Source organism: Kitasatospora sp. NPDC059646 (genome assembly GCF_042734615.1).
In the GTDB taxonomy this organism is placed as follows: domain Bacteria; phylum Actinomycetota; class Actinomycetes; order Streptomycetales; family Streptomycetaceae; genus Kitasatospora.
On the sequence record NZ_JBHWDS010000055.1, the window covers coordinates 1 to 54,716 of the forward strand.

Consider the following 54,716-nt stretch of genomic DNA (forward strand, 5'->3'; position numbering starts at 1 on the left):
CCGGCGCCGGGGGGGCGCCCCCCGTCCACCCCCGGCGGCGCCGCCCCTCAACCGCGGGGGGGGCGCGCCCCACGGCAGCGGCCGGCCCCCACGACAGGGTGGATCAGAGCAGGGTCGACCAGTAGTACCAGAAGCGGGTCAGGATGAGCAGGGCGATCAGCAGGAAGCCGGCGGCCGGGACCAGCCACTGGTGGCGGAGGGCGGCGAGGCGGCGGATCGAGGCCGGGGCGGGGAGGACGCCGGTGCGCAGGTTGTGGACGGTGGTGGACCAGAAGAGGGTGATGACCACGGCCCACACGACCATGCAGTAGGGGCAGAGCGCGCCGATCTCGTACAGCGCCTGGTCGATCAGCCAGGCGACGAAGCCGAGGCCGAGGAGGGCGCCGCCCTGGAGGGAGAGCCAGAGCCAGCGGCGGTAGGAGGCGCCGGCGAGGAGGCCGGCGCCGATCGCCGCGAGGGCCCCGAACGCGGCCAGTCCGATGATCGGGTTGGGGAACCCGAAGGCCTCGGCCTGGTCGGTGCGCATGACGGAGCCGCAGCTGATGATCGGGTTGATGTTGCAGTTCGGCTGGTAGGCCGGGTTCTCGATCAGCCGGATCTTGTCCAGGGTGAGCTGCGCGGACGCGGCCAGGCCGATCAGCCCGCTGAGCAGGATCAGCCAGGAGAAGCCGCGACTCGCCCCGACCGGGGCGCTCGGTGTGGTGCGGGCCGTGGTCATCGCGTCACCCGCCGATCGTCTGCTTGACCAGGGCCGTGAACTGCTCGCCGTTGAGGGCCTTGCCGTTCTGGCCGATCACGTCGAGGGTCTTGCCGTCCAGCTTCACCGTCGGGGTGCCGGAGACGCCGCTCTTGTTGAACGCGGTGGCGACCTTGTTGGCCCAGCCCTTGTAGGTGCCCTCGGTGACGGCCTTGGTGAACGCCTCGGTCTTGAGGCCGGGGACCTGGTCGGCCAGCGCGAGGATGTGGTTGACGTCGCCGAAGGCGTCCTCGCTCTCGGCGGGCTGGTTCGCGTACAGCACGTCGTGGAACTGCTTGAACTTGTCGACGCCCTCGTTGAGCGCGGCGCCCGCCGCGGCCAGCGCGGTCTTCGAGCCCTTGCCGCCGAGGTTGTTGTCGAGGAACGCGGCCAGGTGGTACTCGATCTTGTACTGGCCCTGGTCGGCGAGCTCCTTCACGGTCGGGCCGGCCGCGGTCTCGAAGGACTCGCAGACCGGGCAGCGGAAGTCCTCGTACACGGCCAGGGTGTGCGGCGCGTCCGCCTTGCCGTAGACGATCACGGTGTTGTCCGGGCCGCTGGTGTTGGCCGGGACCGCCGCCGGGGTGCTGCCGGAATCGGAGTCCTTCGACGCGTTGACGGCGAGCGTGGCGCCGCCCGCGATCACGGCGACGGCCGCGACCACCGACACGCCGATGGTGATCGCGCGGCGGCGCTTGGCGCGCAGCGCCTCGGCCTGCTGGGCCTGCTTCAGGCGCTCGCGGGCGGTGACGGTCTTGGCGGACTTGTGGGTGCTGGGCATGGTGATCCGTCTCCTCTGCACCCGGCGGCCGGCCCGGCGCGGCGTCCGTCAGGTGGTCTCACCTGGACGGGGACGGCAGCGGGCGGCCCGGCGGGGTGCGGGTCGATGAAGAAAAGAGTGGGCAGCGCGGGATGCCCGGAGACGGCCGCGGTACGCGTCGTGCGGAGTGACGGGCCGTCAGCAGGCGAAGGCCGGCTGCGGCGGTCCGCGACGCGGGGCGGGGGAGTGGACGGCGTCCTGCGGACGGCGCGGGGCGGGCTCGGCGCCCGCCGACGGCAGCAGCGCCGCCGGGCAGCCCGGACGGGCCGCCAGCAGCAGCGCGCGCCAGCGGCCGGGCAGCGCCCGGGCCATCGTGCGCAGCGCCTCGCCGACGCCTTCGAGCGCGGCGTCGGCCAGCCGCAGCCAGGCCGCGGCGATCAGCGCGACCGCCAGGTGCACGCCCAGCACCAGCAGGCGCAGCATGCCCGCCGAGTTGTGCGTCCACTGCGCGAAGAGTTCGGAGCCGCTGACCCGGTCGCCGCCGCAGACCAGCAGGTCGACGCCGTGGACGGGCCGGGAACAGGCGTCCTGGCCGAGGTTGAAGGCGGTGTTCAGCAGCAGCTCCACCGGCACCAGGACGGCGGACAGCAGCAGGAAGCGGCGGCGGGCGCCGTCCAGCAGGACCGCGAGCAGGAACACCGCGACGCAGGCCGCGGCGACCAGGGTGAGCGGCAGGGCACGGCCGGTGATGACCACCTGGCCGAACGCGGCCAGCGGCACGGCGAGCGCGGTGAACACCGCGCCCCGCAGGGCCCTGGTCGCGTGAATGCCGGTCATGGCTCCGGAGTATGTCACGCCGAACGTCCCGGGCACGAGGGCCGTTCGGCCCCGGGCCGACCCGTCCGACCTGCGGATAAGCCCCGGATAAAGGGCACTTCGGCGCTCACCGGTGCACCGGGGGCGGGTCGGCCGCCCGCCGGGCGGCCCGCCGGGCCGGGGCGCGGCGTGGGACTTGTCACGTCCCCGCTGTGGCCCGCGCCACGTCCCCGGCCCGGCGGACGGGAGTTCACCGGGCGGGCGGCCGGAGCCCGCCGGAGGCCGGACCGCCGGGCTCCGGCCGCGAGGTCACCACAGCTCCACCGCGTGCGCCCGCACCTGCGCGCCGATCCGCTCCAGTACCTCCCCGGCCGGCCGCGGGTCGAGCCGGCGGCCGTCGCGCAGCCGCACCGCGAGGGCGCCGTCGGCGACCTCGCGCGGACCGAGCACCACCTGGTACGGGACGAGCCGGGCCTCCCGGACCCGCGCCCCCAGCGAGCCGCGCTCCGCGCCCAGCACCTCGGCCCGCAGGTCCAGCTCCAGGCACCGGGCCGCCAGCTCCCGCGCCGCGCCGTCCTGCTCCTCGCCGAGCGGCAGCACCGCCAACTGCACCGGCGCCAGCCAGGCCGGGAACGCCCCGCCGTGCCGCTCGATCAGGTGCGCCACCGCCCGCTCCACGCTGCCGACGATCGACCGGTGCACCATCACCGGCCGGTGCCGCGCGCCGTCCGGCCCGACGTAGTGCAGGTCGAACTGCTCCGGCTGGTGGAAGTCGACCTGCACGGTCGACAGGGTCGACTCGCGCCCCGCGCCGTCCACCACCTGCACGTCGATCTTCGGCCCGTAGAACGCGGCCTCGCCGACGCCCTCCTCGTACGGCACGCCCAGCTCGTCCAGCGCCCGCACCAGCAGTGCGGTCGCCCGCTCCCACAGCTCCGGCCGGGCCACGTACTTGCCGCCCGGGCCCGGCAGCGACAGCCGGTGGCGGGACGGGACGATGCCCATCGCCCGGTGGGCCGCCGCGATCGACTCCAGCGCCCCGCGCACCTCCGCGGCGACCTGGTCGAGGGTGCAGAAGATGTGCGCGTCGTTCAGCTGGATCGCCCGCACCCTGGTCAGCCCGCCCAGCACGCCCGACCGCTCCGAGCGGTACATGCCGCCCAACTCGGCCATCCGCAGCGGAAGTTCGCGGTAGCTGCGGGAGCGGGAGCGGAACATCACCGCATGGTGCGGGCACAGGCTGGGGCGCAGGACCAGCTGCTCCCCGCCCATGGACAGCGGCGGGAACATGTCCTCCCGGTAGTGCGCCCAGTGCCCCGAGCGCTCGTACAGCTCGCGTTTGCCCAGCACCGGCGAGTACACGTGCCGGTAGCCCGCGCGCCGCTCCAGGGTGCGGACGAAGTCCTCCAGGCTCTGCCGCACCACGGCGCCGTCCGGCAGCCAGTACGGCAGGCCCGCGCCGATCAGCGGGTCGGTGTCGAACAGGCCCAGCTCGCGGCCCAGTCTGCGATGGTCGTGCACGGCGGTCTCCTCACCGGAAGGGGGACGAGCCGCCGCCGGCCGCACACACGCGAAAGCCCCGGGCGCTCGGCCCCGGGGCTTGATTCGAAACAGCAGTCAGCGCGCCGGGACACTCTCCGGCGTCGTCGTGGGCATCGCAGCGCGCTTCATGCCGCCACGCTAACAGCAGCGCCCGTGCGCCGCACCGGAATTACCGCCCGCCCCGGGCGCGGCGGAGCCGTCGCGGGCCGCCGTCGGGCGGGTACGCTCCGTCAGGCCGGGCGGCGTCCGGACGGCAGTCGAGCGCAGCAGGGGAGATCGCAGTGGTGACGGCAGCGGACAGCACCCTTCCGGAACTCGACGCCGAGGAACTGGTCCGCTGGCGGGCCGGCGGCGGCCGACTGGTCGACCTGCTGACGGCCGCTCAGCGGCTCGGCCCGGTCGCCGGGTTCCGGATCGGCGGGCGGCAGGTGGTGCTGGTCACCGGGCCGGAGGAGGTCCAGCACGTGCTGGCCCGCCGCCCCGACACCCACGTCAAGCACGGCCACCGCGCGAAGGTGCTGCTCGGCGACGGCCTGCTGTGCGCCGCCGGAGAGCCGTGGCGGCGTCAACGCAAGGTGCTGCAGCCGCAGTTCACCGTCCGCGGGATCCGCGCCCACGAGCCGCAGCTGCGGGCCGCGGTCGCCGCGTTCGCCGAACGCTGGCGGACGGCCGCCGACCGCGGCGAGGTCCGCGAGATCGACGCCGACCTGCGGTTCTTCTCACTGGACGTGATCTGGCGCTCGCTCACCGCCCAGGCCCTGGACGAGCCCACCTACCGCCGGCTGGTCGCCGCCGGTGACAGCCTGGCCGCGATCCCCGCGTTCGCCCCCGCCACCGGGGAGACCACCGCCGACTTCGGCCGGGCCGTCGCCGACGCCGACACGGCCGCCCGGCACGCCATCGCCCTCGCCCGACAGGCCGAGCAGCCCACCCTGATCGCGGTGCTGCTCCGGGCCGCCCGCGAACTGCCCGACTACGACGAGTCCCTGGTCCGCGACGAGCTGCTCACCCTGATGGTGGCCGGCTACGAGACCACCGCCACCACCCTCGGCTGGCTGTTCCTGCTGCTCGACGCCCACCCCGAGCAGCGGGCCCGGGCCCTCGCCGCCGGCCCGGCCGGCTCCGCCGAACGGGCCGCCGCGATCCGCGCGCTGATCGACGAGACGCTCCGGCTGTACCCCGTCGCCTGGCTGATGCCCCGGCACGCGGCCGAGGACGACACCGTCGGCGGCGTGCCCGTCCCCGCCGGGGCGACGGTGCTGCTCTGCCCCTACCTGACGCACCGTGACCCGGCGCTGTGGCCCGACCCGGAGACCTTCCGCCCGCAGCGCTTCCTGGCCGGCGAGCGGCGCCCCGCGCCCGGCACCTACTTCCCGTTCGGCCTCGGCCCGCGGGCCTGCATCGGCGCGCAGTTCGCGGTCCGCGAGATGACGCTGCTGCTGGAGGAGGTGCTCCCCGCGTTCCGGCCGGAGATCCGGGAGCGGCCCGAGGAGACCGGCTACCGGCTGACCGTCCACCCCGACGGCCCGGTCCGGGCCGTGCTGCACCGGTAGCTCCGCAAACCGCTTGCCGGGCGGGCGACGGCCGGTCAGGATCGGTGCCGATGAAGCCCGATCCGCACACCCCCGCCCGCCCCGTCGCCCTGGTCACCGGAGTCGGCCGCACGGTCGGCATCGGCGCCGCCGTCGCCGAGCGACTCGCCGCCTCCGGCTGGGACGTCGCGCACACCCACTGGACGCCCTACGACACCCGGATGCCCTGGGGCGTGGAGGCGGGCGGCGTGGAGGCCGTCGGCGCGGCGATCCGCGCCCGCGGCGCCCGACAGCTCGCGGTGCCCGCCGACCTGGCCGACCCCGCGACGCCCGCCCGGCTGTTCGACCGGGTGACCGCCCAACTCGGCCCGGTCACCGCGCTGGTGATGAGCCACGCCGAATCCGTCGACTCCGGCCTGCTCGACACCACCGTGGACAGCTTCGACCGGCACTTCGCCGTCAACACCCGGGCGAGCTGGCTGCTGATCCGCGAGTTCGCCCTGCGCTTCCCCGGCCCGTTCGGCACCGGCCGGATCGTCGCCCTGACCAGCGGCCACACCGTCGGCAACCTCCCCTACGGCGCCAGCAAGGGCGCGCTGGACCGGATCGCCCTCGCCGCCGCCCGCGAACTCGCCCACCTCGGCATCACCGCCAACGCCGTCGACCCCGGCCCGACCGACACCGGCTGGATGGACGACGCCGTCCGCGCCGACGTCCTCGCCCACACCCCCCTCGCCCGCCTCGGCACCCCGCAGGACGCCGCCCGCCTGATCGACTTCCTCTGCTCGCCGGACGGCCAGTGGATCAACGGCCAACTCCTGCAGAGCAGCGGCGGGTTCCAGTAGCCGGCCTATCGCGGCGCCTCGGACCGGGCGCGCAACTCCCGAGTGCGGGAGGCGAGTTCGTCCAGGGTGAGGGTCGCGGTGCCGTCCGTGAGGCTGCCCAGGGTGGAGCCGTCCGCCCAGGCGCAGACGGGGAGTTCGCGGTCGCCGGCGGCCATCGTGGCGCAGGCGAGCGCCCCGCCGAGCGGGCCCGGCTCGAAGGTGCGCAGGCCCGTGACGGCGGTGCCGTCGGCGAGCGTGCCGGCCCCGTCCGGGGACCGGCCGCCGAGCATCCGGGTGGCGGCCTGCGCGGCGTCCGGGACGGAGCCGTTCATCGCCACCGCCAGCAGCTCCGCCTCGCCGAGACCGGTCGCCCCCGGCTGCCCGTACGCCGCCACCTCGATGCTGCGCGGAACGTACCGCCTGCCGTTCTGCGTCTCGTACCCGGCCCGGAGCCGGGCCAGCTCCTGGTCCTCCGTCACCCGGGACAGGCCCGCGAACTCGGCGGGCAGGGCGACCTTGCGCTGCTCGACCTCGCCGTCGATCGCCACCAGGCCCAGGACGAGCAGCGCGACGGCCGACAGCGCGCCGACGCCGGCGCCGACCTGCCGCCCCGTCAGCCGCCGGTGCCACGGCACCGGCGGCTGCGGCTGCCCGCCCGCCGCCCAGATCGCCCGCAGGCTGTCCACGCCCGACGTCGGCGGCTGTTCGGCGGCGGTCACGGGCTCCCCCTGGCTGAAACGGAATCAGGACGTCCGATCGGACGGTGGCGAGCACTCTACAAGCCCGCTGAGCAGCGGCGACGCTCAGCCCCGCGCTGACGCCCCGTCACGCAGCAGCAGCCCGAGCAGCAGCGCGGCCACCGTGAGCGCGGCCGCCGCCCGCAGCGGGCCGGTGGGGGAGGGCAGGGTGGTGGCGGCCAGCAGCGGGCCCGCGGCGGCGCCCAGGTTGAGGGCCGCGGTGGCGTACGCGCCGGCCATCGTGGGCGCGCCCGTCGCCACGGCCAGCACGCGGGTGATCAGGGTGCCGCCGACCGCGAAGGACAGCGCACCCAGCAGCGGCACCAGCACGAGCAGCACGGCCGGACGGCCGGCGAACACGGCCAGCGCCGCCCACCCGAGCGGCAGCAACGGGCCCGCCACGGCCAGCAGCCGCCCCGGATGCCGGTCCGCGAGACGCCCGGCGACGGCGACCCCCAGCACGGTGCCCACGCCGAACAGCACCAGCACCGGCGGCACCCAGCCCCGGCCGAGCCCCGCCGGGCCGGTCACCACCGGGGCGAGGAAGGTGAACGCGGCGAACGTCCCCGCGTTCACCAGCGCACCCAGCAGCAGCACCCCCAGCAGCCGGGGCCGGGCCAGTTCGGCGAGCTCCGAGCGCAGCGCCGGACGGCCCTCCGCCGGCCCGCGCCCGCCCGGCACCCCCAGCAGCACCCCGACCGCCGCCGGCGCGCAGAGCACCGCCACCGCCCAGAACGAGGCCCGCCAGCCGAGCAGTTGACCGAGCAGCGCACCTGCCGGGACGCCCGCGACGGTGGCCGCCGTCGTCCCGGACAGCAGCACGCCGACCGCCCGGCCGCGCCGGTCCGGTGCGACCAGCTCGGCCGCGGCCGTCACCGCGAGCGCCAGGAACCCGGCGTTGGCGAACGCCGCCACCACCCGGGAGGCGCACAGCACCGGAAAGGCCGTGGTCGTGGCACCCGCGACGTGGGCCGCCGCGAACAGGACGAGGAAGGCCAGCAGCCCGGACCGGCGCGGCCAGCGGCGGGCCAGCGCCGCCATCGGCGGCGCGCCGGCGACCATGCCGACCGCGAACGCCGAGGTCAGCAGGCCGGCCGTGCCGACCGGCACGTCCAGCTCGGCGGCGAGCTCCGGCAGCAGGCCGGACAGCATGAACTCCGAGGTGCCCATGGCGAACACGGCCAGGGCGAGCAGATACAGGGCAAGGGGCATCGGAAGGAACTCCGGGGTGAGGAGCGGAAACGGACAGCCGTCCCGTCACCCGGAGCCCGCGCGACTCGCGCAGGGCGCACGCCGACACCCCGCACGGCCCCCCAGCGGGGCGGTGCGGCGGACGGCAGGCGGACTCGGGTGTCTCAGGGGCCGACGGCAGGGCCGAAGACCCCCACCTCGTCCGACTCGGGGCTCACCACGCTCCGCACCGTACCCCACGGCGGCCCGCCGGTCAGCCGGATTCCGCCGAGCCACCGGCCCGGCCCTCGGCATGCCGCACCGCGCTCTTGACGGCGCGTCAGAGCTCCTTGCGCAGCGACATGGCCGCCACCCGGTAGCCGTTCGCGCGGTACAGCGCGATGGCGGCCTCGTTGCCGCCGAACACGTTCAGGCCGAGGGCCGTCCGGCCCCCGCGGGCGGTGAGGGCCTCGGCGGCGCGGAGCATCGCCGAGCCGAAGCCCCGGCGGCGTACCGCCGGAGACACGTAGAGGTCGTACAGCCAGGCCGAGTCGCCGCCGCCGAGGGCCTGGCGAGGGTCCGGTCCGATCCACGCCTCGCCGACCACCCGGCCGTCGGCGTCCTCGGCGACCAGCAGGTGGTGGCCTGCCGTGTCGGCCCCGTTCGGCAGGAACTGTGCGGAACCCTGCCGGGCCCGCTCCAGCGCCAGCTCTTCCGGCAGGAACGCGGCCAGTTCGCGCGCCGTCTCCGCCTCCCGGCGTTCGGCCGAGGCCCGGTACTCGGCCGGTGTCATCGGTCGCAGCCGCACCGTCTTCCGGTCGTCCATCCGGTCATCATCGACCGACGACGCCGCTGCGGGCAGCACGCGTCGGCGGGTCGATCAGGAGCGCTCGCGGCGCCATTCGGCGACGGCGGCCTCGACGTCGACCGGCGCGACCCCGAGCGGCGGACCCTCGATCGGGCGGCGCAGCGCGGCGTCGATGCGGGAGTTGACCCCGGCGAGCCGCTTGCGCAGCAGTTCCTCGGTGGGTGCCGAGCGGGCGGCGTCGAGCGCCTCGTGCAGTTCGTTGCGCAGCACGAGCGAGGGCGGCAGGAAGCTCAGTCCCTCGCGTTCGAGCTTCTCCCGGATCCACCACATCTCGTGGTACGGCCGGTTCTCGTGCGCGAGCGGCTTGCCCGCACCCGGCAGGTCGTCGAACGCGCCGCGCTCGGCGGCCTCCCGGATCTGCCGGTCGACCCAGCTCTCGAAGCCGACACCAGGGGGTTTGCGGTCGGTCACGGCGCGCCTCCCGTCTTCCTTCCGTGTCCGGACGGCTGTACCCACGAGCCTACGTCACCGGCCAACTCATGGGCGGCGGCCCCGAAACGGTCCGCTCGGTCTCTTGCCACAACCAGTTTGGAATGCAAACCTGACGGCATGACAGACGCTTCCGTGCCCGCGAACGGCACCCCGCACGAAGTCCTCGCCGGACTGGGCGAGTTGACCCGCAAGGTGCGTGCCGCCCAGCGCGGCACCTGGTTCCCGCTGCTGCTGCTCGGCGCCCTCACGCTCGGCGGGATCCTGGTCAGCCGCCTCACCTACCGGATCCTCACCGTCGCCTGCCCCGACTCCGGCAGCTGCACCCTGGTCAGCCAGGGCTCCCCGCTGTACTGGCCGATCGGGCTCGCGGCCGCCTACCTGGCGACGGCGGTCTTCTACGTCCGCCGCGCCCGGCGCCGGGGCGTCGGCACGACCGTCCGGCCCTACGTCCTCACCGGCATCGCCCTGCTCGCGGTGGTGGCCGCCACCTCGCTGTGGGTCACCCGGCACGGAATCCCGCAGCCCGGCGAACCGCTCGACCTCTGGGGCCTGCGACTCGCCCCCGACTCCCCGGCATCGCGGTTCGTCGGACGGCTGACGGGCGACGCACTCGCCGTCGGACTGCCACTGCTCGTCCTGGCCCGGGTGGAACGCAGCCGCGCGCTGCTGCTGCTCGCCGCGGTGTACCTGGCCGTCGAACTGCTGCCGCCCGGCACCGGCTGGGCCGGGATCCCGATCACCTCGCCGTGGGCGTTCCTGCCGCAGTACGCCGTCCCCGGCACGATCCTGCTGCTCGGCGCCCTCGGCTTCGCCCTGGCCGAACGCACCCGGGGACGCGCCGCGTGACGAACGACCAGCCCGAACAGCGCGACCCGCACCCCGCCACCGCGCTGGACGACGTCGTCCACCAGCGCGTCCGGCTCGGCATCCTCACCGTCGCCCACCAGGCCCGGCGGGTCGAGTTCGGCTTCCTGCGCACGGCCCTCGGCCTCACCGCGGGCAACCTCAGTCAGCACCTCACCGTGCTGGAGAAGGCCGGCCTGATCGCCGTCGAGAAGGGCTACGAGGGCCGCCGCGCCCGCACCTGGCTCACCCTCACCCCCGCCGGCGAGCGCGCGCTCCGCGAGGAGGTCGCCCAACTCAAGCGCCTCATCCACCAGTTCGAGCAGGGCGGGGCACCGGCCCGCTGAGTCCGCCCCGCGCGGGTGGACAGCGGGCTCCTCACCCGAACGGCGGGGGGAGGACGTGTTGTCCCGGGAACGGCCGGCGGTGGCGCATACGGTCGGCAGCATGCGCATTGTCATCGCTGGTGGTCACGGTCAGATCGCGTTGCGGCTCGAACGGCTGCTGAGCGCACGGGGGGACGAGGTCGCGGGGATCGTCCGCAAGCCGGAACAGGCGGACGATCTGCAGGCGGCGGGGGCCGAACCGGTCGTCTGCGACCTGGAGTCGGCGACGGTCGCCGAGGTCGCCAGGCACCTGGAGGGCGCCGACGCGGCCGTGTTCGCGGCCGGCGCGGGACCGGGCAGCGGGGCGGACCGGAAGGACAGCGTCGACCACGCGGCCTGCGTGCTGTTCGCGGACGCGGCCGAGGCCGCGGGCGTGCGGCGCTTCCTCGTGGTCTCCAGCATGGGCGCGGACCGCGAGCCCCCGGAGGGCACGGACCCGGTCTTCGCCCGCTACCTGCGGGCCAAGGGCGCGGCGGACGCCGACGTCCGCTCCCGCCCCGGCCTCGACTGGACGATCCTGCGTCCGGGAGCCCTGACGGACGAACCGGGCACCGGCCTGGTGCGGATCGCCGCGTCCACCGGCCGCGGCGAAGTCCCGCGCGACGACGTGGCGGCCGTCCTCGCCGCACTGCTCGACGAGCCGAGGACGGCCGGGCTGACGCTGGAACTGATCAGCGGCGACACGGAGGCGACCGCAGCCCTCGCGGCGCTCACCGGCTGACCGCACCATCTCGCCGGTGACCGCGTCGAGGTGGCGGAGCGTCAGGCCGGCGCTGCCCGTGCCCGCCGACACAGCACGGCGCTGCGGGGGCGCCGGTTCCGGGGACGGAGGGCGGGGGGAGCGGTGGGGCCGGGGCCGTTGTGCACGAACCTCCCCTGACCGGTCGGTGCCGGACTGCCGAGCCGGCGTCAAAAACCTTCGGCAAGGCGGAAGTCGGTGCCGGTGTCCGGTGCCGGTCCGGTCGCTCGCGGTGGCGTGCGGGTCCTGCGGGCCCGGGTCGGTCCTGCGCGGGTGTGCCAAGGGCTGTGCGCTGTGCGGCCGACCGGGTGGGGTGGGATGCCGTCGCTGTCAGGAGCCGAGTGCGGTCGGGCGGGCGAGGGCGGCGGCGCCGACGAGGCCGGCGTCGGTGGCGAGTTGGGCCGGGGCGAGGGCGAGGTCGCGGGTGAAGGGGAGCGTGGCGTAGGAGGAGAGGTGACGGGCGAGGGGCGTGAAGAGGACGTCGCCCGCGGTGGCGACGCCGCCGCCGATCACGGCGACGTCGAGTTCGACCAGGGTGGCGGTGGCGGCGATGCCCGCCGCCAGGGCGCGTGCGGCGCGGTCGAAGGCGGCGAGGGCCAGCGGGTCGCCGGACTTCGCGGCGCGGGCGACGGCCGCGGCGGTGGTGTCGCCGTCGGGACCGGGGCGCCAGCCGCTCTCGGCGGCGGTGCGGGCGATCGCGGTGCCGGAGGCGAGCCCTTCGACGCAGCCGCGTGAGCCGCACGGGCAGGGGCGGCCCTCGAAGTCGACGCTGATGTGGCCGAGATGGCCGGCGTTGCCGGTGGTGCCGGTGTGCAGGCGACCGTCCAGGACGAGGCCCGCGCCGACGCCGGTGGAGACCACCAGGCAGAGCGCGTTGCGGTAGGGGCGGGCCGCGCCGCGCCAGTGTTCGGCGGCGGTCATGGCGACCGCGTCCCCGCCGAGGACGATCGGCAGGCCGCGGACGGCCGGGTGGGCGGCGGTCTCCGCGCGCAGCGGAAACTCGCGCCAGCCCGGCAGGTTGATCGGGCTGACGGTACCGGCGGCGATGTCGACCGGCCCGGCGCTGCCGATGCCGAGGGCGCGGACCCGGTGCCAGTCGGGCAGTCGGGACAGCTCGTCGAGGACGCGGCCCACGGCCGCCATCAGGACGTGCCGGTCGCCGTCCGCCGGGGTGGGGACCTGGAGGCGGTGCAGCAGCGTGCCCCGGGTGTCGACCAGGCCTCCGGCGATCTTGGTGCCGCCGATGTCCAGGGCGGCGAGGAGCGGTCCGCCGAGGTCTGCCGGGTGCTGGTTCATCGTGACGTCTCCGCAGGTGGGACGGGGAGCGCCGTGGTGCGTGGCAGGGCGCCGTCGGATCGGTCCTGTGATTCTGGCCCGCTTTGACAACGTTGTCCAGCACGGTCCGGCACGAGCCGACCGGCTCAGCTGCGGTTCCGGCCGGAACGCGGCCGACGCGGTGTCAACGCCCCCGGGGCGGGTAGTCGACCGGTCGGCGGGCCACGCCGTCGACCCGGCCCGCCGAACGACCGAACGACCGGCAGACCGGCCGACCGCCGGCCCGCCCGCGAGGAGAGCGCATGCAGTCCGACGCCATCGTCCTGTTCCAGGGCGACAGCATCACCGACGCCGCACGCGACCGTTCCCGCCCCGCCGACCTCGGCCACGGCTACGCCGCCCTCGCCGCCGCCGCCCTGCGCGCCCGGCGGCCCGACCTGACGGTGCTCAACCGAGGCGTCGCCGGCAACCGGATCGGCGACCTGCGCGACCGCTGGGACGCCGACACCCTCGCCCACCGGCCCGCGCTGCTGTCCGTGCTGATCGGCGTGAACGACACCTGGCACCACTGCCAGGGCGGACCGCACAGCCCCGTCGAGGACTGGGAGGAGGAGTACCGGCAGCTGCTCGTCCGCGTGCACGGGCACTGCGCGCCCCGGCTCGTCCTGATCGAGCCGTTCCTGGTGCCCGTCACGCCCGACCAGTGGGCCTGGCGCGTCGACCTCGACCCGCGGATCCACGCCGTTCGGCGCCTCGCGGCCGAGCACGGCGCCCTGCTGCTCGCCGCCGACGGACTGCTCAACCAGGCCGCCCGCGCGGCCGGCCGGCCGGGCCTGGTCGCCGCCGACGGGGTCCACCCCACCGACCTCGGCCACCGCCTGCTGGCCGACGCGTGGCTGCGCCTGGTGCGCGACGCCGTGGGCGGGTGACGGGGCGTCGGACGGACCGGGACTCCGCCCGGGCGGCAGGGGCCGGGAGTACCCGCACTATTCTCCCTTGCCATGACCAGCAGCCTCCGCACCGGTGCCCGACCGACCATGAAGGACGTCGCCGCGGCGGCCGGGGTCGGGCTGAAGACCGTCTCCCGGGTGGTCAACGAGGAGAGCGGGGTGACGCCCGAGACGGCCGGGCGGGTGCGGGCGGCGATCGAGGCGCTCGGATTCCGGCGCAACGACAGCGCGCGGCTGCTGCGGACCGGCCGCACGGCCAGTGTCGCGCTGGTGCTGGAGGACCTCAGTGACCCGTTCTCGTCCGCGGTCTCCCGGGCCGTCGAGCAGGTCGCGGCCCGGGAGGGCTGCCTGCTGTTCACCGGCTCCAGCGGCGAACAGCCGGAACGGGAGCGGGAGTTGGCGCTCGCGTTCTGCGCCCGCCGGGTGGACGGGCTGATCGTGGTGCCGGCCGGCGACGACCACCGGTACCTGCTGCCGGAGATCGCGTCCGGGACGCCCGTGGTGTTCCTGGACCGGCCCGCCGGCGGCATCGACGCGGACGCGGTGCTCAGCGACAACGCGGGCGGCGCCCGCGCGGGCGTCGCGCATCTGATCGCGCACGGCCACCGCCGGATCGGCTTCGTCGGCGACCTGCCGGGCATCCACACCGCCGCCGAGCGCGAACGCGGCTACCGCACCGCGATGGCCGAGGCCGGACTCCCCGTCGACGAACGGTGGGTGGACCGCGGTCCGACCGACCGGACCCGGGTCGGTGAGGCGGTGCGCCGCCTCACCGGCGGGCCGGACGCCGTCACCGCGCTGTTCACCGCCAACAACCGCGTCACGCTGGCCGCCCTGCACCACCTCCCCGCCGACCGCCGCCCGGCGGTGGTCGGCTTCGACGACCTGGAACTCGCCGACCTGCTCACCCCCGCCCTCACCGTGGTCGCCCAGAACCCCGCCGCCCTCGGCGCCCTCGCCGCGGAGCGCCTGTTCGCCCGCCTGGCCGGCGACACCGGAGCGCCCGCGCGGCTGGAGGTCCCCACCGCGCTGATCGCCCGCGGCTCGGGCGAGATCCGTCCCTGAGGCGGCGTCATGTCGCCGCGTCGTGAAGCGCGTTGAGGCATTCGAGGCTCTTCCGCCGGTCCGCGCCGATCCGCTCCGTCGGCAGGGCGAGCAGCCACGCCGTCAGCTCGGACCCGACCTCGAGTTCGCCGTGCAGGCCGAACCTCAGATCGGTGAGGCGGTCGTGGAGCCACCCGTCCACGGCATCGGCGAGGTGCCGGTCGGCGGTCCGGGTCGCGGTGTCCGCCCAGGCGCGAAGCCACGGGGTGATCGTGCCGGTGGCCACCGCGGCCGTCTCCAGGGTCTCCAGCACGCCCGGTGACGGCGCGGGCCGGTCGAGGGTGGCGGCCCACCAGGCGTCCAGGACGTCGCCGATCAGCTCCGCCTCGGGCCAGTCGCGCCACCCGGCGGTGGCCAGCCGGGTGCCCACCACCCAGCCCTCCACGATCGACCGACCGGTCGTCAGCTTGCGCAGCACGACCGGCGTGAGCCGCCGGTACAGGGCGGGGAAGTCGTCCCAGAGGTCGGCGCTCTTCGCCGCCGCCGACTGGAGCAGCCGGTCCGGCAGCAGGGCCGGCGGTCCGGCGAGCAGGGTGAACTCCTCGGCGGTCCAGCAGTGTTCGCAGCCGTGCACCGGTGGGCCGGGGCGGGCGGTGCCGGCGGAGTCCAGGGCGTCCAGGGCGTGGTGGAGGCGCTGCTGAGCGGTCGTCATGGTTCCTGCCAGGGGTACTCCGCCGGTGCGAGCGGCGAAGAGCGCGACGTTACCAGAGGTTCCCGCCGGGCGGCGTGTTGATGATCACACCGGTCGGGGCGCGACGCACGGTGGGTTCAGCACGTCCAGAGACTGCGGGAGAGATTTGCCAGTCCAGCAGATCGGGGAACGCATGGTGTCCGGCGAGCCGAGCAGCGCGGTCGGGGAGGAAGCAGCCGACGGGCCGACGGGGCGTCCGAGGCGGTGGCCCGCCCGGAAGGCCGGGGCGGGACCGCGCCCGGACGGGAAGCGCCCGTGGGCGAAGCTGCGACCGGACTACCCGCGCAGCGGCCGCCACGGGGTGCGCCGCTGGCTCCCGTCGTGGCGCCAACTGGTGCTGCTGGCCGCGGGGGGCTTCGGCGTGCTGGTCGCCGCGGGCCTGGCGATGTACGCGGCGACGGACATCCCCAAGGACCTCAACTCCTTCGCCACCCAGCAGAACAACGTCTTCTACTGGGCCGACGGCACCGAGATGGCCCGCACCGGCCTGGTCAACCGGCAGGACGTGCCGCTGGAGCAGGTGCCCGAGCACGTCCGGTGGGCGGTGCTCGCGGCGGAGAACGCGACCTTCTACTCGGACCCGGGCATCTCGCTGAAGGGCATCGGCCGCGCCGTCTACCAGATGGGCTCGGGCGGCGACACCCAGGGCGGCTCGACCATCACCCAGCAGTACGTGAAGAACGCCTACCTGAACCAGCACCGGAGCTTCGGCCGCAAGATCGACGAGGCGTTCATCGCGCTCAAACTGGACCGGCAGGTCGGCAAGAACGAGATCCTCAGCGGCTACCTGAACATCAGCTGGTTCGGCCGCGGCAGCTACGGCATCGAGCGCGCCGCACAGGCCTACTACGGCAAGGACGTGTCCCAACTCGACCCGAGCGAAGGGGCGTTCCTGGCCGCCGTGCTCAAGGGGGCGTCACTGTACGATCCGGCGCTCGGCGGGGAGAACCGGGCCCGCGCGGTGGAGCGCTGGTCGTGGATCCTGGACCGGATGGTCGAGATCAGGAAGCTGTCCGCCGAGGACCGCGCCCGCTACACCGTCTTCCCGGAGCCGCAGGCCCCGCCGCAGCAGGCCGGCCTGAGCGGGCAGACCGGCTACCTGGTGGACCTGGCGAGGAGCTACGCGCAGAGCCGCGCGGACATCTCGCCGGCCCAGTTCGACCTGGGCGGCTACCAGATCTACACCACCTTCGAGAAGCCCCGGCAGGCCGCGCTGACCCGGGCCGTCCAGGACGCCGCGAAGAACCTCGACCCCGAGCACCGCCCCGCCGACCAGAACGTCCACCTCGGCGCGGCCTCGGTCGCCGTGGACGGCCGCATCCTCGCCGTCTACGGCGGACCCGACTACCTGAAACAGGGCTTCAACAACGCCAACACCGTGAACGTTCCCGCCGGTTCGGCGTTCACCCCGCTGGTGTACGCGGCCGGACTGGACCAGGGCGTGCAGCGCGAACGCCAGGGCAGGCGCACCCCCGTCCAGCCGTCCACCAGCTACAACGGGGACAACGGCGTCGACCTCCAGACCCCCGAGGGGCCGTACTGGGGACGGGACGGGAAGAAGGCCAAGGCCGCCAACGACGGCGGCCGGAGCTGGGGCCCGATCAGCCTGCGCACCGCGATCGAACAGTCCGTCAACGGCCCGATGCAGCAACTCGGCATGGACGTCGGCCTGGACAACGTCCGGCGCGGCGCGCTCGGCTTCGGCCTGCTGCCCGAGAGCATCGGCGACCTGGTCCCCGCCTTCCCGTTGGGCAACTCCACCCCGAGCGCGATCCGGCTGGCCGACGCCTACACCGCGTTCGGGGACGGCAAGGGCATGCGCACCGACCCGTACTCCGTCACCCGGGTCAGCCGCAACGGCGCCGACGTCGTCGTGCAGCGCCCGGCCCCCGTCCGGGCCGCCGGGGAAGCCGCGGCCGGCAGCGTCGACAGCGCGCTGCGCGGAGCCGTCAAGGAGGGCACCGGCAGGGCCGTCGGACAGGCCGTCCCCGACGCGGCCGGGAAGACCGGCGTCAACCAGGCCCGCACCGCCGGCTGGTTCGTCGGCTACCGGGGCCCCGTCACCACCTCCGTCACGGTCTTCCGGATGGACCCGAAGAGCCTGGAGCTGCTCCCGCTGACCGGGGTGGCCGGAGCCGATCCGGCCACCCCCGACTCCACCCTGCCCGCCGCCATCTGGGCCTCCTACACGAAGGCGGTGGGGTGAAGTGCCGCGCGCCGAAGGCTACTTGAGGTAGCTCGGCCAGTCCGGCGCCTGGGCCGGGTCGAGCCGGCGGAGCTGGTCCAGGACCTTCGGGTCCTGGACGTCCAGCCAGTCCGCGAGCTCCTTGAACGAGACGCAGCGCACGCCGTCCTTCTTGCAGACGGTCTTCATCACGTCCTCGATCGCCTGCATGTAGATGCCGCCGTTCCAGGTCTCGAAGTGGTTCCCGATGAACAGCGGCGCCCGGCTGCCGTTGTAGACCCGCTCGAACCCGTCGAGATAGCCCTCGCGGGTCTGCTTCTCCCAGGCGTTGTACTTCCGCGGGTCGCCCTGGGTGCTGTCGCCGGACTGGTTGGCGAGGAAGTTGAAGTCCATCGACAGCACCTGCTTGTCACCGAACGGGAGCAGCTGGAGCGGGAAGTTCCACACCCCGTTGGTCTTCGACGGCCAGACCTGGAACTCGCCCGGGGAGCTCGCGTCGTAGCGCCAGCCGAGGTCCTTCGCCGCCGCGACCAGGTTCTTCTGGCCCTCCAGGCAGGGCGCGCGACCACCCGCGAGATCCTTGCGGAAGTCGAACGGCAGCGGAGCCTCGCCGGCGAAACCGGTGTTGGTCCTCCAGTTGGTGACGAAGGAGTACGCCTGCTCGATCTCGCTGCGCCACTCGTCGACGCTCCAGTCGCCGCCGCCCTTCGGCCCGCAGAAGTGGCCGTTGAAGTGGGTGCCGATCTCGTCGCCGTCCTGCCAGGCCAGCCGCAGCTGCTCCAGCGTCTCCTTCACGTGCCCGTCGGTGGGGAAGGAGATGGCGGCGCTGCCCCGGTCGTGCTGCGGCGGCCGGTAGAGGTCGTGCTTCTCCTGCGGGAGCAGGTAGATCCCGGTGAGGAAGAACGTCATCGTCGCGTTGTTCTGCTTCGCCAGTTTCCGGAACCGGGAGAACAGGTGGTCGTCGTTCTCCAGCGCGCCGTCCCAGGAGAACACCACGAACTGCGGGGGCTTCTCCCCGGGTTTCAGCTTCTCGGCCTTCAGCTGGTTCGGCTGCGGCCCCGTGTCGGACGTCGAGCCGTCGCCGATCACCTTCACCTTGCCGTCCCAGCCGGGTGAGGGCGAAGCGCTGGGCGCCGCAGGGCTGGTCGACCCGGACGGGGTCGGCCCGGCCGCGGAGAGGGACTGCTGCGCCGGAGCGGAACTGCCGCCGGTGGCCAGGCTCACGCCGAGCGCGGTGACCGCGCCGGCCGCGACCACCCCCACCGCGACCCTGACGGCTCTGCTCCGCACCCCGCCCGCGCGCTGTCGGTCCGTCATCGCTCGCCGCTCCCCTCCGCCGTACGGCCACCCGGCTGGCGGACCGTTCGACAGTATGACGAGCTGGATCATCGGATTGGTTACTGCGAGGTGGCCGCCGCCGTCGGAATCCGAGTGGCCGTCAGCAGCTCCTCACGGCTCACAGGCCGCGGATCGCTCCGGCCAGGTCGGGGCCGTACGAGGCCCAGCAGATGACGGACCCGTCCTGGTCCAGGTGCCCCATGAGCCACTCGTCACCGACTCGGGCGAGGCACAGGTCGTGGAAGGCGAGGATGAGGTCGGGCCGCAGGACGTCGTAGTCGGCGGCACCGGGCTGCTCGATGACGACGAGTCGTTCGAGGGGGAGCAGATCCGCTTCGGCGACGCCGGACGCGTCGCGGACCCGCTCGATCGTCCAGCCGTCGGGGAGGTGTTCGTTCACGGTCGCATGGTCGCAGCCGCCGGCTCCGGGGGTGCGGGCGGCCCGGCTTCTCTCCCGGTCGGCGTGGTGAGCAGGGACAGGGCCAGGGTGCGGAGTTCGCGGTCGGTGTGGCCGCCGCCGGTGGGGGCGAGGGGGTGGTCGGGGGCGAGGCGGTGGGGCGAGAAGGCGAGGCCGCGGAGGAGCGGGCGGAGGCTGTCGGGGAGGGGGCCGGCGGCGGCCAGGGAGTGGAGGGCGGACAGGCCGAGCTCGTCGGGGGCGACCAGGGCGGCGAGGACGGGGACGGCCCGGTCGGGGGAGCCGGTGAGGCGGTGGTGGGCGTCGGCGGCGGCGAGGCGCTGGTGCGCGCGGCGGCTGGTGAGGAGGGGTTCGAGCAGCGGGAGGAGGGGTGCGGCCGCCGCGCCCAGGGAGGCCATGTCGGCGGGCTCCCAGGCGGGTTGGGCCGTGGAGGTGAGCAGTTCGCGGAACGCGGCGAGGGCGGGGACGGCGTCGCCGGTGAGGTGATGGTGGGTGACGGCGGCGGCGAGGCGGAGTCCGAGGTCCTCGGCGTCGAGGAGCTCGGGCGTGGCGGTGCCCAGTCGGCGGAGGGTGCGGGCGGCCACGACGGCGGTGTGCCGGTCGCCGGTGCGCAGGCGGGCGAGGAGTTCGGGGACGGCGGCGCGGGCCGGCTCGCCGAGCGTGGGCAGGAGGGCGACCAGGGACGGGTCGGGGTGGTCCGCAGCGGCCAGCCGGCGGCGGACCAGGGGTATCAGCCGGTCGCCGGCGGAAGGCATCAACCGGACGGCTTCGGCGAGGAGTTGCGGATCCGGGTCGGCCGGCAGCAGGTCGAGCGCGCGGGGGTCGCGGGCGCGCAGCAGGCCCAGGAGCGCGGACGGCGAGGCGGCCGCGCGGGCGTGCAGGGTGTCGCGCAGGGCGGCGTGCGGGGCGGGCAGGTGCTCGATCCAGTGGGCGACGGTGCGCAGGCGGGCGGCGCCCCCGTCGCGCTGGTGGGGGAGGGCGGCCACCAGCAGCTCCAGCACTTCGGGTTCGCGGTCGCGCCAGGTCTCGACGATCCGTTCGGCCAGCCAGGAGCCCCGGGTGCCCTCGTCGCCGGCGGCGATCCAGCGGGCGGCGACCGCGAGCGCCGCGTCCGGGTCGAGGGCCAGCAGGTCGGTCAGCCGGGCGTCCAGGTTCCGGCCGTCCGCCCACGGCATGCCCCACGGCGGGCGCGCGCCGTCGGCGGACAGGGCCGAGACGGCCTCCGGCGGGTACGGCGGCCCGTCCCGCTCGGCGATCAGCACCGCCGCGGCCAGGCGCACTTCGGGCCACTCGTGGTCCAGTCCGACCGCCGGGTGCCCGAGTGCGCCGAGGGCCAGTACGGCGTCGGCGCGCACCGGGGGCGCCGGGTCGGACGCGTACCGCGCGGCGACGGGGGAGGCGGCGCCGTCGAGGTCGGGCAGCAGGTCGGCGACGGCCGCGACCACCCGCAGCGCGGCCTGCCGGACCGCCGGGTCGGGGTCGGCCAGGCAGGGGAGCAGGTCGGGCAGGGCGCGGGAGAGTTCGGCGCAGACACCCGCCACCGGGCTGCGCTCCCAGCGGGCCGAGCCGACCTGGTCCGGTTCGTGACCGGCCATCAGGGCCAGGAGCAGCAGCAGGTCCGCCCGGCGGCCGGCGCCGTGCCGGGCGGCGTGGGCCAGGAACGGCACGGCGGGGCCGGAGGCCGGGTAGACGCTGCCCTGGTGGTGGACCGTGCCGAACAGCTCGTGCACCGCCTCGTCGAGCGCCGCCGCGTCCGGCAGGTACAGCGCGCGGATCAGGTCGGGGACGTCCTCGGCCGACCCGTACGCGTGCGACAGGGCGGCCCAGTCGACCTGGTCGAGTGCGTCCGGCGACAGCATGGTGCGTACTCCTCGGGATCGGCTGCCCGCCGACCCTATCCGCAGGCCGGGACGGTGAAAGTTTCAGGGCCGGGCGCCCGCGCGGCCGGCGTGCGGCCGAGGCCGGATGCCTGCCGCCGGCCACGGGGCCTGACGGGCCGCCGGGTCCCGTTGACGGTGCCGGAGGGCGCCCGTACGTTCGGCCCGCCGCTGCCCCGGCCGACCGGCCGGGCCCGTCGGGTCTCGCACCGCCCCGCCGGAGCCGGCGGAGCACCACCCACCCACCCACCCGGGACGAAAGGGAGAAGCGTGCACCACGGACTCCGACTCCGACCCCGACTCCGACTCCGCCCCCGGCGTCGGCGGCGCGTCGACCGCCTGGCGCCGACGGCGTTGCTGCTCGCCGCCGTCCTCGCCGTGACCGGCCTCGCGGTCGGCCGCGCCGGCACCGCGCGGGCCGACCCGGCGGACGCCTTCGCCACCCGGTGCGGCATCCACTTCTGCCTGAACGGCAAGGAGTACTACTTCGCGGGCGCCAACACCTACGACGTGTTCACCTACGGCGGCAGCTACGGCGACACCGAGACGCAGTTCATGGACAAGGCCCGGATCGACGCCCAGTTCGCGCACCTGCAGGCCGACCGGATCGACGTGCTGCGGCTGTGGATGTTCAGCCACGAGGACTGGCACGGCTTCGAGAAGTCCAAGGGCGTCTACGACGAGCAGGAGTTCTCCGAGTTCGACTACATCATCCAGTCCGCGAAGGCCCACCACGTGCGGCTGGTCCCGGTGCTGGAGAACTACTGGGAGGCGTACGGCGGCATCGACACCCGGCTCCGGTGGGAGGGCCTGCCCGGCGGGCAGCCCGGCCGGGCCGCGTTCTTCGACCGGACCCGCTGCCCGGGCTGCTTCACCTCGTACAAGAACTACCTGGACCACGCGCTCAACCGGGTCAACCACTACAGCGGCGTCGCGTACAAGGACGACCCGACCATCTTCGCCTGGGACCTGATGAACGAGCCGCGCTACCAGGACCAGAGCGCCGCCGAGAACGTCAACGGCACCACGCTGCGCGCCTGGGTGGACGAGATGGGCGCGTACGTCAAGTCCATCGACTCCAGGCACCTGCTGGGCGCCGGGCTGGAGGGCCACGGCAGCGGGTACGGCTTCGGCGGCGACGAGGGCAACCCGTTCGTGTACGTGCAGCAGTCGCCGTACCTCGACTACACCTCGGCGCACCCGTACCCGACCGAGTCCTGGGCCGGCCTGGGCGTCGACCGGACCAAGGCGCTGATCCGGTCCTGGATCTCCGACTCGCACGACAAGGTCGGAAAGCCGTTCTTCATGGGCGAGTTCAACGTGAACGGGGTGGACCGGTCGGCCTGGTGGTCGCAGCTCTACCCGGACTTCGAGGCGGCCGGCGGCGACGGCAGCGCGTTCTGGTGGTACGAGGACGCCGCCGTGGACGGCACGTTCGGCGTGCAGTACGGGGCGCCCGAACTGTCCGTGTTCCGCGCCCACTCGGACCGGATGCGCGCCAAGTCCGGCCTGGGCGGCGGCGCTTCCAGCCCGAGTCCGAGCGCCAGCGCCAGTCCCGGCCCCAGCCCGAGCACCAGCGCCGGCAGCCCCTCGCCGGGCGGGAGTTGCGCCGTGCACTACGGCCTCACGGACTGGGGCAGCGGCTTCAACGGGGACGTCACCGTCAAGAACACCGGCAGCACCGCCGTCAACGGCTGGCAGCTGGTGTTCTCCTTCCCCGGCGCGCAGCAGCTGACGAACACGTGGAACGCGGTGGGCGCGCAGTCCGGCCGACAGGTCACTGCCAGCAACCCGAGCGGGTACAACACGGTGATCCCGGCCGGCGGAAGCATCGGCTTCGGCTTCAGCGGCACCTCCACGGCCGGCACCAACGGCGTGCCGACCGCCTTCACGCTGAACGGCGCGGCCTGCAGCACGTACTGACGGCCGGTGGGGTCGCCACCTGCCCCGTTCCGCCCGCCGGGGCGGGCGGGGCGGCGGCCGGACCGGTTCGTGGACACGCCGTTCGGGGCGGGGTTACGGTGCTGCTCGCGCCGCACACCTGCCACCGAGGAGCTGCCGGATGAAGGACACCACCCCGCTCGACCAGGGCTGGAACCTGCACCACGACGGGGAGTCGGTGCCCGCGACGGTGCCGGGCTGCGTCCACACCGACCTGCTGGCCGCCGGCCTGATACCGGACCCGTACCTGAACGCCAACGAACTGGACGTGGCCTGGGTCGGCCGGCAGGACTGGACGTACCGCCTCGACCTGCCGGAGCACCGCAGCGCCCACGAGCGCACCGACCTGGTCTTCGACGGCCTGGACACCGTCGCCACCGTCACCCTCGGCGGCACCGAACTCGGCACCACCCGCAACATGCACCGCCGCCACCGCTTCGACGCCACCGGCCTGGCCGGCGAGTTGACGGTCCGGTTCACCAGCGCCTACACCGAGGCCGAGCGGGTCCGCAGGCTCGTCGGCGACCGGCCGAACGAGTACCCGGAGCCGTTCCAGTACATCCGCAAGATGGCCAGCAGCTTCGGCTGGGACTGGGGCCCGACCCTGCCCACCGCCGGGATCTGGAAGCCCGTCCGGCTCGAACACTGGTCCGTCGCCCGGATCGCCGACGTCCGCCCGCTGGTCACGGTCGACGGCACCACCGGCCGGGTCGAACTGCACCTCACCGTCGAACGCACCGCCACCGGCGCCGGCCGCCCGCTCACCGCCCGCGCCACCGTGGCCGGCGCGCACGCCGAGGCCGAGTTCGACGGCGACCGCGCCGTGCTCGTGCTGACGGCCGACGACGTCGCGCTCTGGTGGCCGCGCGGCCACGGCGCACAGCCGCGCCACGAACTCGCCCTGACGCTGGCCGACGGCGACCGGCAACTCGACGCCTGGCAGCGGCAGATCGGCTTCCGCACGGTCGAACTGCACCGCACCCCCGACGCCACCGGCACCCCCTTCACCCTGGCCGTCAACGGCCGGCCGCTGTTCGTCCGCGGCGCCAACTGGATCCCCGACGACACCCTGATCACCCGCGTCACCCCCGCCCGCTACCGCACCCGGCTGCTCCAGGCCGTCGACGCCAACATCGACCTGATCCGGGTCTGGGGCGGCGGCATCTACGAACAGGACGCGTTCTACGACCTGTGCGACGAACTCGGCCTGATGGTCTGGCAGGACTTTCCGTTCGCCTGCGCCGCCTACCCCGAGGAACAGCCGCTGCGCGGCGAGATCGAGGCCGAGGCCCGCGACAACGTGGTCCGCCTGATGCCGCACCCCTCGCTGGTGCTGTGGAACGGCAACAACGAGAACCTGTGGGGCTTCCGCGACTGGGGCTGGGAGGAGAAGCTCAACGGCGACTCCTGGGGCGAGGGCTACTACCTCGGCCTGCTGCCCCGGATCGTCGCCGAACTCGACCCCACCCGCCCCTACTGCGCCGGCAGCCCCTGGTCCGGCAGTTGGGACCACCACCCCAACGACGTCGACCACGGCACCCACCACTCCTGGGACGTGTGGAACCGTCAGGACCACGCGGAGTACCGCGCCACCGTCCCCCGGTTCGTCGCCGAGTTCGGCTGGCAGGCCCCGCCCACCCACGCCACCCTCCGCCGCGCCCTCCCCGACGAGACCCTCGCGCCCGACTCGCCCGGCATGCTGCACCACCAGAAGGCCGGCGACGGCAACGGCAAACTCCGCCGCGGCCTGGAGCGGCACTTCGACGTGCCCGCCGACTTCGACCGCTGGCACTACCTCACCCAGGTCGTCCAGGCCCGCGCCGTCGCCACCGGCATCGAACACTGGCGCTCCCACTGGCCGCACTGCGCCGGCACCGTCGTCTGGCAGCTCAACGACTGCTGGCCGGTCTCCTCCTGGGCCGCGATCGACGGCGACGGCCGGCCCAAGCCCCTGCACCACGAACTGCGCCGCCTCTACGCCGACCGGCTGCTCACCCTCCAGCCCGCCGACCGCGACGGCCCGCCCCGGGCCGCCCTGGTCAACCAGTCCGCCCGGCCCTGGACCACCGCCCTCCGGCTGCGCCGCCTGGACGCCGACGGGAACCTCCTCGCCGACAGCACCGCCGAGGTGACCGTCGAGCCGGGGACGGTCCGCCGACTGGCGGTGGAGACCGGGTCGGAGAAGGAGTACCTGGTGGCCGACGCGGACGGCCTGCGGGCCGTCCACTTCCCCGTCCCCGACCGGGACTTCCCCTACCCGCGGCCGGAGTTCGACCTCGACCTGACGGACGCCGGGGACGGCGCGGTGGACGTCCGGATCACCGCCCGCACCCTGCTCCGGGACCTGCTGCTCCAGCCCGACCGCCTGCACCCCGACGCCACCGCCGACCGGGGCCTGACCACCCTGCTGCCCGGCGAGCAGGTCACCCTCCGGGTGCGCGGAGCCGGCACGCCGGACGCCGAGCAGGTCAGGGCCGCGCTGTACTGCGTCGAGCCGTCCTGAACCCGCCGGCGCCACGGCGGGCTGACGGCGGCACACGGCGCAGTCAGCCCGTCGCGGCACCGGCTTCCACCAGGACCTGCGCCGGCTGCCGAAGGTCTGACGACCCGTCGGGTACCGACGGCGGCCGCGGAAATCCGGTGTGGCCCCGGGGCGCCGGTGCCAGGATGGCCCGCATGACGACCACCACCACCGCCCGGCAGGCTGCGCGCGACGCCCTGGAGGGGGTGGCGCTCGGCGACGCCTTCGGCGAACGCTGGTTCGGGCGGTTCCGCCCGCCCGCCGAGGCGATCGAGCAGATCAAGGCCCGCCGGGCGCCCGAGGAATCGCCCTGGCACTGGACGGACGACACCGCGATGGCGCTCGCCGTCCACCGCGCCCTGATCGACCAGGACGGCATCAACCGCACCCAGCTGGCCGCGATGTTCGGCGCCACCTTCCTCGCCGACCCGGCCCGCGGCTACGGCTACGGCATGACCCGGCTGCTGCCCGTCCTCGCCGAACGCCCCGAGCGGTGGGTGACCGAGGCCCGCGAACTCTTCGACGGGCAGGGCAGCCTCGGCAACGGCGCGGCCATGCGCGTCGCCCCGCTCGGCGCCTGGTTCGCCGAGGACCTCGACGAGGTCGTCGAACAGGCCGGCCGGTCCGCCGAGGTCACCCACACCCACCCCGAGGGCATCGCCGGGGCCGTCGCCGTCGCGGTCGCCGCCGCCCTCGCCGCCCGCAGCAGGCTGCTCGGCGACGGCCCGGACGGCGCGGACCTGCTGCGCGAGGTCGCCGCCCGCACCCCGGACGGGGCGATCCGCGACGGCGTGCTCGCCGCCGTCGCCCTCTCGCCCGGGACGGCGCCGTGGCGCGCCGCCGACCTGCTCGGCAACGGGCAGCGGATCCGCGCCTCCGACACCGTGCCGTTCGCGCTGTGGTCCGCCGCCCACCACCTGGACAGCCTCACCGACGCGCTGTGGACCACCGCGGAGGGCCTCGGCGACGTCGACACCACCTGTGCCATCACCGGCGGCGTGGTCGCCGCCCGCACCGGCCTGGCCGACGTCCCCGCCGACTGGCTCCGGCGCCGCGAGGCCCTCCCGGCGTGGGTGGCTCAGCCGACCGGGCCGTCCAGCAGCGCCAGCTGAGCGTCCGTCAGGCGCAGCGCCGCGGCGGCCAGGTTCTCGGCCAGGTGGGCGGGGTTCGTGGTGCCCGGGATGGCCAGGACGTGCGGGCCGCGGTGCAGCGTCCAGGCGAGCCGGACCTGCGCCGCGGTGGCGTCCAGTTCGGCGGCCACCGCGGCGACCCGGCGGTCCTGCTCGGCGACCGCCGCGGCCTCCCGGTGCAGGCCGGAGATCGCGAAGAACGGGACGAAGGCGATGCCCAGTTCGGCGCAGAGGCCGAGCACGCCGTTCTCCTCCGCCCGCCGCCAGTCCAGGCCGAAGGAGTTCTGCACGCACACCACCGGCGCGATCTCCCGCGCCTCCCGGATGTGCTCGGCGCGGACGTTGGACAGCCCCAGGTGCCGGACCAGCCCGGCCTCCCGCAGCTCGGCGAGCGCCCCGAAGTGCTCGGACACCGAGTCGCAGCCGGGCCCGTTGCGGCGCAGGTTGACCACGTCCAGGCAGTCCCGGCCGAGCTGGCGCAGGTTCTCCTCGACCTGGCCGCGCAGCTCGTCCGGCCGCGCCATGGTCTGCCACTCGCCGGACGGGGTGCGGCCCGGGCCGACCTTGGTGACCACCGTCACCGGGCTCCCGCGCCAGGAGGCGACCGCCCGGTTGATCAACTCGTTGGCGGAGCGCAGCGGGGAGAAGTAGAAGGACGCCGTGTCGACGTGGTCCACGCCCTGCTCGAACGCGCTGTGCAGCAGCCGGACGGCGTGTCCGCGGTCGATCGGCGGGCCGTCCGAGTTGCCCATCATGCCGTTGCCGGTGAGCCGCATCGCGCCGTAGCCCAGCCGGTTCACCGTCAGGTCACCCAGCCGCCAGGTGCCTGCCGCCGCCGCTGCCGTGGTCATGGTTCCTCCCCGAGGTCGTGCCGTCCGGTGACGGAGTATGGGGTCCGCCCGGGGCCCGGGAACAGGCCCGGCGGGTGCGCCGAACATCACCCTCGGACCGGGAACGAACCGGGCCGGTTCGGGAGTTGGACGCAGTGCGGGTGAGCGGGTGGGGAGCCCGGTGGAAGCGGCCGCCGACGGCCGCCGGGGGAGGCGCTCGGCGTGCGCCCCGGGAGCGGCTAGGCTGGCCCGGCCTCGGCTCTTCACCGGGGTTTTCCCGTGCGCCGCCCGCGTGCCGGCCGCCTGTCCATCGCCCCGACTGCCCTGCCCCGACGGAGGTACTCCGCCTTGCACCTCGACCAGTGGATCGAGAGCGTTCCGCCGACCTCGGTGTACGTGATCATCGGACTGATCATCGGCCTGGAGAGTCTCGGCATCCCGCTGCCCGGAGAGATCGCCCTGGTCTCCTCCGCGCTGCTCGCCGCCAAGGGCATCGTCAGCCCGTGGGGCGTCGCGGGCTGCGCGATCGCCGGTGCGATCATCGGCGACTCGATCGGCTACGCGATCGGCCACAAGGGCGGCCGGCCGCTGTTCGAGAAGCTCGGCCGCCGCTTCCCCAAGCACTTCGGGCCCGACCACCTGGCCACCGCCGAGCGGGCGTTCCACCGCTGGGGCATGTGGGCGGTCTTCTTCGGCCGCTTCGTCGCGCTGCTGCGGATCTTCGCGGGCCCGCTGGCCGGCACCCTGCGGATGCCGTACTGGAAGTTCCTGATCGCCAACGTGCTGGGCGGCGTGGTCTGGGCGGGCGGCACCACGCTGCTGGTCTACCAGGTCGGCAAGGTCGCCGAGGAGTACCTGCAGGGCGCCTCGTACATCGGCCTCGGCGCGGCCGCCGTGTTCGGCGTCGGCTCGGCGCTGGTGCTCAAGTGGCGGGCGAAGAAGTCGCGCGCCGAGCACCCCGAGCAGTCCGGCGGCAAGAGCGGCGAACCGCTCGCCGAGACCCTCACCGACTGACCGCCGACGAGAACCCGATCGAGACCGCCTCGTCCCCGAGGACGCGGCGGTCTCGTCGTGTTCGGGGCCACCGGACGCGGGGCAAGGAGTAGGGTCGCACCGCCAAGCGATCACGGAGGTGGGGAATGACCGTGCAGGAGAACCCGATGCAGCTGTGGACCGCGGTGGACGACTACGTCGCCGCCCGGCTGATCGGCGAGGACGAGGTGCTGGACGCGGCCGTCGAGGCCGCCGACCGGGCCGGGCTGCCGCAGATCGCGGTGGCCGCCAACCAGGGCAAGCTGCTGAACCTGCTGGCCCGCATGCAGGGCGCCCGGCGGATCCTGGAGATCGGCACGCTGGCCGGCTACAGCGCGATCTGGCTGGCCCGCGCGCTGCCCGCCGACGGCACCCTGACCACGCTGGAACTCGACCCGGCGCACGCCGAGGTCGCCGTCGCCAACCTGGAGCGGGCCGGCCTCGGCGACCGCGTCGAGGTCCGGGTCGGCGCCGCCCGCGACACCCTCCAGCAGCTCACCGAGGAGGGCGTCGAACCGTACGACCTGGTGTTCGTGGACGCCGACAAGGCCAACATCCCGCACTACGTGGAGGCGTCGCTGGCCCTCACCCGGCCCGGCTCGGTGTTCGTGGTCGACAACGTGGTGCGCGACGGCGAACTCGCCGACGAGCAGAGCACCGACGCGGCGGTGCGCGGCGTCCAGCAGCTGCACGAGCTGATCGCCGGCGACAAGCGGCTGGACGCCACCACCGTGCAGACCGTCGGCAGCCGCGGCTACGACGGCTTCACCCTGATCCGGGTCGAGGGCTGACGGCCGTGCGGATCGGACTGCTCGGCACCGGCCCCTGGGCGGGCCTGGTGCACGCCCCGGCGCTGGCCGCCCACCCGGACGTCGAGTTCACCGGAATCTGGGGCCGCCGCCCCGAGGCCGCCGCCGAACTCGCCGCCGCGCACGGCGTCCGCGGGTACCCGACCGTGGACGAGCTGCTCGCCTCGGTGGACGCCGTCGCCATCGCGCTGCCGCCGGACGTCCAGGCCGAGTACGCGGTGCGCGCCGCCGCCGCCGGAAAGCACCTGCTGCTGGACAAGCCGGTCGCCGCCACGGTGGACGCCGCCCGCGCCGTCGAGGACGCGGCCGCCGCGTCCGGCGTCGCCTCGGTGGTGTTCTTCACCGTCCGGTTCGGCACCAAGCAGGCCGAGTGGATCGACGAACAGTCCGACCGCGGCGGCTGGTTCACCGCGCACTGCCACTGGATCGGCTCGGTGTTCACCACCGACAGCCCGTACGCCGCCTCCCCCTGGCGGCAGCAGAAGGGCGCGCTCTGGGACGTCGGCCCGCACGCCCTGTCGGTCCTGCTGCCCGTCCTCGGCGACGTCGAGCGGGTCACCGCCGCGCCCGGCCCCGGCGACACCGCGCACCTGATCCTCCGTCACGCGGGCGGCGCCTCCAGCACCGTCACGCTCAGCCTGACCGCCCCCGCCGAGGCCTCCGCGAACGGCGCGGGCGTCGAGCTGCGCGGCACGGCCGGCGTCACCGGCCTGCCCGACCGGGACGGGCCGCCCACCGCCGCGTTCGGACGGGCGGTCGACGCGCTGCTGGCCGCCGCCGCGACCGGCACCCCGCACCCGTGCGACGTCCGCTTCGGGCGGCGGGTGGTGGAGGTGCTGGCGCAGGCCGAGGAGCAGCTGCTGGGCCGGCACCGCTGATCGACGGCCCGTCAGGGCTCGGCGTCCCGCCGGGTCCTGGCGTCCCGGCTCGGCCGGGCCGGGCGTTCCGTCAGGGGTTGGCGGGGCGGCGGTCGGCCGGGCGGCGCGGCGGGATCGGGGTGGCGGGGAAGTCCCGCGGCCCCGTCCACAGCGCCGGCACCGCGTCCGCGCGGCGGGCCAACTCGTAGGCGATCTCCTCGTAGTTGACCCGCCAGCCGCGGAAGTGCGGCCAGGCCTCGCGCACCGGGCGCTCCAACCGCAGCCCGGCGGCCGTCACCCACGCCACCGCCGCGTCGAACTCCTCGAAGGTCAGCCGGATCGGCCCGTCCGGGTCCGGGTCCGCCTCGAACGGGATCCGCAGCGCGGTCGCGATGTCGCGCAGCGCCGTGAACCCGGCGCGCAGCAGCAGCCGCGCCTCCGGCGGGGCCGAACGGGGGTTCAGCGCCAGCTGCATCGCCGCCGCGTCCATCACCGCGATCAGGCCCACCACCCAGCTGCGGTACGGCTGCGGGGAGCGGAACGAGATCAGCACCGGGTAGTTGGAGTGGCCCTCGCCGAGGTCCGCGGCCAGCCGCTCCCAGTCCCGGTACAGCTCCGGCAGCTCGCTCTCCGTCCCCACCAGGGTCTGCCGGGCCAGCAGCTCCGGCCCCCAGGCCGGCTCGCCCGCCCGCGACTGCAGCAGCGTCACCTCCAACTCCCGCCGGTTGTACGCCCCGTACAGGGTCGGCAGGTAGGCGATCAGCAGCGCGATGATCAGCGGCCCGTTGGCCGCCGCCAGGAAGTCGATCACCGACAGGTGCAGGCGGTCGCCGCTGGCGAAGCCCAGCGTGAACAGGCTCGACCCGGCCTCCCGGAACGCCACCCTCCACGGCAGCTCGGACGTCCCCACCAGCAGCATGGTGTACGCCACCAGCGTCGACAGCAGCCAGCACCCCAGCATCCCCAGCAGGATCAGCGGCGCCAGCCAGGTCTGCGCCCGGTCGATCGCCCGGTACCCGCCGAACGGCGCCGCGACCGCCCGGACCACGCGCCGCAGCACCGACCACAGCCGGATCACCAGCGCCGAGTACAGGCCGCGCGGCACCACCAGCGTCCGCAGGATGCTGCCCGCCGTCGCCGCCAGCAGCACGGCCCCGGCCACGGTGAAGATCACTCTCATGTCGGCCATTGTGACGCCCCGCGGCAAGGGGGTGGGCGGAGGCCCCCGGGACATGCGGTAAGCTTCTCAACAGGTCGAACGAAGCGAAACCGCAGAAAGCGACCAACACCCATGCGCGGGTGGCGGAATAGGCAGACGCGCTGGATTCAGGTTCCAGTGCCCGAAAGGGCGTGGGGGTTCAACTCCCCCCTCGCGCACGGCGAAGCCCCGCAGATCTCCGGATCTGCGGGTCTTTCTCGTTCCCCCGCCCGGACGGCCCGCGCCGACGCGACGTCGGACCACGCCGCGGGCGTCGTTCAGGATCCGCCGACGGCCGCGCCGTAGCCGGTCGAGCCGTTCAGCAGCCGGTACCAGGTGCGCGGGTCGTCCTCCGCGATCCGGCGGGCTGCGGCCAGCAGCGGGCCGGCCTGCGGCAGGTGGCGGGGGTGCTCCAGGGGGAAGGCGGTCTGCACGGTCCGCCGCACCTCCGGTTCGTCGCAGGCGGTGAAACATACGGCCGCGGCCAGCCACAGCCGTGGCCACAGGTCGGTCAGCGGGTCGACGTTCGCCCGGGCCCGCCCCACGGCCTCGGCGAGCTGCTCCCGCGCCCGCCCGGGATCGGTCCGCGCCAGCTCCCGCAGGGCGTCGAACGGCACCGGCTCGTGCCGCACCGCGACCCAGTACGCGGCGCTGCAGGCGTTCGCCCTGTGTGCCCAACTCCCCTCGCCGGCCGAGCGCAGCAGGGCGGCGAGGGTGGCCCGGCTGCCGATCGCCGCGATCAGCGGATGCACCAACTGACTGGTTGCGCACCGCTCCAGGACCAGCAGGCGAAGCACCCGGCCGGCGAGCCGCGCGGTCCGCGCCCGGTCCGCCGCCAGGGCCTCGCCGAGGAGGAGGCGGGCGGACTCCACCTGCTCGTGGCTCCCCTGGTCGCGCCGTCCCCCGACATCGGCCAGCAGGGCCGCGAACGCATCGAGCGCGGACGCGAGTTCGGCATCCGGGTCGGTCATCGGCGCCTCCTCGGCGGCAGGTTCGGAGACACGAGGGTAGCCGGGCCGGCCGGGGCGGCTCAGGTGCCGGGCCCTCGGCGCCCCGGCCGACAGTGCCGGACGGCTTGTCGGTCGCCGGCTCGGGCCGGAGTCCGGGCAGGGGCGCTGTCGTGCGTCGGGGATACGCTGCCTGCCGGATCCATGCCGTCCGATTCCTGGCGCCGCGTCAGGAGCTGCCCGAGGGAGTTCGTTCCGATGGTGCGTACCACTCCGCCCCGCCCGCTGGATGTCGAAGGGCGGTTCCCCGAGGTGGGGCCGCTGCGGCGGGAGGCGGTGCGGCTGCACCCCAGGCGCGGGGAGCCGGGGCCGGGGGAGAGTTCGCTCGGCGGCCCGGTGCGGTGGCCGCGCACCGAGCCGTGGCCGCACTGCACGGACGACCACCCGCGGGCCGGGTACGCGCCGCCGCGCGGTGCGGGCCCCGTTCCGCTGGTGCCGGTGCTGCAGCTGCTGGCCGCCGACGTGCCCGAACTGCCGTACCCGGAGGGCACGGACGTGCTGCAGGTGCTGTGGTGCCCGTTCGACCACGAGGAGGGGTACGCGCCGCGGCCGGAGGTGTACTGGTGGGACGGCTCCCGCGCCGACCTCGCCCCGGCCGACCCGCCCCGCCCGGACGGCGCGCACTCCTCGTACCTGCCCGAGCCGTGCGTCCTGCACCCCGAGCGGGTCGCCGACTACCCGTCCTGGGACCTGCCGGAGAGCCTGTCCGAGGAGTTGGCGGACCGGTTCGAGCAGGTCGAGGAGGAGACCGGCTGGTCGTACGAGTACCACCTGTCGGTCGCGGACGGGACGAAGGCCGGCGGCTACCCCACCTGGAGCCAGGACCCGGACTGGCCCGACTGCCCGGAGTGCGGGGCGCGAATGGAGCACCTGCTGTCCGTCGCCAGCGCCGAGTTCGACGGCGAGACCTGGCGCACCTGGCTCCCGGTCGAGGACGCCCCGGCCGTCGGCGAGATCTGGGACCTGCCGTACGAGGAGCGGGCGGCGGTCCAGCGCGCGGCGGACCTGATGATCGGCGACATGGGCGGCCTCCACCTGTTCACCTGCCCGCGCTGCCCCGACCGCCCGTACGCCCACCGCGCCAGCGCCTGACGGGAGCGCGGAAGGAGCACCGTCGGGGCGTCAACCACGGGACGTGTGACGCGAGTTGTGCGGACACGCGGTCTGGTGCGAAGCGCCCCGGTGCGCCAGGCTGGTCCCGAGGGCTCCCCCCTGCACCCCGCACCCCCACAGTCCCCACGGCGCACCGCGGGACGGTCCCCGGACGGTGCGCCGAGCAGAGAGGTGGAGTCACATGACAGCGCTCCCCAGCGGGCGGGCCGGATCGCCGGGCCGTCCTCGAGGGTTGCGGCACCGGGCCGCGGTCGCCTCGGCGGCCGGCGCGCTCGGAGCCCTCACCGCGGTCGTGCCGGTGTCCTCGGCGCACGCGGCCGACGAGGCCCCGGCGCACCGCCTGGTCTGGATCGCCAACTCGCGCGCGAACTCGGTCACGGCCTACGACCCGGCGACCGCCTCGGCCGTCGCCACCGTGCCGGTCGGCGCCTACCCCCAGGCGGTGGCGGTCTCCCCGGACGGCGGCGAGGCGTACGTCGTCAACAACGGCAGCGACACGGTGTCCGTGATCGACACCGCCACCGGCGCGGTCGCCTCGACGATCCCGGTCGGCCGGCTGCCCGGGCCGGTGGCGTTCTCCCCCGACGGGACGCACGCGTACGTCGGGCACTACGTGAGCGCGCGGGCCGGCGGCGTCGACGTCATCGACACGGCGACCCGGACGGTCACCGCCACGGTGACCGTCGGCAGCCAGCCGTTCGGCATCGCCGTCGCTCCCGACGGCGCCCACGCGTACGTCGCGAACCTGATCGGCGGCTCGGTCTCGGTGATCGACACGGCCACCAACAGCCTGAGCGAGACCATCGTCGACAGCCGGGCCCGGATGCCGGCCGCGGTGGCGGTCTCGCCCGACGGCGGCCGGGTCTACGCGGCGAACTACGCCAGCAACAACGTCTCGGTGATCGAGACCGCCACCAACACGGTCAGCGGCGTCGTCCCCGTCGGGGCCGGTCCCGGCGGGGTGTCGGTCACCCCGGACGGCGCGCACGTCTACGTGGCGAACCAGAACGAGGACACGGTGTCGGTGATCGACACGGCGAGCGGACCCGGCGTCACCGACACGGTCGCGGTCGGCGCCACCCCCGTCGGCGTGCTCGTCGACCCGGCGGGCGGCACCGCCTTCGTGGCCAACAGCCGCGCCGGCACGCTGTCGGTGATCGACACCGCCACCCGGACCGTCACCCGTACGGTCGACACCGGCAGTGCCCCGTACGGCCTGGCCGTCGCCACCGTCGCGCCCGCCGTGACCGGGGTGCGGGCCGGCCACGGGCCCCAGGCGGGCGGCAACACCGTCACGATCGTCGGCACCCACCTGGCCGGCGCCCGGCAGGTGCTGTTCGGCACCACACCGGCGACCGGCGTCACCGTGGTCAACGACTCCACCCTCCGGGCGACCGCCCCCGCCCGGCCCGGCGGCGCCGTCGACGTCACGGTGACCACCCCGGCCGGCACCAGCACCCCCGCCGCCGGCGCCCGGTACACCTACGAGTACCCGTTCGGCGGCTTCCGGCCGCCGGTCGCCGACCCGCCCGCCGTCAACCGGATGAACGCCGGCCGGGCGGTCCCGGTGACGTTCGGCCTCGGCGGCGACCGCGGCCCCGACGTCATCGCCCGCGACTACCCGACCGTGACCCGCGTCGACTGCGCCACCGGCACGCCGCTCGACCCGCCCGTGCCCGCCGCCACCGCCGGGGACGGCGCACCGCGGTACGACGCGGCCGCCGGTGCCTACGGCTACCGGTGGAAGACCGACCGGGCCTGGGCCGGCAGCTGCCGGCTGTTCACCCTCGGGTTGAACGACGGCACCCTGCACACCGCGCTGTTCCGGTTCAGCTAGCCACCCGGACGGCGGCGCCCGCCCCGCGGAGCGGGCGCCGCCGATCAACTACCTGCGGAGGCCGTCCCGTTCGGGCTCCTCGGGCGCGGCGAACGCCTCGTCGTAGAGGCGGAACAGGCGCGGAACCGGGGCGGCGGCGCGTTCCGCGGGGAGCGCGCCCAGGGCGGCCCAGCACGCGCGGGCGAGCCGGCGGGCGCGGCGGCCGGGCCAGGGCCGGGGGAGGAGCTCGGGCGGCAGCAGCGGGTCCGGGGTCATGGCCGTGCTGAACGCGGCGGCGAGCTCCAGGGCCGCGGTGATCCGCTCGGCCCCGGACGGGCCCGGCCCGTCGGCCCACCGGGCCGGCCGGCCGGCACCGGCCGCGGCGTGCGCCGCGAGATCCTCGTACCGGGCGGCGATCGCGTCCAACGGCCAGAGCGCGGCCGCCAGTTCGGCCGGATCGGAGACGCCGCCCACCCGCAGGTCGGTGCTGGTGAGGAAGGTGACCGAGCCGAGGGCGTCGAGCTGCCGGGCCCGGGCCTCGACCAGGCCGGCGATCGGATTGGCGGCCACGTACAGCCCGCCCTGGAGGGGCGCCGCGCCCAGGTGCAGCAGGGTCCCGCGCAGCGCGTCGCGGACGGCGCGGCGCTCCTCCGGCACGGCGAACGCGAACAACCGCCAGACGCCGTCCCAGGGTTCGAGCCCGGCGTCCTGCCGGTAGGCGTACCGGACATGGTCGGCGTCCGGGGCGAGGGCGCCGGTCGCGGCATCGGACACGGCCCGCAGGACGGCCCGGCGCCCCCGCCCGTCCTGCCGGAACCGCTCCTCGGCGACCAGGCGTTTGACGCACAGTCGGACCTGCTGGTCCGTCATGCCGAGGAGGCCGGCGACGCGGTAGAGCTCGGCGGCGTCCACCGTCCCGTCCTCGCGGACCAGGGCGTGCACCAGCAGCCGGGTGGGGATCTCCGGCCGCCGGACGCGGTCGGCCCCACGGGCGGTCAGAGGCCGGGACACGGCGCGGCTCCTCCTCGGCCGGCGCCGTCGGGCACGACGGACCGGTGCATGGCGGTGACGGCTCCGAAACCCATCGGGCCCCGCAGGAACGAGGTCCGACGGGTGTGCAGGGCACGGAAGCCGTGCCGGGTGTACAGGGCGCGGGCCCGCGGGTTGGTGTCGACCACGTCCAGCCGGATCCGCGTGCAGCCGTTCTCGGCCGCGACGGCCGCGATCTCGCCCAGGAGCAGGCCGCCGATGCCCGCGCCCCGGTGCGCCGCCGCCACGCAGATGCCGTCCATGAGGAGTTCGGCCCCGGCGGGCTCCCGGTCGAGCAGCGCGAGCAGGGCCAGCCGGGGCAGCCCCGCCGCGAGGCCGTACGCGGACAGCACGTCGCGCGCCGAGCCCCCGGTCAGGCCGCGCCCCGCGAGCCGGTAGCCGGCGACGCCGACCACCCGGCCGGTGCCGTCGAGCGCGACCACGCCCCGGTCGTGGTGCAGGTGCGCGGCCAGGAACGCCCGGCCGCGGTCGGGCGGGCCGAGCGCGGGCCCGAGTTTGCGCCCGAACGCCTCCCAGTACAGGGCGGCGACCTGCTGCTCGGCGCCCACCGGGATCCCCCGGCGCAGCGCGGGCCCGGCCGGGCCGCCCCCGGTCGCGGACTCCTCCGGTGTGCTCATGGCATCCCCTCTCCCGCGCCCGATCCGGTCCCCGGTGGACCGATCGCCCATATTACGATCGAATGGCTGACGATCGTTTGCAGTTCGACGGTTTCATCTGGAGGGGGAGTGCCGACATGACCGACAAGGGCACGGCGATCACGGTCCGGCAGCGGACCACGGACCGCGTGCTGGTGGCGGCCGGGTTCCCGGTCCTCGGGGCCGCGGCCGGATACCTGCTGAAGCTCCTCGCGCACCGGGCGGTGTCCTGGCCGTGGATCCCCTGGCGGGGGCCGGTGGAACTGCTCGACCGGGCACCCGAACCGGCGGCGACCGTGGGCAGCCTGCTGGTCGGGGCGTTGGTCGGCGGCGTCATCGTGCTGATGGCCGAACACGGCTACGTCACCGTCACCGTGGAGAGCGACCGGATCACGACCGCTCGGGGCGGCTCCAGTCGGAGCGCGCCCAGGGCGGCGGTCAGCGGGGTGTTCGCCGACCGCAAGCGGCTGGTGGTGCTCGGCGAGCAGGGCGAGGAACTGATCGCCGAGTACCGGAGCGAGGGCGCGGACCTGCCGCCGGTCGACCGGCTCGCCGAGGGCTTCCGGGCCCACGGCTACCCGTGGCTCCCGGACGGCGACCCCTACCGGGAGGCGTACCGCCGCTGGGTCGAGGACATGCCGGGCCTGCCGGCCGGCGGCGACGCGCTCCTCAAGGCCCGGGCCGCCGCGCTGAAGAAGGACGACGAGAAGGACGCCGCGGAACTGCGCGGGGAACTGGCGAGGCTCGGCGTGGTCGTCGACGACCGGGACGGCCGCCAGTGGTGGCGCGACACCCGGCCGCCGGGGCGGGCCTGACCCGGCGACCCGGCAGGACCGAGGCGGCGACCCGGGCGGCCCTGACGCGGCGCCCCGGGCGGGCCCGTGCGGCGACGGTCCGCCCGGGGCGGCGCCGTCTCAGCTCGCGTACTCGGGCGTCATGGCGGCCGCCAGCGAGAGGTGGACGGCGGCCTCCGCCGTCCGGCCCTGCCGGGTCAGGGTGCGGCCGAGCAGCAGCCGGGCGAAGGAGTCGTCCGGCGATTCGGCGACGATCTCTTCCAACAGGCTCGCCGCCCGGCCGAGTTGGGCCGAGGCGAAGTACGCGCGGGCGGCCAGCAGCCGCACGCCGGGCTCGTCGCCGTGCTCGGCCAGCAGCGGCCGGAGCAGGGTCAGCGCGCCCAGCGGGTCGCGCCTGTCGAGCAGCGCGTCGGCGTACCGGAGCCGCTCGACCTCGGCCGGGAGCCGCCGCTCGGGCTGCCCGGCGGAGTCGCGGAGGAAGGCGGTGACCGTCTCCGGCGACTGGGCGCCGGCCAGGGCCCGGCCGCCCACGACCAGGGTCGGGGAGGTGGCGACGCCCCGGGCCCTGCCGATCAGCAGCAGCTCCTTCACCTCCTGGTCGCCGCCGCCGGCCGCCAGCAGCGCGGCGGCCTCCGGGAACCCGGCTTCGGCGGCGAGCTGCTCCAGGGTCTCGGCGTGGCCGATGTCGCGGCCCTCGGTGAAGTGCGCCTTCATGACGGCTTCGGCCAGGGCGTGCTGCAGGGCGGCGCCGCCGTGCCGGCGGGCGAGGACGAGCAGCCGGTGCGCGTCGTGGCTGCTGGCGCGCCAGGCGGCGCCCCAGCGGGGGCCGAGCCCCTCGGCGGCGGCGATCTCGGCGACCCGGGGCGCCTGCTCCCCGGGGGCGGTCCCCGGCGTGCACGCCTGTCCGTCGCCGTCGCCGTCGCCGTCGCCGCAGTCGCTGTCGCTGTCGCGTTCGGCGGGGATGCCGAGGCCCTTGAGCAGTTGCTCCTTCGTCGACCCGTCGTGCGGGACGGACGGGACGGGTGTCGTCGGATCGATGCGGAACGGTCGCCACACCACCTCGACGGGTTCGCCGTCCCAGCCGGCGAGGGCCCGGTCCAGTCGTCGTTTGCCGATGTAGGCCCAGGGGCAGACCGGGTCCGCCCAGATCTCGATGCGCATGCCGACGACAGTAAGCGACACCCGTCGGTTAAGCAACAAGTGTCGTTTACACGACGGGTGTCGTACATTGAGCCCATGAACCTGGACGACCCCCGCGTACAGCGCACCCGAGCCCGACTCCGGGACGCCTTCCTGGAGTTGGCCGCCGAACAGGACCTGGACGCGATCACCGTCTCCGCAGTGGCCAAGCGCGCCGGCATCAACCGCGCCACCGTCTACCAGCACTACCCGGACGCGGACGCGCTGGTGGTGGACGCGATGGACGGCGAGGTCGCCGAGGTCGCCCGGGCGGTCCGGCTGTGCCCGGCCGACGCGCCGCCCGGCAGCACCCCCGGCGCCCTGGTCGGGCTGTTCGAGCACATCGCGGCCCGGGCGGCCGTCCACCGGCGCGTCCTCGGCGACCAGGGCAGCGCCGGCTTCGCCGGCCGGATGCGCGAGCAGGTGACCGCCGCCCTGACCGAGCGGTTCCGCGAGGGCGCGCGCCCCGCGGGATTCGACGACGTCCCCGCGGACCTGCACGCCGCCTACCTGGCCGGCGCACTGCTCGGCGTCGTCACGCACTGGATCACCGCCGAGCACCCGGCGCCCCCCGCCGACGTGGCCGCTGCGTTCTGGCGGCTCTTCCGCTCCTGACCGGCGCCGCACCGCTCCTGACCGGCGCCGCACCGCTCCTGACCGGCGCTCAAGGGGGAGGGCCCCGAGGGCGCGTGCGAAAACCCGTTGGGGCGGGAGCGTCGGAACGGGTAGAAAGGCCGGGTTTGCCACCGCAGTCGACAGTGGAGGAGGGGGACGTCATGGCACTCCCGGAGGGAATGACCGTGCGGCCGGCAGGACTCGGTGACGCCGAGGCCGTGTGCGCGCTGCTCAACCAGGTGGACGAGATCGAAGTGGGGCGCGCGTTCACGGAGTTGCACGAGGTCGAGGAGGACCTCGGCCATCCGTCGGTGGACCTGGAGCGCGACTCGTGGCTGCTGTACGACGCCGACGGGCAGCTGGTCGGGTACGGCATCGTGCGGGACCGCTCGGCGGGGGAGCGGATCGACCTGGACCAGTACCTGCTGCCGGGGCACACCGGGTCGGGGCTGCACCTGTTCGAGCTGATGGAGGCGCGCGGCGCCGAACTCGCCCGCGGCAACGGCGCCGACCGGGCCGTGCTGCACCTGATGCTGACGGCCGAACCGACCGTCGACACCGGGGCGTTGGCCGGCCGGGGGTGGCGGACGGTGCGCCGGCACCACGTGCTGACCCGCGCGGTGGACCCGATGACCGACCCGTTCCCGGAGGCCCCTGCGGGCCTGCGCCTGCGGGTCTGCGCCACCGAGGAGGACCGGCGAGCCGTGCACCGGCTGCTCCAGGAGACCTTCGCCGAGCACTACGACTTCCGGCCCCGCAGCTACGAGGAGTGGTGCGAGGACATCGGCGCGGGCAGCGCCGACTGGTCGCTGGTGTGGATCGCCGAACTCGACGGGCACGGCGACGTCGCCGTGCTGCGCACCCGGGCGGACCGGGCCGACCAGGCGTGGGCGTCGAACATCGGGGTGCTCGCCGCGCACCGCGGCCGCGGCCTCGGCGCCCACCTGCTGCGGTACTTCTTCGCGTTCTACGCGGAGCGCGGCCACACCCGGGTCGGCCTCGGGGTGGACACCGAGAACGCGACCGGCGCGCCGGCGCTGTACCGGGACAACGGGATGGAGCTCGACTTCGCCGTCGACACCTGGGAGTTGGTGGTCCCGGCGCGCTGAGGCGCGGGGCCGCCCGCGGCCGGAGCGGGGTGGATTCCGGCCGCGGGCGGGAGGACCGACGGGGCGTCAGCCGTTGGCGAGGGCCTGGACGCGGTCCAGGGCGCCGTTGAAGTAGTTCTGGTCGCCGGGCAGCGTGCCGGAGTCGGCGTACTGCCAGATGGTCTGGTAGGACCAGCCGGCCGGCAGGGTGCCGACCGAGGAGGCGTAGCGGGCGATCCAGAGCGGGTTGGTGGTGCCGAAGGAGCTGTTGTTGCCGGTGCAGGTGGTCCACCAGTCGGTGGTGGTGTAGATCACCGGGTAGCGGCCGGTCTTGGTGTGCACGGTGTTGGAGAAGTCCCGGATCCAGCTGACCATGCCGGCCTGGCTCAGGCCGTAGCAGGTGGCGCCGTAGGGGTTGTACTCGATGTCCAGGGCGGGCGGCAGGGTCTTGCCGTCCTTGGACCAGCCGCCGCCGTGCGAGACGAAGTACGCGGCCTGGGTGGCGCCGGAGGAGGCGTTGGGCAGCGCGAAGTGGTACGCGCCGCGGATCATGCCGACGTTGTAGGAGCCGTTGTACTGCTGGGCGAAGTACGGGTTGGTGTAGCCGGTGCCCTCGGTGGCCTTGACGTAGGCGAACCGGCCGCCGTTGGCGTAGGCGGTGCTCCAGGCGACGTTGCCCTGCCAGCCGGAGACGTCCATGCCCTTGGTCTGGGTGACGGCCAGGGCGGCAAGGGAGTTGGCGGTGGAGGCGGAGGTGTCCTTGCCCTCGTGCGCGGCGACGGTGGAGCCCGCGTAGTCGCGCTCGGGGTGGAAGTCGGCGGGGGTGCTCGGCCTGGCGGCCTGGGCGGGGCCGGCGGCGGCGATCGCGCCGGCCAGCAGGGCGGCGGACGCGACCGCGGTGGCGGTCCGGCGGAGCATGCGGCTGGTGCCGGTAGCGGGCATGACGAGTCCTCAGTGGGGTGAAGAGCGGCCGGGTTTCGGCCGCTGCGGAGAAGATATAGTCATGGACCCGTCAGTCAACAGAGTGTTGAATCAACACATCGTCAGAAAGTATGTAGAGCGAACAAACATAGCTGCGCCCACTGAACACCCGGGGTTCCGACGGATGTTGACGGAGCGACAGGAAGCGGTTCCGCTGGCGCCGCCGAGGGGGCCGGAGGTAGCGTGTCAACGCGCGTCCCCCTGCCGGGACGCGCCGGCGGACGGAACAGGTGCACCGGCGGACGGAAGTGGCGCGCCGGCGGAGACGGAACGGGGGGAGCGATGGCGGACGGACGCCTGCTCGCCGTCAGCGACCTCCACGTCGGCGTCACCGAGAACCGCCCGGTGCTCGACGCGCTGAAGCCGACCGGCCCCGACGACTGGCTGATTGTCGCCGGTGACGTCGCCGAACGGGTCGACGCCGTCGAAGCCGCCCTGGGCGTCCTCGCGGAGCGCTTCGCCAAGGTGATCTGGACGCCCGGCAACCACGAACTGTGGACCACCACGCACGACCCGGTCGCGGTCGACGCGCCCGAGCGCTACCGGCTGCTGGTCGAGCGCTGCCGCGCACTCGGCGTCGCCACCCCCGAGGACCCGTTCCCCGTCTGGCAGGGCCCCGACGGCCCGTACGCCGTCGCCCCCGTGTTCACGCTGTACGACTACAGCTTCCGGGTGCCGGGCGTGCACACCAAGGCCGAGTCGCTGGCCCGCGCCCGCGACAACGGCGTGGTCTGCACCGACGAGTTCCGGATCGACCTCGGGCCGTACGCGGGCATCGAGGACTGGTGCCGGGAGCGCGTCGCGGCCACCGAGAAGGCGCTTTCCGCGCACGATCCGGAGCTGCCGCTGGTCCTGGTCGGCCACTGGCCGCTGGACCGCCGGCCCACCGACGTCCTGCACTACCCCGACTTCGCCCAGTGGTGCGGCACCGAGCTCACCGCCGACTGGCACCGCCGCTTCAACGTCGCCGCCGTGGTCTACGGGCACCTGCACATCCCCCGCACCACCTGGTACGAGGGCGTCCGGTTCGAGGAGGTCTCGCTCGGCTACCCCCGCGAGTGGCGCCGCCGCGGCCACCCGCGCGGACTGCTCCGCCAGATCCTGCCCTACCCCGGCCCGCCCGAGCGGCCGGTCCCCGCGCCCTGACCGTCCGCGCGCCGCCCGTCGGGATCGGCGTCGGCGCGCCCGTCCGGTGGGGCGGGCTCCGGAAGGCGGTCGGCGGCTTCCAGGACCGGGACGGCCGGGCCCGGATCGGGCAGCACCCGGTTGGTCACGACGGTCGAATCGGGCTCCACGCCCATCTCGCGCATCGCGGCCGTGGCGTTCAGCCGATCCCGCGTCTCCGGGTCCGCGACCCGGTCGATCCAGCCCCGCAGCTTCTCGATCAGATGGTCCCGCTCGATCTGGGCGTCGAGGCGGTCGTCCTGCTCGGCGAGGTGCCGGCGGCTCCGGTTGGTGTGGACGGCCAGCGCTCCGCCGACGGTCGTGATCAGCGCACCCGCGAGGCTCGTGATCAGGGGCACCGAGACCGGCGCCCCGCTGCTCGCGTGCAGCACAGCGATGACGGCTCCGGTGAGAACCACGCCCGCACCGCTCGCCATCGCCACCACGCTCAGCAGGAACATGATCTCGTTCTGCCGGAGCGCCTGCCGGTAGGCGGCCATGCGCAGCCTCTGGCGCTCGACGGCCAGACTCGAGTGGACGGCCGCCGCCGCCTCGTGGTTCGGGACGTGGTTGAAGACGACGTCCCCGCGGATGTCGCCACCGACGGCGACCGCCCCGTCGGCCGCGTGGATCCCCAGGTCGCGACCGACTGCGAGGCCGGTGGAGTCCGCGTCGGCCTCCACGCGGACGTGGTGGGCCCCGTCGGCGGCCCTTTCCCGGCGCCGGCCGAAGAATCCGGGCATGCCCCTCCTTGGTCGCCTTTCGAACGCCGCCCGGACAGCAGCCCGGCGGCGGGCTCAGCCGGGACATTGCCGGTGACCCGGGGATCGAAACCCCGCTCCGGCCGCCGGCCTTCGTGGAACGGGACCGCTCATCGGACGACTTCTCGGTGGACGCGCGTCCCGGTCGGGCCGGCGCCCCGACGTTCGGGCGCGGCGGGGCCGTTGTGGCACGATGGCCGTTCCAGCACCCGAACCGCCGCGGCCGCCCGGCCCGAAGGAGCGCACCCGATGACCGCCGAGCCGACCGCCGCCCGCACCGCCGCCCCGGCCGCCTCCGCGCCCTCCTTCCGTCCGGCCGGGGCGCGGGACGTGCCGGCGGTCGTCGCGCTCGTGGAGTCGGCGTACCGGGGCGAGGCCAGCCGGGCCGGCTGGACCACCGAGGCCGACCTGCTGGACGGGCAGCGCACCGACGAGGCCGCCGTGGCCGAACTGCTGGGCCGCGCCGAGTCGGTGGTCCTGCTGGCCGAGCAGGACGGCCGGCTGCTGGCCTGCTGCCACGTCGAACGGCGCGGCGCCACCGGCTACTTCGGCATGTTCTCGGTCTCCCCGGCGGCCCAGGGCGGCGGCCTCGGCCGCCGGGTGCTGGCCCGCGCCGAGGAGTGGGCCCGGGACGCCTGGGGCGTGGCGGCGATGGAGATGACCGTCATCGAGCAGCGCGCCGACCTGATCGCCTGGTACGAGCGCCGCGGCTACGCCCGCACCGGCGTGTACGAGCCGTTCCCGTACGGCGACGAGCGGTTCGGCATCCCGCTCCGCCCCGACCTGCGCTTCGAGAAGCTGCTCAAGTCGCTGTAGCCGCCCGGGCGGTGGCGTCAGCCGTGGGCGGGCCGGCCGGGGTGGTGCGGCGTCAGCCGTCCGCGGGCAGTTCGCCGACGGCGCCGCCCTCGCCGCGGCGGGTCCACTCCACGTACCGGCCGGACTCCCGGGTCAGGCCCACCAGGAACCACAGCAGCAGGCCGGTGTCGTCGCTCCAGCCGAGCACCGGGAGGAAGTCCGGGATCGCGTCGATCGGGCTGACCAGGTACACCGCGACGGCGAACGCCAGCACCAGCAGCTTGCCCGGGCCCACCCCGGGGTAGCGGCGCAGCAGCACGTCCCGGCACAGGCGCGGCAGCGCCCCCAGCCGGGCCGCCAGCCCGGGCGCGCCCGGCCGCCGGGTCTCCCGGTACAGGCCCCACGCGGAACGCGACACCGCCAGGCCGTCCAGCCCGCGCACCCGCGCCGCCGCCGTGCCCTTCGACGCCCTGCCCTTGCCCACGCGGTCCTCCCTGCGAGCCGTCCGACTTCCTTCCACGGTACGGGACCGGCCGGGGCGCACCGGGTCCGGTACCGGACCGCTACCCGTCCGTGACGCTCCCGGTGCGCCCGCCGCCGAACGGTGACATCTGCGCCGGCACCGGCGGTGCGGGCGTGCGGGGCGGGGCGGTGGGTCCGAAGCTGGCCGCATGACGACCAGCAGCAACACCAGCACCGGCACCGGCACCGCGGGCGGGGCGGGCGCGGCCGACGAACCCCTGGTGCGGATCGCGGAGTTCCGCACCGACAGCCGCTACCGCCTCGTCCACTTCAAGGACAGCGGATGGATGCCGCTCGCCCCCGAGGAGTTCGAACCGGAGGTGAGACAGCACTTCCCCGACCTCGACCCGCACGATCCGGTCCGGGTGCACTGGGACGACCGCCCCTGGCAGTGGCCGGCCTGGCACCCCGGCGAGGCCTGAGCCGCAGGCCGCGGAACCCGCCCGGGCGGGCGGCGGGACGACCGTCCGCCCGGGCGGGTTCCGGTGCGTCCCGGCCGGTCAGCGGGGGCCGGCCAGCAGGTCGAGGATCTCGTCGGTGGTGCCGGTCTCGCCGAGCCGCGGGAAGATCCGCTCCACGCTGTTGCGGTGCGCCTGCGCGTCCAGGTCGGTCATCGCGTCGACCGCCAGCGTCACGTGGTAGCCGTGCTCGTACGCGGCCCGGGCGGTGGACTCCACGCCGATGCTGGTCGCGATGCCGGTCAGCACGATCTGCGTCACGCCGCGGCGGCGCAGCTGCACGTCCAGGTCGGTGCCGTGGAACGCGCCCCAGTTGTGCTTGGTCACCACCGTGTCGGACGGGTCGTGCAGCTCGGCGGCCAGCGTGTCCCAGCCCTCCGGCGGGGTCGCGCGGGGGCGGCCCGCTTCGGTGCGGCCGGGCACCGCGTCGGCGCCGTCGGGCGCGAACGACACCCGCACCAGCACCACGGGCAGCCCGGCGGTGCGGAACGCCCCGGCGAGGCGGACGCTGCGCGCCAGCACCTCGCCGGTCGGGTGCGGGTCGCCCGCCGTGGCGAGGATGCCCTGCTGGAGGTCGACGACCACCAGGGCGGTGGCCGGGTCGAGCGCGGTGACGGACACGGGAGTGCCTTTCGTCGTGAAGGGGGCAGCCGGAAGGGCCCGGACTGTCCAGTTCCACTGCGCAGGTTACCTGTACAGTTTCGGTCGCCGATCGGCGGCCGCCGGACACCCCGGGCCCCCTCCGTCCCCGTCAGCCGCGCAGCTGCGCCTCGATCGCGCCCACCAGCTCCGCCGACTCCGGCTCGGTCCGCGGCCGGAACCGCCCGACCACCTCGCCGTCCGCACCGATCAGGAACTTCTCGAAGTTCCACTGCACGTCCCCGGCCTCGCCCGCGGCGTCCGCCACCTCGGTCAGCCGGGCGTAGATCGGGTGCCGGCCGGCCCCGTTCACGTCGACCTTCTCGAACAGCGGGAACGACACCCCGTACGTGGTCGAGCAGAACTCCTGGATCTCCTCCGCCGAGCCCGGCTCCTGCCCCGCGAACTGGTTGCACGGGAACCCGAGCACCGTGAACCCGCGCTCCCCGTACGCCTTCTGCAGCCGCTCCAGACCCGAGTACTGCGGCGTCAGACCGCACTTCGACGCCACGTTCACCAGCAGCAGCACCCTGCCCCGGTACTCCGCCAGCGACGACTCCTCGCCCGCCAGCGTCCGGATCGGAAGCTCGAACAGCGACTCCATGCCCCACCTGCCTTCTGTACGCCGGACCCCGGACACCCCGGACCACCGGACGCGAACACCAACCCCCCGAACCTACCCCGCCCGCACCCCGGGCCGGGGGACCCCACCACCCGGGACCGACGGCCCTGGCCGGACCGCCGCGAGCGAGGTGCACTGGAAAGGAAGAGCCGCCGAGCGAGCGCAGGAGACCTCCATGGCACCGCACACCGCACCCAGCGAACAGGGCGGCGCCCGACGGCTGTTGAGCGGCGGAGGGATCGAACCCGTCCTGCTCGGCGTGGTCGCCGCCGCCACCGCCGTCGGACTGGTCGCCTGGGCCGCCGGCGCGCACGGCCTCGCCGACCAGGCCTGGATCGCCGCCACCGCCGCCTCCATCCCGCCCGCCCTGATGTGGGTCGTCCAGGCCCTGCGGCGCGGACAGGCCGGCGTCGACCTGATCGCCGTCCTCGCCCTGGCCGGCACCCTCGCCACCGGCGAATACCTGGCCGGCGCCCTGATCGCCCTGATGCTCGCCAGCGGCCGCTGGCTGGACGCCGCCGCCGAACGCCGCGCCACCCGAGACCTGCGCGCCCTGCTCCGGCACGCCCCCCGCAGCGCCCGCCGCCGCACCGGCGACAGCGTCGAGACCGTCCCGCTCGCCGACGTCCGGATCGGCGACCTGCTGGCCGTCGGCCCCGGCGAGACCGTCCCCGTCGACGGACGGATCACCGGCAGCCGCGCCGTCCTCGACGAATCCGTGCTCACCGGCGAGTCCGCGCACGTCGAACGCGAACCCGGCGACCCCGCCCGCAGCGGCGCCGTCAATGCCGGCAGCGCCTTCGACCTGCGCGCCACCGCCACCGAGGAGAACAGCACCTACGCCGAGATCGTCCGCCTCACCCAGCAGGCCGGCGCCGAACGCGCCCCCGTCATCCGCCTCGCCGACCGCTACGCCGCCTGGTTCCTGCCGGTCGCCCTCGGCGCCGCCGGCCTCGCCTGGCTGCTCACCGGCGACGCCGTCCGCGCCGTCGCCGTCCTGGTCGTCGCCACCCCCTGCCCGCTGCTGCTCGCCGCACCCGTCGCCATCGTCTCCGGCATCTCGCGCGCCGCCCGCAAGGGCGTCGTGGTCCGCGACGGCGCCGCCCTGGAGACCCTCGGCCGGGCCCGCACCATCGCCCTCGACAAGACCGGCACCCTCACCTCCGGCCGCCCCCGCGCCTTCGACATCGCCACCGCCCCCGGCCGCACCCCCGCCGAGGTCCTCGCGCTCGCCGCCGCCGTCGACCAGTACTCCCCGCACGTCCTCGCCGAAGCCATCACCGCGGCCGCCGCCGAACGCAACCTGACCCTCCCCCAGGTCCACGACGTCACCGAACGGCCCGGCCACGGCGCGGCCGCCACCCTCGCCGACGGCCGCACCGCCACCGTCGGCCACCACGACGCCACCGACCTGCCCGCCTGGGCCCGCGCCGCCGACAACCGCGCCGCACTCGACGGCGCCGCCATCGCCTGGGTCACCGTCGACGACCGGCCCATCGGCGCCGTCCTGCTGCGCGACCCCGTCCGGCACGACGCCCCGCGCACCGTCCGCCGCCTGCGCGAAGCCGGCGTCACCCGGCTGATCATGCTCACCGGCGACCGGCCCGAACCCGCCCGCGAGATCGCCGCCGTGGTCGGCCTCGACGACGTCCGCGCCCGCCAGACGCCCGCCGACAAGGTCGCCGCCGTCCGCGCCGAGAGCGAACGCGCCGTCACCGTCATGGTCGGCGACGGCGTCAACGACGCACCCGCCCTCGCCGCCGCCGACGTCGGCGTCGCCATGGGCGCCCGCGGCGCCAGCGCCTCCTCCGAAGCCGCCGACATCGTCCTCACCACCGACCGCGTCGACCGCCTCGCCGACGCCGTCCGGATCGCCACCCGCTCCCGCCGGATCGCCGTACAGTCCGCCCTCGGCGGCATGCTGCTCTCCCTCGCCGCGATGGTCCTCGCCGCGGTCGGCCTCCTCCCGCCCGCCGCCGGCGCCCTCCTCCAGCAGCTCATCGACGTCGCCGTCATCCTCAACGCCCTGCGCGCCCTGCGCCCCGGCCGCGGCACCGGCCCGGAGATCGACGCCGGCACCGAGGACCTGGTGCACCGCTTCGCCGCCGAGCACGACGACCTGCGCGACGTCCTGGAAGCCGTCCGCGAAGCCGCGGACCGGCTCACCGAGGCGGACTCCGCCGAAGCGCTCGACGCCGTCCGGCACGTCGACCGGCTGCTCACCACCCGGCTGCTCCCGCACGAGGAGGCCGAGGAACGCGAGCTCTACCCGGCCCTCGCCGACGCCCTCGGCGGCCCCGAGACCACCGCCACCATGAGCCGCGCCCACACCGAGATCCACCGCCTCGCCCGCCGCATCACCACCCACCTCGCCCACGCGGAACCCACCGGCGCCCTCGCCCCCGAACAGCACGAGGACCTGCGGGCCTGCCTGTACGGCCTGCACTCCGTCCTGCAACTGCACTTCGCCCAGGAGGAGGAGAACTACTTCTCGCTGGCCGCGGCCTGACGTCCCGTCATCCTCCTTGCCGCCGCCCCGCCGCCGTCCCGGCGCGCCTCGGCCGCCGCCGGGGCGCGGGCGTGGTGCGATGGAACTCCCCACGTCACGGGCGCACGGAACGGACGGCGATGACCACCTACACCGACCTGCGGGCGGTCTTCCTCAACTGCACGCTCAAGCGCTCACCCGAGCGCAGCCACACCCAGGGGCTGATCGACATCAGCGCCGGCATCCTGCGCCGCCAGGGCGTCCAGGTCGAGGAGATCCGCGCCGTCGACCACGACATCGCGACCGGCGTCTGGCCCGACATGACCGAGCACGGCTGGGACACCGACGAGTGGCCCGTCCTCTACTCCCAGGTCATGAACGCCGACATCCTCACCCTGGCCGGACCGGTCTGGCTCGGCGACAACTCCTCCGTCATGAAGAAGGTCGTCGAACGGCTGTACGCCTGCTCCGCCATCCTCAACGACCGCGGTCAGTACGCCTACTACGGCCGGGTCGGCGGCTGCCTGATCACCGGAAACGAGGACGGCGCCAAGCACTGCGCGATGAACGTCCTCTACAGCCTCCAGCACCTCGGCTTCACCGTTCCGCCCCAGGCCGACGCCGGCTGGGTCGGCCCGGCCGGCCCCGGGCCGTCCTACCTCGACCCCGGATCGGGCGGCCCCGAGAACGACTTCACCAACCGCAACACCACCTTCATGACCTGGAACCAGCTCCACCTCGCCCGCATGCTCAAGGACGCCGGCGGCATCCCGGCCCACGGCAACCAGCGCTCCGAGTGGGACGCGGGCTGCCGCTTCGACTTCGAGAACCCCGAACACCGCTGACGGCGAGGCCGAGCGGGTGGGCGCCCGGCCGGTGCCGGCCGGGCACCGGGTGCGCCGTGTCGGCTGCGTACGAGGCGACCTGGACCGGCCGCCTCACCCTCGCCGCCCGTGAGGACCGCCGCCCGTCCTCGTCGACGACCGGCCGGCCTGTTCGCCGCCGTGCCCGGCGCCGCCCTCCCCCCGGCCCCTGCGCCCGGCCGGCGCCACCCGCTGCCGGGACCGGCTCGCGGCGGCCCGCCGACCGCCCGGGCGGGGCCGGACGGCGTGCGTACAGCGGTCGTCCGTCAGTCGGAGCGCCGACGGTCGGCGGGGGGCGGCCAGGGGCCGTCGGCCTCGCCCGGGGCGAGGCGGTTCACCACTTCGGCGAGGGCGATGCACGCCTGCTCGATGGTGGCGAGGGTGTTCTCGCGTTCGGTGGTGATGGCGGCGAGCAGCAGTCCGGTCAGGGCGGCGACGCCGTTGAGGGCCTGCAGCTGGACCATCACGGCGAGCAGGCTGTGGTCGGCGAACGGGCCGATGCGATCGACGGCGGCGGGGACGGCGAAGACGGACACCACCAGGACGCACGGCGCCGCGCCGAGCAACTGGAAGCGCAGCGCCGCCCACATCACCACCGGCAGGACCAGGAAGAGCAGGGAGAGCGGGCTGCGGGTCGCCGTGAGCACGGTGACGGCGGTGACCGCCAGCAGGGCGAGGGCCTCGGCCCAGCGGCGCAGCGGTACGTCCCGGGGCATCCGGGCGGCGCGCACCGCCAGCAGCAGCGGGGTGACCACCAGCACGCCCATCGCATCACCCGTCCACCACGCCGTCCAGGCGGGCCAGAACTGGTGCGCGGCCAGCGCGCCCTCGGACACCAGGAGCAGGCAGGCGGCGGTCGCACTGATCAGCGTGGAGGCGAGCGCCGCCAGGAAGACCAGCGCCACGCCGTCCCGCAGCCGGTCGAGCTCGACCCGGAAGCCCACCCGGGCCAGCAGCAGGACGGCCACCACCGGGGCGAGCGTGTTGCCCGCCGCGATGCCGAAGGAAGCGGGGGTGATCGCCCCGAATCCCGCGATGACCAGCAGGGCGCCGAGCGCGATCCCGGGCCACACGCGCAGGCCGAGCAGCAGCAGGCCGGCCACGGCGACGCCGGTCGGCGGCCACAGCGGGGTGACGTGGACGCCGCCCACGACGACCTGCGTCAGCAGGCCGAGTCGGCCCCCCGCCCAGTACACGAGCGCGACGCCGAGGATCGACAAGCCGGCCACCGCGGTCTCTCCGGCCTTCGCGTTGCGCAGCACACCAGCCATCTCATCGCACGCCGCCGCCCGGCCCGGCCGTGACACGCCCGGAGGGTCGGCCAGGACGGTCGGATCCGCTGCGGCCACCCACCGCTGCCGCGCGCGCCGTCACGGTCCGTCGTGGCAGAGCACCAGGACGGCGGCGTCGTCCTGGTGCCCGGTGAGGTCGGCGACCTCCAGCACCCGGCCGGCCAGCTCCCCGGGCTCGGCGCCCACCCCCGCCCTCACCCGCCGCAGGACGTGCTCCAGCCCGGTGTCGAGCGGGAACGCGGGCCCTTCCACCACTCCGTCGGTCACCAGGACGACCGCTTCCGTTCCCGACAGGCGCCGCCGCGTCACCGGGTACACCTCGCCGTGTTCGATGCCGAGCGGCAGCCCCACCTCGTCCGCGTTCTCGGTGTCCTCGATCCCGGACCGGCCGTCGGCGGTGGCCCAGATCGCCGGGACGTGGCCGGCCCGGGCGACGGACAGTTCATGGGTGGCGGGGTCGAAGCGCAGGAAGCAGCAGGTGGCGAAGAGGCCGTCGGGCAGGGACAGCAGCAGTTCGTTGGTCCGGGCCAGCACCTCGCCGGGGTCGCTCGCCGCGGTGGCCAGCGCCCGCAGGCCGATCCGGACCTGGCCCATGAACACGGCCGCCTCGACGTCGTGGCCCTGCACGTCGCCGAGGGTCAGCCCGAGCGTCCCGTCCGGCAGCCGGAAGCCGTCGTACCAGTCGCCGCCGATGTCCAGGCCGTGGCGTGCGGGCGCGTACCGGGCGGCGGTCCGCAGCCCGGGCAGGCTCGGCAGCGCGGCCGGGAGCAGCTCGCGCTGCAATGCCATGGCGAGTTCGACCCGGGCCCGCTGCCGCTCGGCGTGGTCCAGCGCCCGGGCGGTGAGCTCGCCGAGCTTGCCCAGCAGTTCGTGCGCATCGGCGGGGTGCGACGGGGGACGGCGACGGCTCACGGGCGGCTCCAGCACGGCCTCGGCTGACGGGCGGCGGGCGGCTGTCCTGCCACCGCGTGCATCCATTGTCCCTTCACCCGATCGGACCCGCCCCCGCGGTCGCCGGCGGGGTGCCGGTGCCTCCGCAGGCAGGACGGGGAGGCGGCGCAGGCCGCCGGGGGCATGACGGGCGTCCGGAGATCCCCGGGCCGCCGACGCGATCGAAACGGCCGCGCTCGGCAGGCCGTGACGCCGTCCTCGTCGCCGGTTTCTCCCGCGCCATCCGCGACCGGCTGCTGCGCGTGCTTGGCCGCCACGACCTGGCCACCCTGGCCCTCCCACCGTCCGCAGGGGCGGCGACAGCGACGCCTTCACCGTCCCGCCCCGGGCCGACGCCGGCCGGGTCGGCCCGGCCGGCCCCGGGCCGTCCTACCTCGACCCCGGGTCGGGCGGCCCCGAGAGCGACTTCACCAATCGCAACACCAGCTCCACGACCTGGAACCGGCTCCACCTCGCCCGCACGCTCCCGACTCCGACTCTGTCTGCGCGACTGAACGGCGGCCGCGGTCCTCGCCCGACAGGGCTGTGGAAGGGGTGGGTCCGCGCGGTGGCGGATTCCGTCGCCCAGGTGGAGGAGCTGGCACTCGAGGGCTGGACACCCCCCAAGGAGCCGATCACGCCGGCCGCCTACCGGCCGTCCCCCGGGATCGGCAGGCAGTTGGCACGCCGTCACGCGGGCTGGCTGTTCGAGGTCGACGAGGGCTACGGGCCGGACGGGCCGGTGCCGCCGGAGGCGGTCGCAGGAGCCTGGCAGGCCGACGAGTACGGCAGCGCGGTGCGGCCTTGGCCGAACCCCCGCCACGGCGTACCCGCCGAGCAGCCGCCCGCCGACGCCAAGGCCGTACCGCTGCCGCCCCTGCACGCCGGCCGGCGGCCGGCCGGGCGGGCGCTGCTCGGATGGCTCGGCGATCCGCAGGCGCCGCGGCTGTGCCGGGTGGCGGGGTCGAGCGGCAGCGGCCGCACGCACCTGCTGCGCTGGCTCGCCGCCGCCTGCCCGCCCGACAACCCCCGCACCGACCGCCGCGTCCACGTCCAGCTGGACGCCGACGGCCTCACCGCCGACAGCTTCGTCTGGACCCTCGCCCGCGAGCTCGGGACGACAGCAGCCGACGCGCACGAGCTCATCGAGACGTTCACCGACGGCACGCCCCGCGTGCTGGTCGTCACCGGCCTCGACCGCGCGGGCGCCGGCCTGGTCCCGGACGCCCCGCAGCGCATCGCCGAGAAGGTGCTGCGGCCGCTGCTCACCGTGCCCTGGCTGCGGATCGTCGTCGAATGCGCCACCGGCACGCCCGCCGCCGAGGCGCTCGACGTCCCCTCGGCCGTCCTCGACCTGGACCAGCCGCAGTGGACCGACCCCGACGCCTACGCCCAGTGGTGGGCATCGCTGGCACACCATCAACTCCCCGCCGCCGCGCTCTACCCGTCACCCGCGCTCGCCCTGCTCGCCGCGCGCACCGCCCCCGGTGCGCCCGTCGACCCCGCCGCCGGACCCGCGCAGAAGGCCGAGACGCTCGCCGAGGCCTGGTGGGCCTCCCTGCCCGAGACGACCCGCGCGCCGATCATCGCGCTGGCTGCCGCGGGCGACGCCGTCGACACCGACCTGTGGAACGCGCTGCCGAACACGGGCGGGCCGTCGGCCGTCGGGGAAGCGGAGGCCTTCGTCCTTCCGTCCGAGGACGGCGGTCGGCTGCGGGTCTGGCCCCACACCTTCGCCGAACGGCTCGCCCACTGGGGCCCCGACCACATGACACTCCGTCAGTCCCTGCTTCCCGCCCGGCCCGGGCCCGGGGACGCGGCCCGGCTCGGACTGGTGCTGCGGCACGCCGTCCGCACCGGCGCCCCGGTCACCGACCTGCTGTCCGACCCGGCCGTCCTGGTCAACGCCGACCCGGCGGCGGTCACGGCCGTGGTCACGAGCTTCACGAAGGCCTTCACCGAGGCCACGGCGGACAACCGGCTCAGCATGGCCGCGATCGACCGCGCCGGCCCGGAACACGCCGGCGATCCCCGCCGACGGCTGATCGAAGCCTGGTGGCTCGCCGGACCCGCGGTGACCGCGACCGACGACCCCCGGGCGCGGGCATCGGCACTGCACACCTGGCTGGCTGGCGCCCAGGGACCCGACCTCGCCGACCTCGCCGAACGCTTCGCGCTGATGGCCGGTCACACCTGGCGGGCACGCTGGTCGTTCGGGCGCCGCATCGACCCGGTGCGCCGGCTGGCGCTAGGAGTCGTCTTCAAAGGTCGGATCCAGAGCAGGATCGAGGCGATGGTGACGGTGGCCTGGTAGGACTCGTGGGTCTTGTCGTAGCGGGTGGCCAGGCCGCGCCACTGCTTGAGCC

The 54,716-nt window shown here is 75.1% G+C and carries 51 protein-coding genes, 1 tRNA gene and 1 pseudogene; 27 read left to right on the forward strand and 26 right to left on the reverse strand.

Going from position 1 to position 54,716, the window contains the following annotated elements; translation table 11 throughout:
* Window positions 1–103: 103 nt before the first annotated feature.
* The 4 genes from ACFV1L_RS29760 to thrS form a co-directional block, all read right to left on the reverse strand.
* The gene (locus ACFV1L_RS29760; protein ID WP_380371591.1) at window positions 104–718 is read right to left on the reverse strand and encodes a vitamin K epoxide reductase family protein; all 615 of its coding nucleotides are present in this window, start codon (window positions 716–718) and stop codon (window positions 104–106) included.
* A gap of 4 nt (window positions 719–722) precedes the next feature.
* Window positions 723–1,517 carry a DsbA family protein gene (locus tag ACFV1L_RS29765; protein ID WP_380371593.1) on the reverse strand — a complete coding sequence of 265 codons (795 nt, stop codon included), beginning with the start codon at window positions 1,515–1,517 and terminating at the stop codon, window positions 723–725.
* 177 nt (window positions 1,518–1,694) lie between these two features.
* Window positions 1,695–2,333 (reverse strand): hypothetical protein, encoded by a 639-nt coding sequence (locus ACFV1L_RS29770; protein ID WP_380371596.1) that lies wholly within the window; start codon window positions 2,331–2,333, stop codon window positions 1,695–1,697.
* A 288-nt stretch (window positions 2,334–2,621) separates the two neighbouring features.
* Window positions 2,622–3,833, reverse strand: a complete 1,212-nt coding sequence (thrS, locus tag ACFV1L_RS29775; protein WP_380371598.1) for a threonine--tRNA ligase — start codon at window positions 3,831–3,833, stop codon at window positions 2,622–2,624.
* Window positions 3,834–4,138: 305 nt separating this feature from the next.
* Between thrS and ACFV1L_RS29780 the strand changes: the two genes are divergently transcribed.
* Both ACFV1L_RS29780 and ACFV1L_RS29785 read left to right on the forward strand, forming a co-directional pair.
* Entirely contained in the window at window positions 4,139–5,407 is a 1,269-nt protein-coding gene (locus tag ACFV1L_RS29780) for a cytochrome P450 (protein ID WP_380371600.1), read from the forward strand.
* Window positions 5,408–5,457: 50 nt separating this feature from the next.
* Window positions 5,458–6,231: an SDR family oxidoreductase gene (locus tag ACFV1L_RS29785; protein ID WP_380371602.1), complete on the forward strand. Its 774-nt coding sequence runs from the start codon at window positions 5,458–5,460 to the stop codon at window positions 6,229–6,231.
* A 5-nt stretch (window positions 6,232–6,236) separates the two neighbouring features.
* Here ACFV1L_RS29785 and ACFV1L_RS29790 read toward each other — a convergent pair whose 3' ends face one another.
* The 4 genes from ACFV1L_RS29790 to ACFV1L_RS29805 all read right to left on the reverse strand — a co-directional run bounded on the left by ACFV1L_RS29790 (window position 6,237) and on the right by ACFV1L_RS29805 (window position 9,396).
* Entirely contained in the window at window positions 6,237–6,929 is a 693-nt protein-coding gene (locus tag ACFV1L_RS29790; protein ID WP_380371603.1) for a hypothetical protein, read from the reverse strand.
* Between the two features lie 84 nt (window positions 6,930–7,013).
* The gene (locus ACFV1L_RS29795; protein ID WP_380371604.1) at window positions 7,014–8,159 is read right to left on the reverse strand and encodes a Cmx/CmrA family chloramphenicol efflux MFS transporter; all 1,146 of its coding nucleotides are present in this window, start codon (window positions 8,157–8,159) and stop codon (window positions 7,014–7,016) included.
* A 298-nt stretch (window positions 8,160–8,457) separates the two neighbouring features.
* Complete coding sequence (locus tag ACFV1L_RS29800) at window positions 8,458–8,943, reverse strand: GNAT family N-acetyltransferase (RefSeq protein ID WP_380371607.1); 486 nt, start codon at window positions 8,941–8,943, stop codon at window positions 8,458–8,460.
* 54 nt (window positions 8,944–8,997) lie between these two features.
* A complete protein-coding gene (locus tag ACFV1L_RS29805) occupies window positions 8,998–9,396 on the reverse strand; it encodes a DUF1992 domain-containing protein (RefSeq protein ID WP_380371610.1) in 399 nt (132 codons plus the stop codon).
* Between the two features lie 138 nt (window positions 9,397–9,534).
* Here ACFV1L_RS29805 and ACFV1L_RS29810 point away from each other — a divergent pair, with 138 nt between their 5' ends.
* From ACFV1L_RS29810 to ACFV1L_RS29820, 3 genes are all read left to right on the forward strand, one after another.
* Window positions 9,535–10,263 carry a hypothetical protein gene (locus ACFV1L_RS29810; protein WP_380371612.1) on the forward strand — a complete coding sequence of 243 codons (729 nt, stop codon included), beginning with the start codon at window positions 9,535–9,537 and terminating at the stop codon, window positions 10,261–10,263.
* Window positions 10,260–10,607 carry a winged helix-turn-helix domain-containing protein gene (locus tag ACFV1L_RS29815; RefSeq protein ID WP_380371614.1) on the forward strand — a complete coding sequence of 116 codons (348 nt, stop codon included), beginning with the start codon at window positions 10,260–10,262 and terminating at the stop codon, window positions 10,605–10,607. The genes ACFV1L_RS29810 and ACFV1L_RS29815 overlap by 4 nt, the downstream gene beginning before the upstream one ends.
* A 100-nt stretch (window positions 10,608–10,707) precedes the next feature.
* Window positions 10,708–11,367 carry an SDR family oxidoreductase gene (locus ACFV1L_RS29820; protein WP_380371617.1) on the forward strand — a complete coding sequence of 220 codons (660 nt, stop codon included), beginning with the start codon at window positions 10,708–10,710 and terminating at the stop codon, window positions 11,365–11,367.
* A gap of 348 nt (window positions 11,368–11,715) precedes the next feature.
* Here the strand turns inward: ACFV1L_RS29820 and ACFV1L_RS29825 are convergent, their stop codons facing one another.
* On the reverse strand, window positions 11,716–12,681 hold the full coding sequence (locus tag ACFV1L_RS29825) for an ROK family protein (RefSeq protein WP_380371619.1): 966 nt from the start codon (window positions 12,679–12,681) through the stop codon (window positions 11,716–11,718).
* A 281-nt stretch (window positions 12,682–12,962) separates the two neighbouring features.
* Between ACFV1L_RS29825 and ACFV1L_RS29830 the strand changes: the two genes are divergently transcribed.
* On the forward strand, window positions 12,963–13,589 hold the full coding sequence (locus ACFV1L_RS29830; protein WP_380371621.1) for a GDSL-type esterase/lipase family protein: 627 nt from the start codon (window positions 12,963–12,965) through the stop codon (window positions 13,587–13,589).
* Window positions 13,590–13,661: 72 nt separating this feature from the next.
* The gene (locus tag ACFV1L_RS29835) at window positions 13,662–14,675 is read left to right on the forward strand and encodes a LacI family DNA-binding transcriptional regulator (RefSeq protein ID WP_380371624.1); all 1,014 of its coding nucleotides are present in this window, start codon (window positions 13,662–13,664) and stop codon (window positions 14,673–14,675) included.
* Between the two features lie 7 nt (window positions 14,676–14,682).
* On the opposite strand, the gene ACFV1L_RS29840 is transcribed toward ACFV1L_RS29835, so the two are convergent.
* Entirely contained in the window at window positions 14,683–15,366 is a 684-nt protein-coding gene (locus ACFV1L_RS29840; RefSeq protein WP_380371627.1) for a hypothetical protein, read from the reverse strand.
* 145 nt (window positions 15,367–15,511) lie between these two features.
* On the opposite strand from ACFV1L_RS29840, the gene ACFV1L_RS29845 reads away from it, so the two are divergent.
* Window positions 15,512–17,611 carry a transglycosylase domain-containing protein gene (locus tag ACFV1L_RS29845; RefSeq protein ID WP_380371629.1) on the forward strand — a complete coding sequence of 700 codons (2,100 nt, stop codon included), beginning with the start codon at window positions 15,512–15,514 and terminating at the stop codon, window positions 17,609–17,611.
* A gap of 18 nt (window positions 17,612–17,629) precedes the next feature.
* Here ACFV1L_RS29845 and ACFV1L_RS29850 read toward each other — a convergent pair whose 3' ends face one another.
* From ACFV1L_RS29850 to ACFV1L_RS29860, 3 genes are all read right to left on the reverse strand, one after another.
* Window positions 17,630–18,907 carry a hypothetical protein gene (locus tag ACFV1L_RS29850; protein WP_380371632.1) on the reverse strand — a complete coding sequence of 426 codons (1,278 nt, stop codon included), beginning with the start codon at window positions 18,905–18,907 and terminating at the stop codon, window positions 17,630–17,632.
* A gap of 139 nt (window positions 18,908–19,046) precedes the next feature.
* Entirely contained in the window at window positions 19,047–19,328 is a 282-nt protein-coding gene (locus tag ACFV1L_RS29855; protein WP_380371634.1) for a hypothetical protein, read from the reverse strand.
* Entirely contained in the window at window positions 19,325–21,202 is a 1,878-nt protein-coding gene (locus ACFV1L_RS29860) for a HEAT repeat domain-containing protein (protein ID WP_380371636.1), read from the reverse strand. Before ACFV1L_RS29860 ends, ACFV1L_RS29855 begins: the two co-directional genes overlap by 4 nt.
* 288 nt (window positions 21,203–21,490) lie before the next feature.
* On the opposite strand from ACFV1L_RS29860, the gene ACFV1L_RS29865 reads away from it, so the two are divergent.
* The 3 genes from ACFV1L_RS29865 to ACFV1L_RS29875 all read left to right on the forward strand — a co-directional run bounded on the left by ACFV1L_RS29865 (window position 21,491) and on the right by ACFV1L_RS29875 (window position 26,794).
* Window positions 21,491–23,143 (forward strand): cellulose binding domain-containing protein, encoded by a 1,653-nt coding sequence (locus tag ACFV1L_RS29865; protein ID WP_380371638.1) that lies wholly within the window; start codon window positions 21,491–21,493, stop codon window positions 23,141–23,143.
* 139 nt (window positions 23,144–23,282) lie between these two features.
* Window positions 23,283–25,664, forward strand: a complete 2,382-nt coding sequence (locus ACFV1L_RS29870; protein WP_380371641.1) for a glycoside hydrolase family 2 protein — start codon at window positions 23,283–23,285, stop codon at window positions 25,662–25,664.
* 164 nt (window positions 25,665–25,828) lie between these two features.
* Complete coding sequence (locus ACFV1L_RS29875) at window positions 25,829–26,794, forward strand: ADP-ribosylglycohydrolase family protein (RefSeq protein WP_380371644.1); 966 nt, start codon at window positions 25,829–25,831, stop codon at window positions 26,792–26,794.
* Here ACFV1L_RS29875 and ACFV1L_RS29880 read toward each other — a convergent pair.
* Window positions 26,761–27,663, reverse strand: coding sequence for an aldo/keto reductase (locus ACFV1L_RS29880; protein WP_380371646.1), 903 nt, complete (start codon window positions 27,661–27,663; stop codon window positions 26,761–26,763). The genes ACFV1L_RS29875 and ACFV1L_RS29880 overlap by 34 nt on opposite strands.
* A 327-nt stretch (window positions 27,664–27,990) precedes the next feature.
* Between ACFV1L_RS29880 and ACFV1L_RS29885 the strand changes: the two genes are divergently transcribed.
* The 3 genes from ACFV1L_RS29885 (at window position 27,991) to ACFV1L_RS29895 (ending at window position 30,361) form a co-directional block, all read left to right on the forward strand.
* Window positions 27,991–28,656: a DedA family protein gene (locus tag ACFV1L_RS29885; protein ID WP_380371649.1), complete on the forward strand. Its 666-nt coding sequence runs from the start codon at window positions 27,991–27,993 to the stop codon at window positions 28,654–28,656.
* Window positions 28,657–28,781: 125 nt separating this feature from the next.
* Window positions 28,782–29,465 carry an O-methyltransferase gene (locus tag ACFV1L_RS29890; protein WP_380371651.1) on the forward strand — a complete coding sequence of 228 codons (684 nt, stop codon included), beginning with the start codon at window positions 28,782–28,784 and terminating at the stop codon, window positions 29,463–29,465.
* A gap of 5 nt (window positions 29,466–29,470) precedes the next feature.
* A complete protein-coding gene (locus ACFV1L_RS29895; RefSeq protein WP_380371653.1) occupies window positions 29,471–30,361 on the forward strand; it encodes a Gfo/Idh/MocA family protein in 891 nt (296 codons plus the stop codon).
* Window positions 30,362–30,431: 70 nt separating this feature from the next.
* Here the strand turns inward: ACFV1L_RS29895 and ACFV1L_RS29900 are convergent, their stop codons facing one another.
* Window positions 30,432–31,520, reverse strand: a complete 1,089-nt coding sequence (locus ACFV1L_RS29900) for a hypothetical protein (RefSeq protein ID WP_380371655.1) — start codon at window positions 31,518–31,520, stop codon at window positions 30,432–30,434.
* A 113-nt stretch (window positions 31,521–31,633) separates the two neighbouring features.
* Here ACFV1L_RS29900 and ACFV1L_RS29905 point away from each other — a divergent pair.
* Window positions 31,634–31,717: transfer RNA gene (locus ACFV1L_RS29905), tRNA-Leu, on the forward strand.
* A gap of 99 nt (window positions 31,718–31,816) precedes the next feature.
* Here ACFV1L_RS29905 and ACFV1L_RS29910 read toward each other — a convergent pair.
* Complete coding sequence (locus ACFV1L_RS29910) at window positions 31,817–32,509, reverse strand: hypothetical protein (RefSeq protein WP_380371658.1); 693 nt, start codon at window positions 32,507–32,509, stop codon at window positions 31,817–31,819.
* Between the two features lie 234 nt (window positions 32,510–32,743).
* Between ACFV1L_RS29910 and ACFV1L_RS29915 the strand changes: the two genes are divergently transcribed.
* Together ACFV1L_RS29915 and ACFV1L_RS29920 are read left to right on the forward strand one after the other, a co-directional pair.
* The gene (locus tag ACFV1L_RS29915; RefSeq protein ID WP_380371661.1) at window positions 32,744–33,637 is read left to right on the forward strand and encodes a DUF1963 domain-containing protein; all 894 of its coding nucleotides are present in this window, start codon (window positions 32,744–32,746) and stop codon (window positions 33,635–33,637) included.
* Window positions 33,638–33,839: 202 nt separating this feature from the next.
* A complete protein-coding gene (locus ACFV1L_RS29920) occupies window positions 33,840–35,495 on the forward strand; it encodes a PxKF domain-containing protein (protein WP_380371663.1) in 1,656 nt (551 codons plus the stop codon).
* Between the two features lie 48 nt (window positions 35,496–35,543).
* Here the strand turns inward: ACFV1L_RS29920 and ACFV1L_RS29925 are convergent, their stop codons facing one another.
* The gene (locus ACFV1L_RS29925; protein ID WP_380371665.1) at window positions 35,544–36,485 is read right to left on the reverse strand and encodes a PaaX family transcriptional regulator C-terminal domain-containing protein; all 942 of its coding nucleotides are present in this window, start codon (window positions 36,483–36,485) and stop codon (window positions 35,544–35,546) included.
* On the reverse strand, window positions 36,470–37,141 hold the full coding sequence (locus ACFV1L_RS29930; RefSeq protein WP_380371668.1) for a GNAT family N-acetyltransferase: 672 nt from the start codon (window positions 37,139–37,141) through the stop codon (window positions 36,470–36,472). Before ACFV1L_RS29930 ends, ACFV1L_RS29925 begins: the two co-directional genes overlap by 16 nt.
* A gap of 116 nt (window positions 37,142–37,257) precedes the next feature.
* Here ACFV1L_RS29930 and ACFV1L_RS29935 point away from each other — a divergent pair, with 116 nt between their 5' ends.
* The gene (locus ACFV1L_RS29935) at window positions 37,258–37,974 is read left to right on the forward strand and encodes a hypothetical protein (protein ID WP_380371671.1); all 717 of its coding nucleotides are present in this window, start codon (window positions 37,258–37,260) and stop codon (window positions 37,972–37,974) included.
* A gap of 99 nt (window positions 37,975–38,073) precedes the next feature.
* Here ACFV1L_RS29935 and ACFV1L_RS29940 read toward each other — a convergent pair whose 3' ends face one another.
* Window positions 38,074–39,114 (reverse strand): DsbA family protein, encoded by a 1,041-nt coding sequence (locus tag ACFV1L_RS29940; RefSeq protein WP_380371674.1) that lies wholly within the window; start codon window positions 39,112–39,114, stop codon window positions 38,074–38,076.
* A 75-nt stretch (window positions 39,115–39,189) separates the two neighbouring features.
* Between ACFV1L_RS29940 and ACFV1L_RS29945 the strand changes: the two genes are divergently transcribed.
* The gene (locus ACFV1L_RS29945) at window positions 39,190–39,747 is read left to right on the forward strand and encodes a TetR/AcrR family transcriptional regulator (protein ID WP_380371677.1); all 558 of its coding nucleotides are present in this window, start codon (window positions 39,190–39,192) and stop codon (window positions 39,745–39,747) included.
* Window positions 39,748–39,908: 161 nt separating this feature from the next.
* Complete coding sequence (locus ACFV1L_RS29950) at window positions 39,909–40,856, forward strand: GNAT family N-acetyltransferase (protein WP_380371679.1); 948 nt, start codon at window positions 39,909–39,911, stop codon at window positions 40,854–40,856.
* A 66-nt stretch (window positions 40,857–40,922) separates the two neighbouring features.
* On the opposite strand, the gene ACFV1L_RS29955 is transcribed toward ACFV1L_RS29950, so the two are convergent.
* Window positions 40,923–41,777: a lysozyme gene (locus ACFV1L_RS29955; protein WP_380371682.1), complete on the reverse strand. Its 855-nt coding sequence runs from the start codon at window positions 41,775–41,777 to the stop codon at window positions 40,923–40,925.
* Window positions 41,778–42,098: 321 nt separating this feature from the next.
* Between ACFV1L_RS29955 and ACFV1L_RS29960 the strand changes: the two genes are divergently transcribed.
* On the forward strand, window positions 42,099–42,962 hold the full coding sequence (locus ACFV1L_RS29960; protein ID WP_380371685.1) for a metallophosphoesterase family protein: 864 nt from the start codon (window positions 42,099–42,101) through the stop codon (window positions 42,960–42,962).
* On the opposite strand, the gene ACFV1L_RS29965 is transcribed toward ACFV1L_RS29960, so the two are convergent.
* On the reverse strand, window positions 42,923–43,723 hold the full coding sequence (locus ACFV1L_RS29965; RefSeq protein WP_380371688.1) for a hypothetical protein: 801 nt from the start codon (window positions 43,721–43,723) through the stop codon (window positions 42,923–42,925). The two genes, ACFV1L_RS29960 and ACFV1L_RS29965, sit on opposite strands and share 40 nt — an antisense overlap.
* Window positions 43,724–43,990: 267 nt before the next feature.
* Between ACFV1L_RS29965 and ACFV1L_RS29970 the strand changes: the two genes are divergently transcribed.
* Entirely contained in the window at window positions 43,991–44,557 is a 567-nt protein-coding gene (locus ACFV1L_RS29970) for a GNAT family N-acetyltransferase (protein WP_380371690.1), read from the forward strand.
* Between the two features lie 52 nt (window positions 44,558–44,609).
* Here the strand turns inward: ACFV1L_RS29970 and ACFV1L_RS29975 are convergent, their stop codons facing one another.
* Window positions 44,610–45,020 (reverse strand): YkvA family protein, encoded by a 411-nt coding sequence (locus ACFV1L_RS29975; RefSeq protein WP_380371693.1) that lies wholly within the window; start codon window positions 45,018–45,020, stop codon window positions 44,610–44,612.
* 187 nt (window positions 45,021–45,207) lie between these two features.
* Between ACFV1L_RS29975 and ACFV1L_RS29980 the strand changes: the two genes are divergently transcribed.
* On the forward strand, window positions 45,208–45,480 hold the full coding sequence (locus ACFV1L_RS29980) for a hypothetical protein (protein WP_380371695.1): 273 nt from the start codon (window positions 45,208–45,210) through the stop codon (window positions 45,478–45,480).
* A 78-nt stretch (window positions 45,481–45,558) separates the two neighbouring features.
* Here the strand turns inward: ACFV1L_RS29980 and ACFV1L_RS29985 are convergent, their stop codons facing one another.
* Together ACFV1L_RS29985 and ACFV1L_RS29990 are read right to left on the reverse strand one after the other, a co-directional pair.
* Window positions 45,559–46,137 (reverse strand): hydrolase, encoded by a 579-nt coding sequence (locus tag ACFV1L_RS29985; protein WP_380371698.1) that lies wholly within the window; start codon window positions 46,135–46,137, stop codon window positions 45,559–45,561.
* A 130-nt stretch (window positions 46,138–46,267) separates the two neighbouring features.
* The gene (locus ACFV1L_RS29990) at window positions 46,268–46,759 is read right to left on the reverse strand and encodes a glutathione peroxidase (protein ID WP_380371701.1); all 492 of its coding nucleotides are present in this window, start codon (window positions 46,757–46,759) and stop codon (window positions 46,268–46,270) included.
* A 193-nt stretch (window positions 46,760–46,952) separates the two neighbouring features.
* Here ACFV1L_RS29990 and ACFV1L_RS29995 point away from each other — a divergent pair, with 193 nt between their 5' ends.
* Both ACFV1L_RS29995 and ACFV1L_RS30000 read left to right on the forward strand, forming a co-directional pair.
* Window positions 46,953–49,286 carry a heavy metal translocating P-type ATPase gene (locus ACFV1L_RS29995; RefSeq protein ID WP_380371704.1) on the forward strand — a complete coding sequence of 778 codons (2,334 nt, stop codon included), beginning with the start codon at window positions 46,953–46,955 and terminating at the stop codon, window positions 49,284–49,286.
* A 119-nt stretch (window positions 49,287–49,405) separates the two neighbouring features.
* Complete coding sequence (locus ACFV1L_RS30000; protein WP_380371707.1) at window positions 49,406–50,110, forward strand: flavodoxin family protein; 705 nt, start codon at window positions 49,406–49,408, stop codon at window positions 50,108–50,110.
* A 284-nt stretch (window positions 50,111–50,394) separates the two neighbouring features.
* On the opposite strand, the gene ACFV1L_RS30005 is transcribed toward ACFV1L_RS30000, so the two are convergent.
* Together ACFV1L_RS30005 and ACFV1L_RS30010 are read right to left on the reverse strand one after the other, a co-directional pair.
* Window positions 50,395–51,399, reverse strand: coding sequence for an MASE1 domain-containing protein (locus ACFV1L_RS30005; protein WP_380371710.1), 1,005 nt, complete (start codon window positions 51,397–51,399; stop codon window positions 50,395–50,397).
* 99 nt (window positions 51,400–51,498) lie between these two features.
* Window positions 51,499–52,332 carry a PP2C family protein-serine/threonine phosphatase gene (locus tag ACFV1L_RS30010; protein ID WP_380371712.1) on the reverse strand — a complete coding sequence of 278 codons (834 nt, stop codon included), beginning with the start codon at window positions 52,330–52,332 and terminating at the stop codon, window positions 51,499–51,501.
* Window positions 52,333–52,681: 349 nt separating this feature from the next.
* On the opposite strand from ACFV1L_RS30010, the pseudogene ACFV1L_RS30015 reads away from it, so the two are divergent.
* Together ACFV1L_RS30015 and ACFV1L_RS30020 are read left to right on the forward strand one after the other, a co-directional pair.
* A pseudogene (locus ACFV1L_RS30015) lies at window positions 52,682–52,837 on the forward strand (flavodoxin family protein); the annotation flags it as partial.
* Window positions 52,838–52,918: 81 nt separating this feature from the next.
* The gene (locus tag ACFV1L_RS30020) at window positions 52,919–54,664 is read left to right on the forward strand and encodes a hypothetical protein (protein ID WP_380371714.1); all 1,746 of its coding nucleotides are present in this window, start codon (window positions 52,919–52,921) and stop codon (window positions 54,662–54,664) included.
* Window positions 54,665–54,716 lie beyond the last annotated feature (52 nt).

What these genes read in the sequence shown, in the direction of transcription:
- ACFV1L_RS29760 (WP_380371591.1), bottom strand. Translation starts at nt 718, where the DNA reads ATGACCACGGCCCGCACCACACCGAGCGCCCCGGTCGGGGCGAGTCGC.
- ACFV1L_RS29825 (WP_380371619.1), bottom strand. Translation starts at nt 12,681, where the DNA reads ATGAACCAGCACCCGGCAGACCTCGGCGGACCGCTCCTCGCCGCCCTG.
- ACFV1L_RS29940 (WP_380371674.1), bottom strand. Translation starts at nt 39,114, where the DNA reads ATGCGCATCGAGATCTGGGCGGACCCGGTCTGCCCCTGGGCCTACATC.
- ACFV1L_RS29810 (WP_380371612.1), top strand. Translation starts at nt 9,535, where the DNA reads ATGACAGACGCTTCCGTGCCCGCGAACGGCACCCCGCACGAAGTCCTC.
- ACFV1L_RS29890 (WP_380371651.1), top strand. Translation starts at nt 28,782, where the DNA reads ATGACCGTGCAGGAGAACCCGATGCAGCTGTGGACCGCGGTGGACGAC.
- ACFV1L_RS29840 (WP_380371627.1), bottom strand. Translation starts at nt 15,366, where the DNA reads ATGACGACCGCTCAGCAGCGCCTCCACCACGCCCTGGACGCCCTGGAC.
- ACFV1L_RS30005 (WP_380371710.1), bottom strand. Translation starts at nt 51,399, where the DNA reads ATGGCTGGTGTGCTGCGCAACGCGAAGGCCGGAGAGACCGCGGTGGCC.
- ACFV1L_RS29900 (WP_380371655.1), bottom strand. Translation starts at nt 31,520, where the DNA reads ATGAGAGTGATCTTCACCGTGGCCGGGGCCGTGCTGCTGGCGGCGACG.
- ACFV1L_RS29935 (WP_380371671.1), top strand. Translation starts at nt 37,258, where the DNA reads ATGACCGACAAGGGCACGGCGATCACGGTCCGGCAGCGGACCACGGAC.
- ACFV1L_RS29785 (WP_380371602.1), top strand. Translation starts at nt 5,458, where the DNA reads ATGAAGCCCGATCCGCACACCCCCGCCCGCCCCGTCGCCCTGGTCACC.
- ACFV1L_RS29880 (WP_380371646.1), bottom strand. Translation starts at nt 27,663, where the DNA reads ATGACCACGGCAGCGGCGGCGGCAGGCACCTGGCGGCTGGGTGACCTG.
- ACFV1L_RS29835 (WP_380371624.1), top strand. Translation starts at nt 13,662, where the DNA reads ATGACCAGCAGCCTCCGCACCGGTGCCCGACCGACCATGAAGGACGTC.
- ACFV1L_RS29875 (WP_380371644.1), top strand. Translation starts at nt 25,829, where the DNA reads ATGGCCCGCATGACGACCACCACCACCGCCCGGCAGGCTGCGCGCGAC.
- ACFV1L_RS29945 (WP_380371677.1), top strand. Translation starts at nt 39,190, where the DNA reads ATGAACCTGGACGACCCCCGCGTACAGCGCACCCGAGCCCGACTCCGG.
- ACFV1L_RS29765 (WP_380371593.1), bottom strand. Translation starts at nt 1,517, where the DNA reads ATGCCCAGCACCCACAAGTCCGCCAAGACCGTCACCGCCCGCGAGCGC.
- ACFV1L_RS29795 (WP_380371604.1), bottom strand. Translation starts at nt 8,159, where the DNA reads ATGCCCCTTGCCCTGTATCTGCTCGCCCTGGCCGTGTTCGCCATGGGC.
- ACFV1L_RS29965 (WP_380371688.1), bottom strand. Translation starts at nt 43,723, where the DNA reads ATGCCCGGATTCTTCGGCCGGCGCCGGGAAAGGGCCGCCGACGGGGCC.
- ACFV1L_RS29920 (WP_380371663.1), top strand. Translation starts at nt 33,840, where the DNA reads ATGACAGCGCTCCCCAGCGGGCGGGCCGGATCGCCGGGCCGTCCTCGA.
- ACFV1L_RS29820 (WP_380371617.1), top strand. Translation starts at nt 10,708, where the DNA reads ATGCGCATTGTCATCGCTGGTGGTCACGGTCAGATCGCGTTGCGGCTC.
- ACFV1L_RS29990 (WP_380371701.1), bottom strand. Translation starts at nt 46,759, where the DNA reads ATGGAGTCGCTGTTCGAGCTTCCGATCCGGACGCTGGCGGGCGAGGAG.
- ACFV1L_RS29960 (WP_380371685.1), top strand. Translation starts at nt 42,099, where the DNA reads ATGGCGGACGGACGCCTGCTCGCCGTCAGCGACCTCCACGTCGGCGTC.
- ACFV1L_RS29850 (WP_380371632.1), bottom strand. Translation starts at nt 18,907, where the DNA reads ATGACGGACCGACAGCGCGCGGGCGGGGTGCGGAGCAGAGCCGTCAGG.
- ACFV1L_RS29980 (WP_380371695.1), top strand. Translation starts at nt 45,208, where the DNA reads ATGACGACCAGCAGCAACACCAGCACCGGCACCGGCACCGCGGGCGGG.
- ACFV1L_RS29830 (WP_380371621.1), top strand. Translation starts at nt 12,963, where the DNA reads ATGCAGTCCGACGCCATCGTCCTGTTCCAGGGCGACAGCATCACCGAC.
- ACFV1L_RS29910 (WP_380371658.1), bottom strand. Translation starts at nt 32,509, where the DNA reads ATGACCGACCCGGATGCCGAACTCGCGTCCGCGCTCGATGCGTTCGCG.
- ACFV1L_RS29950 (WP_380371679.1), top strand. Translation starts at nt 39,909, where the DNA reads ATGGCACTCCCGGAGGGAATGACCGTGCGGCCGGCAGGACTCGGTGAC.
- ACFV1L_RS30000 (WP_380371707.1), top strand. Translation starts at nt 49,406, where the DNA reads ATGACCACCTACACCGACCTGCGGGCGGTCTTCCTCAACTGCACGCTC.
- ACFV1L_RS29955 (WP_380371682.1), bottom strand. Translation starts at nt 41,777, where the DNA reads ATGCCCGCTACCGGCACCAGCCGCATGCTCCGCCGGACCGCCACCGCG.
- ACFV1L_RS29995 (WP_380371704.1), top strand. Translation starts at nt 46,953, where the DNA reads ATGGCACCGCACACCGCACCCAGCGAACAGGGCGGCGCCCGACGGCTG.
- ACFV1L_RS29800 (WP_380371607.1), bottom strand. Translation starts at nt 8,943, where the DNA reads ATGGACGACCGGAAGACGGTGCGGCTGCGACCGATGACACCGGCCGAG.
- ACFV1L_RS29870 (WP_380371641.1), top strand. Translation starts at nt 23,283, where the DNA reads ATGAAGGACACCACCCCGCTCGACCAGGGCTGGAACCTGCACCACGAC.
- ACFV1L_RS29770 (WP_380371596.1), bottom strand. Translation starts at nt 2,333, where the DNA reads ATGACCGGCATTCACGCGACCAGGGCCCTGCGGGGCGCGGTGTTCACC.
- ACFV1L_RS29930 (WP_380371668.1), bottom strand. Translation starts at nt 37,141, where the DNA reads ATGAGCACACCGGAGGAGTCCGCGACCGGGGGCGGCCCGGCCGGGCCC.
- ACFV1L_RS29915 (WP_380371661.1), top strand. Translation starts at nt 32,744, where the DNA reads ATGGTGCGTACCACTCCGCCCCGCCCGCTGGATGTCGAAGGGCGGTTC.
- ACFV1L_RS29860 (WP_380371636.1), bottom strand. Translation starts at nt 21,202, where the DNA reads ATGCTGTCGCCGGACGCACTCGACCAGGTCGACTGGGCCGCCCTGTCG.
- ACFV1L_RS29970 (WP_380371690.1), top strand. Translation starts at nt 43,991, where the DNA reads ATGACCGCCGAGCCGACCGCCGCCCGCACCGCCGCCCCGGCCGCCTCC.